Annotated in this window: 54 protein-coding genes (2 of these 54 cut by a window edge); 29 read left to right on the forward strand and 25 right to left on the reverse strand. The window is 44.6% G+C overall.

Annotation, left to right across the window (positions count from 1 at the left end):
• From topA to rpmG, 4 genes are all read left to right on the forward strand, one after another.
• Positions 1-1,148: the 3' end of a type I DNA topoisomerase gene (gene topA, locus ACN0QW_RS06585; protein WP_417429866.1), read on the forward strand. The gene continues 1,522 nt to the left of window position 1, outside the view; 1,148 of the gene's 2,670 nt are visible here — the last part of the coding sequence; its start codon lies off the left edge, out of view; it ends in the stop codon at positions 1,146-1,148.
• 16 nt (positions 1,149-1,164) lie between these two features.
• On the forward strand, positions 1,165-3,429 hold the full coding sequence (gene rnr, locus ACN0QW_RS06590; protein ID WP_417429868.1) for a ribonuclease R: 2,265 nt from the start codon (positions 1,165-1,167) through the stop codon (positions 3,427-3,429).
• A 124-nt stretch (positions 3,430-3,553) separates the two neighbouring features.
• Positions 3,554-5,170, forward strand: coding sequence for a S41 family peptidase (locus ACN0QW_RS06595; protein WP_417429870.1), 1,617 nt, complete (start codon positions 3,554-3,556; stop codon positions 5,168-5,170).
• Between the two features lie 145 nt (positions 5,171-5,315).
• Positions 5,316-5,483, forward strand: coding sequence for a 50S ribosomal protein L33 (gene rpmG / locus ACN0QW_RS06600; protein ID WP_046507740.1), 168 nt, complete (start codon positions 5,316-5,318; stop codon positions 5,481-5,483).
• 92 nt (positions 5,484-5,575) lie between these two features.
• On the opposite strand, the gene ACN0QW_RS06605 is transcribed toward rpmG, so the two are convergent.
• Both ACN0QW_RS06605 and ACN0QW_RS06610 read right to left on the reverse strand, forming a co-directional pair.
• Entirely contained in the window at positions 5,576-6,988 is a 1,413-nt protein-coding gene (locus ACN0QW_RS06605) for a PleD family two-component system response regulator (RefSeq protein WP_417429873.1), read from the reverse strand.
• A 47-nt stretch (positions 6,989-7,035) separates the two neighbouring features.
• Complete coding sequence (locus ACN0QW_RS06610) at positions 7,036-7,413, reverse strand: response regulator (RefSeq protein WP_046507735.1); 378 nt, start codon at positions 7,411-7,413, stop codon at positions 7,036-7,038.
• 337 nt (positions 7,414-7,750) lie between these two features.
• Here ACN0QW_RS06610 and ACN0QW_RS06615 point away from each other — a divergent pair, with 337 nt between their 5' ends.
• Positions 7,751-9,049, forward strand: coding sequence for a DNA polymerase IV (locus tag ACN0QW_RS06615; RefSeq protein ID WP_417429875.1), 1,299 nt, complete (start codon positions 7,751-7,753; stop codon positions 9,047-9,049).
• A gap of 37 nt (positions 9,050-9,086) precedes the next feature.
• On the opposite strand, the gene ACN0QW_RS06620 is transcribed toward ACN0QW_RS06615, so the two are convergent.
• Entirely contained in the window at positions 9,087-9,893 is an 807-nt protein-coding gene (locus ACN0QW_RS06620; protein WP_417429877.1) for an EipB family protein, read from the reverse strand.
• Between the two features lie 314 nt (positions 9,894-10,207).
• Between ACN0QW_RS06620 and ACN0QW_RS06625 the strand changes: the two genes are divergently transcribed.
• Entirely contained in the window at positions 10,208-10,966 is a 759-nt protein-coding gene (locus tag ACN0QW_RS06625) for a GGDEF domain-containing protein (protein WP_417429879.1), read from the forward strand.
• A gap of 96 nt (positions 10,967-11,062) precedes the next feature.
• On the opposite strand, the gene ACN0QW_RS06630 is transcribed toward ACN0QW_RS06625, so the two are convergent.
• Both ACN0QW_RS06630 and aspS read right to left on the reverse strand, forming a co-directional pair.
• Positions 11,063-11,611: a hypothetical protein gene (locus ACN0QW_RS06630; RefSeq protein ID WP_417429881.1), complete on the reverse strand. Its 549-nt coding sequence runs from the start codon at positions 11,609-11,611 to the stop codon at positions 11,063-11,065.
• Between the two features lie 183 nt (positions 11,612-11,794).
• Positions 11,795-13,588: an aspartate--tRNA ligase gene (gene aspS, locus ACN0QW_RS06635; protein WP_417429883.1), complete on the reverse strand. Its 1,794-nt coding sequence runs from the start codon at positions 13,586-13,588 to the stop codon at positions 11,795-11,797.
• 306 nt (positions 13,589-13,894) lie between these two features.
• Here aspS and rnd point away from each other — a divergent pair, with 306 nt between their 5' ends.
• Together rnd and ACN0QW_RS06645 are read left to right on the forward strand one after the other, a co-directional pair.
• Positions 13,895-15,046 (forward strand): ribonuclease D, encoded by a 1,152-nt coding sequence (rnd, locus tag ACN0QW_RS06640; RefSeq protein ID WP_417429885.1) that lies wholly within the window; start codon positions 13,895-13,897, stop codon positions 15,044-15,046.
• A complete protein-coding gene (locus tag ACN0QW_RS06645; protein ID WP_417429887.1) occupies positions 15,024-16,166 on the forward strand; it encodes a M23 family metallopeptidase in 1,143 nt (380 codons plus the stop codon). The genes rnd and ACN0QW_RS06645 overlap by 23 nt, the downstream gene beginning before the upstream one ends.
• Positions 16,167-16,221: 55 nt before the next feature.
• Here the strand turns inward: ACN0QW_RS06645 and ACN0QW_RS06650 are convergent, their stop codons facing one another.
• Positions 16,222-18,399 (reverse strand): RNA degradosome polyphosphate kinase, encoded by a 2,178-nt coding sequence (locus ACN0QW_RS06650; RefSeq protein ID WP_417429889.1) that lies wholly within the window; start codon positions 18,397-18,399, stop codon positions 16,222-16,224.
• Between the two features lie 135 nt (positions 18,400-18,534).
• On the opposite strand from ACN0QW_RS06650, the gene ACN0QW_RS06655 reads away from it, so the two are divergent.
• Entirely contained in the window at positions 18,535-19,041 is a 507-nt protein-coding gene (locus ACN0QW_RS06655) for a SixA phosphatase family protein (RefSeq protein ID WP_417429891.1), read from the forward strand.
• Positions 19,042-19,099: 58 nt separating this feature from the next.
• Here ACN0QW_RS06655 and ACN0QW_RS06660 read toward each other — a convergent pair whose 3' ends face one another.
• From ACN0QW_RS06660 to ACN0QW_RS06670, 3 genes are all read right to left on the reverse strand, one after another.
• Positions 19,100-19,777 (reverse strand): HdaA/DnaA family protein, encoded by a 678-nt coding sequence (locus ACN0QW_RS06660; protein ID WP_417429893.1) that lies wholly within the window; start codon positions 19,775-19,777, stop codon positions 19,100-19,102.
• A gap of 46 nt (positions 19,778-19,823) precedes the next feature.
• On the reverse strand, positions 19,824-20,912 hold the full coding sequence (locus tag ACN0QW_RS06665; RefSeq protein ID WP_417429895.1) for an AI-2E family transporter: 1,089 nt from the start codon (positions 20,910-20,912) through the stop codon (positions 19,824-19,826).
• A 69-nt stretch (positions 20,913-20,981) separates the two neighbouring features.
• On the reverse strand, positions 20,982-22,214 hold the full coding sequence (locus tag ACN0QW_RS06670) for a DUF2066 domain-containing protein (RefSeq protein WP_417429897.1): 1,233 nt from the start codon (positions 22,212-22,214) through the stop codon (positions 20,982-20,984).
• A 262-nt stretch (positions 22,215-22,476) separates the two neighbouring features.
• Between ACN0QW_RS06670 and purM the strand changes: the two genes are divergently transcribed.
• A complete protein-coding gene (gene purM, locus ACN0QW_RS06675; protein WP_417429899.1) occupies positions 22,477-23,547 on the forward strand; it encodes a phosphoribosylformylglycinamidine cyclo-ligase in 1,071 nt (356 codons plus the stop codon).
• Positions 23,535-24,182: a phosphoribosylglycinamide formyltransferase gene (gene purN, locus ACN0QW_RS06680; RefSeq protein ID WP_417429901.1), complete on the forward strand. Its 648-nt coding sequence runs from the start codon at positions 23,535-23,537 to the stop codon at positions 24,180-24,182. The genes purM and purN overlap by 13 nt, the downstream gene beginning before the upstream one ends.
• Before the next feature lie 121 nt (positions 24,183-24,303).
• Here the strand turns inward: purN and ACN0QW_RS06685 are convergent, their stop codons facing one another.
• The gene (locus tag ACN0QW_RS06685) at positions 24,304-25,347 is read right to left on the reverse strand and encodes a zinc-dependent alcohol dehydrogenase family protein (protein WP_417429903.1); all 1,044 of its coding nucleotides are present in this window, start codon (positions 25,345-25,347) and stop codon (positions 24,304-24,306) included.
• A 222-nt stretch (positions 25,348-25,569) separates the two neighbouring features.
• On the opposite strand from ACN0QW_RS06685, the gene ACN0QW_RS06690 reads away from it, so the two are divergent.
• Positions 25,570-25,692 carry a hypothetical protein gene (locus tag ACN0QW_RS06690; protein ID WP_417429905.1) on the forward strand — a complete coding sequence of 41 codons (123 nt, stop codon included), beginning with the start codon at positions 25,570-25,572 and terminating at the stop codon, positions 25,690-25,692.
• Positions 25,693-25,752: 60 nt separating this feature from the next.
• On the opposite strand, the gene ACN0QW_RS06695 is transcribed toward ACN0QW_RS06690, so the two are convergent.
• Positions 25,753-26,880 carry an aminotransferase class V-fold PLP-dependent enzyme gene (locus ACN0QW_RS06695; protein ID WP_417429907.1) on the reverse strand — a complete coding sequence of 376 codons (1,128 nt, stop codon included), beginning with the start codon at positions 26,878-26,880 and terminating at the stop codon, positions 25,753-25,755.
• A 256-nt stretch (positions 26,881-27,136) separates the two neighbouring features.
• Positions 27,137-27,559 (reverse strand): nucleoside-diphosphate kinase, encoded by a 423-nt coding sequence (ndk, locus tag ACN0QW_RS06700; protein WP_085900674.1) that lies wholly within the window; start codon positions 27,557-27,559, stop codon positions 27,137-27,139.
• Positions 27,560-27,825: 266 nt separating this feature from the next.
• On the opposite strand from ndk, the gene ACN0QW_RS06705 reads away from it, so the two are divergent.
• Entirely contained in the window at positions 27,826-29,733 is a 1,908-nt protein-coding gene (locus ACN0QW_RS06705) for an ABC-F family ATP-binding cassette domain-containing protein (protein WP_417429910.1), read from the forward strand.
• A 19-nt stretch (positions 29,734-29,752) separates the two neighbouring features.
• Here ACN0QW_RS06705 and ACN0QW_RS06710 read toward each other — a convergent pair whose 3' ends face one another.
• Complete coding sequence (locus ACN0QW_RS06710) at positions 29,753-30,487, reverse strand: substrate-binding periplasmic protein (RefSeq protein ID WP_417429912.1); 735 nt, start codon at positions 30,485-30,487, stop codon at positions 29,753-29,755.
• 328 nt (positions 30,488-30,815) lie between these two features.
• A complete protein-coding gene (locus tag ACN0QW_RS06715; protein WP_417429914.1) occupies positions 30,816-31,652 on the reverse strand; it encodes a cysteine hydrolase in 837 nt (278 codons plus the stop codon).
• A gap of 164 nt (positions 31,653-31,816) precedes the next feature.
• On the opposite strand from ACN0QW_RS06715, the gene ACN0QW_RS06720 reads away from it, so the two are divergent.
• Both ACN0QW_RS06720 and ACN0QW_RS06725 read left to right on the forward strand, forming a co-directional pair.
• Entirely contained in the window at positions 31,817-32,734 is a 918-nt protein-coding gene (locus tag ACN0QW_RS06720; protein ID WP_417429916.1) for an AraC family transcriptional regulator, read from the forward strand.
• 135 nt (positions 32,735-32,869) lie between these two features.
• The gene (locus ACN0QW_RS06725; protein ID WP_417429918.1) at positions 32,870-33,694 is read left to right on the forward strand and encodes a universal stress protein; all 825 of its coding nucleotides are present in this window, start codon (positions 32,870-32,872) and stop codon (positions 33,692-33,694) included.
• 34 nt (positions 33,695-33,728) lie between these two features.
• Here ACN0QW_RS06725 and ACN0QW_RS06730 read toward each other — a convergent pair whose 3' ends face one another.
• Positions 33,729-34,184, reverse strand: a complete 456-nt coding sequence (locus ACN0QW_RS06730; protein WP_417429920.1) for a DNA polymerase III subunit chi — start codon at positions 34,182-34,184, stop codon at positions 33,729-33,731.
• A gap of 50 nt (positions 34,185-34,234) precedes the next feature.
• On the reverse strand, positions 34,235-35,734 hold the full coding sequence (locus ACN0QW_RS06735; RefSeq protein WP_417429922.1) for a leucyl aminopeptidase: 1,500 nt from the start codon (positions 35,732-35,734) through the stop codon (positions 34,235-34,237).
• 207 nt (positions 35,735-35,941) lie between these two features.
• Between ACN0QW_RS06735 and ACN0QW_RS06740 the strand changes: the two genes are divergently transcribed.
• Genes ACN0QW_RS06740 through rsmA form a run of 6 tightly spaced genes read left to right on the forward strand, consistent with a single transcriptional unit; the run spans position 35,942 to position 43,582 of the window.
• On the forward strand, positions 35,942-37,090 hold the full coding sequence (locus ACN0QW_RS06740; RefSeq protein WP_417429924.1) for an LptF/LptG family permease: 1,149 nt from the start codon (positions 35,942-35,944) through the stop codon (positions 37,088-37,090).
• Positions 37,090-38,214 (forward strand): LPS export ABC transporter permease LptG, encoded by a 1,125-nt coding sequence (gene lptG / locus ACN0QW_RS06745; protein ID WP_417429926.1) that lies wholly within the window; start codon positions 37,090-37,092, stop codon positions 38,212-38,214. Before ACN0QW_RS06740 ends, lptG begins: the two co-directional genes overlap by 1 nt.
• A gap of 3 nt (positions 38,215-38,217) precedes the next feature.
• Entirely contained in the window at positions 38,218-40,425 is a 2,208-nt protein-coding gene (locus ACN0QW_RS06750; RefSeq protein ID WP_417429928.1) for an LPS-assembly protein LptD, read from the forward strand.
• Positions 40,426-40,464: 39 nt separating this feature from the next.
• The gene (locus ACN0QW_RS06755; protein WP_417429930.1) at positions 40,465-41,712 is read left to right on the forward strand and encodes a peptidylprolyl isomerase; all 1,248 of its coding nucleotides are present in this window, start codon (positions 40,465-40,467) and stop codon (positions 41,710-41,712) included.
• The gene (gene pdxA / locus ACN0QW_RS06760; RefSeq protein WP_417429932.1) at positions 41,709-42,719 is read left to right on the forward strand and encodes a 4-hydroxythreonine-4-phosphate dehydrogenase PdxA; all 1,011 of its coding nucleotides are present in this window, start codon (positions 41,709-41,711) and stop codon (positions 42,717-42,719) included. The genes ACN0QW_RS06755 and pdxA overlap by 4 nt, the downstream gene beginning before the upstream one ends.
• A gap of 2 nt (positions 42,720-42,721) precedes the next feature.
• Positions 42,722-43,582, forward strand: a complete 861-nt coding sequence (rsmA, locus tag ACN0QW_RS06765; RefSeq protein ID WP_417429934.1) for a 16S rRNA (adenine(1518)-N(6)/adenine(1519)-N(6))-dimethyltransferase RsmA — start codon at positions 42,722-42,724, stop codon at positions 43,580-43,582.
• 15 nt (positions 43,583-43,597) lie between these two features.
• On the opposite strand, the gene gmk is transcribed toward rsmA, so the two are convergent.
• Both gmk and ACN0QW_RS06775 read right to left on the reverse strand, forming a co-directional pair.
• Positions 43,598-44,242 carry a guanylate kinase gene (gene gmk / locus ACN0QW_RS06770; RefSeq protein ID WP_299378247.1) on the reverse strand — a complete coding sequence of 215 codons (645 nt, stop codon included), beginning with the start codon at positions 44,240-44,242 and terminating at the stop codon, positions 43,598-43,600.
• A 19-nt stretch (positions 44,243-44,261) separates the two neighbouring features.
• Positions 44,262-45,155, reverse strand: coding sequence for a YicC/YloC family endoribonuclease (locus tag ACN0QW_RS06775; RefSeq protein WP_417429936.1), 894 nt, complete (start codon positions 45,153-45,155; stop codon positions 44,262-44,264).
• Between the two features lie 120 nt (positions 45,156-45,275).
• Here ACN0QW_RS06775 and ACN0QW_RS06780 point away from each other — a divergent pair, with 120 nt between their 5' ends.
• The gene (locus ACN0QW_RS06780) at positions 45,276-46,037 is read left to right on the forward strand and encodes an SDR family NAD(P)-dependent oxidoreductase (RefSeq protein ID WP_299378252.1); all 762 of its coding nucleotides are present in this window, start codon (positions 45,276-45,278) and stop codon (positions 46,035-46,037) included.
• A gap of 129 nt (positions 46,038-46,166) precedes the next feature.
• Here ACN0QW_RS06780 and ACN0QW_RS06785 read toward each other — a convergent pair whose 3' ends face one another.
• From ACN0QW_RS06785 to fabD, 7 genes are all read right to left on the reverse strand, one after another.
• Complete coding sequence (locus ACN0QW_RS06785) at positions 46,167-46,970, reverse strand: YdhR family protein (protein WP_417429939.1); 804 nt, start codon at positions 46,968-46,970, stop codon at positions 46,167-46,169.
• A gap of 349 nt (positions 46,971-47,319) precedes the next feature.
• The gene (gene infA, locus ACN0QW_RS06790; RefSeq protein WP_046507661.1) at positions 47,320-47,538 is read right to left on the reverse strand and encodes a translation initiation factor IF-1; all 219 of its coding nucleotides are present in this window, start codon (positions 47,536-47,538) and stop codon (positions 47,320-47,322) included.
• Positions 47,539-47,757: 219 nt separating this feature from the next.
• Positions 47,758-48,759, reverse strand: a complete 1,002-nt coding sequence (gene mltG, locus ACN0QW_RS06795) for an endolytic transglycosylase MltG (RefSeq protein ID WP_417429941.1) — start codon at positions 48,757-48,759, stop codon at positions 47,758-47,760.
• A gap of 13 nt (positions 48,760-48,772) precedes the next feature.
• A complete protein-coding gene (fabF, locus tag ACN0QW_RS06800) occupies positions 48,773-50,035 on the reverse strand; it encodes a beta-ketoacyl-ACP synthase II (protein ID WP_417429943.1) in 1,263 nt (420 codons plus the stop codon).
• A 77-nt stretch (positions 50,036-50,112) separates the two neighbouring features.
• Entirely contained in the window at positions 50,113-50,349 is a 237-nt protein-coding gene (locus tag ACN0QW_RS06805) for an acyl carrier protein (RefSeq protein ID WP_046507651.1), read from the reverse strand.
• A 187-nt stretch (positions 50,350-50,536) separates the two neighbouring features.
• Complete coding sequence (fabG, locus tag ACN0QW_RS06810) at positions 50,537-51,277, reverse strand: 3-oxoacyl-[acyl-carrier-protein] reductase (RefSeq protein WP_417429946.1); 741 nt, start codon at positions 51,275-51,277, stop codon at positions 50,537-50,539.
• A gap of 90 nt (positions 51,278-51,367) precedes the next feature.
• Positions 51,368-52,309: an ACP S-malonyltransferase gene (fabD, locus tag ACN0QW_RS06815; protein WP_417429948.1), complete on the reverse strand. Its 942-nt coding sequence runs from the start codon at positions 52,307-52,309 to the stop codon at positions 51,368-51,370.
• 402 nt (positions 52,310-52,711) lie between these two features.
• Between fabD and rpsF the strand changes: the two genes are divergently transcribed.
• The 7 genes from rpsF to radA all read left to right on the forward strand — a co-directional run.
• Positions 52,712-53,179, forward strand: coding sequence for a 30S ribosomal protein S6 (rpsF, locus tag ACN0QW_RS06820; protein WP_047764748.1), 468 nt, complete (start codon positions 52,712-52,714; stop codon positions 53,177-53,179).
• 11 nt (positions 53,180-53,190) lie between these two features.
• Entirely contained in the window at positions 53,191-53,448 is a 258-nt protein-coding gene (rpsR, locus tag ACN0QW_RS06825; RefSeq protein ID WP_047764749.1) for a 30S ribosomal protein S18, read from the forward strand.
• A 15-nt stretch (positions 53,449-53,463) separates the two neighbouring features.
• Entirely contained in the window at positions 53,464-54,030 is a 567-nt protein-coding gene (rplI, locus tag ACN0QW_RS06830; RefSeq protein ID WP_417429951.1) for a 50S ribosomal protein L9, read from the forward strand.
• A gap of 184 nt (positions 54,031-54,214) precedes the next feature.
• Complete coding sequence (locus ACN0QW_RS06835; protein ID WP_299373289.1) at positions 54,215-55,741, forward strand: replicative DNA helicase; 1,527 nt, start codon at positions 54,215-54,217, stop codon at positions 55,739-55,741.
• Between the two features lie 268 nt (positions 55,742-56,009).
• The gene (locus ACN0QW_RS06840; protein WP_417429953.1) at positions 56,010-56,783 is read left to right on the forward strand and encodes an MlaE family ABC transporter permease; all 774 of its coding nucleotides are present in this window, start codon (positions 56,010-56,012) and stop codon (positions 56,781-56,783) included.
• Entirely contained in the window at positions 56,780-57,580 is an 801-nt protein-coding gene (locus tag ACN0QW_RS06845; protein ID WP_417429955.1) for an ABC transporter ATP-binding protein, read from the forward strand. The genes ACN0QW_RS06840 and ACN0QW_RS06845 overlap by 4 nt, the downstream gene beginning before the upstream one ends.
• A gap of 81 nt (positions 57,581-57,661) precedes the next feature.
• A protein-coding gene (radA, locus tag ACN0QW_RS06850; protein ID WP_417429957.1) for a DNA repair protein RadA crosses the window boundary here: on the forward strand, positions 57,662-57,671 show its beginning. 1,403 nt of this gene lie beyond the right edge of the window; 10 of the gene's 1,413 nt are visible here — the first part of the coding sequence; the start codon lies at positions 57,662-57,664; the stop codon falls past the right edge of the window.

Below are 57,671 nucleotides of genomic sequence, written 5' to 3' on the forward strand. Positions count from 1 at the left end.
AGAAACGCTTCAAACCTGAAGATCGCGGACGTATTGTTGTTACTTTCTTACGGAACTTTTTCGCCAAATATGTCGAGTTCAACTTTACTGCAGACTTGGAAACTCAGCTTGATGATATTTCTGCAGGCTCTGCGGATTGGAAAAAGGTCCTCAGAGGTTTCTGGGATGCCTTCCATACTGCAGTTGATGAAACCAAAGGTCTGACAATCACAGAAGTCATCGAGGCTTTGGACGAAGACCTGAGCGACCATTTCTTCCCGACCCCAGAGGATGCAGATACAAAACACCCAAGAGAGTGTCCGACATGTGATGATGGTCGTCTTGGGATCAAGCTTGGAAAAACCGGCGGCTTCATTGGCTGCTCTAATTACCCAGATTGCCGCTATACACGACAACTCTCCCTCCCGGATGGCGAAGGTGGCGAAAACGATCTCAGCCAGCCAAAGGAACTGGGCATAGACCCAGCGACAGAGCTCGCTGTAACCCTGCGCAAAGGCCCCTATGGTGTTTACGTTCAGTTGGGCGAAGCGGTTGAGAAGACCAAACCCAAACGCGTATCCATTCCCAAGGGAACACCAATCAGCGATGTAACTTTCGAGCTCGCTCAAGGATTACTATCTCTACCGCGTGATATCGGCCCTCACCCGGATGATGGTGCCATGATTATCGCAGGCATCGGACGTTTTGGCCCTTATGTAAAGCATGGATCAACCTTTAAGTCCTTGACCAAGGATGACGATGTTCTGATTGTCGGCCTGAACAGAGCTGTGGCCTTGATTGCCGAGGCTCCAAAGCGTGGTCCCGCAGCTGCCCTTAGAACAATCGGAGCACATCCAGAGGACAGTGTTGATATTACCGTTCACTCCGGTAGATACGGCCCCTATGTGAAATGGAACAAAGTGAACGCCTCTTTGCCCAAAGACAAAGAAGTCGACACCATTACACTGGAAGAAGCTGTCGAGCTTTTGACTAAGCAGCTAGAGAAAAAGGGTACAAAGAAAAAAGCTCCAGCGAAGAAAGCCACAGCTAAAAAGACAACCGCTAAGAAAACGGCAGCAAAGAAACCCGCAGCAAAGAAAACAACCACTGCGAAGAAACCTGCTGCTAAAAAGGCTCCTGCAAAAAAGACCGCAAAAACTGAAGAATAAGAGTTAGGAAAAGGGCGTGACCTCTGATAGAAAATCCCCGCCCTTTCCAACAAAGGAAGCGGTTTTAGACTTTATTGAGCAATCTCCAGCTTCTGTCGGAAAACGCGAGATTGCCCGTGCTTTTAATTTGCGTGGCAACGACAAAATCCCCTTAAAACAGCTTTTGAAAGAGCTAAAGGACGAAGGGCATTTCGGACGCGGTGCAAAACAACGCAAAAATAATATCGACGGTCGCTTGCCCCCTGTTCAGGTCATAGAACTAACGCGTATAGATAGCGACGGCGAACTCATCGCAGTTCCTGCCTCGTGGGAAGAAGATCACCCCGCACCGATGATTTACGTTTTGCCAGATCGCAAAAGTAAATTCGACCTTGTGGTTGGCGACCGTGTTCTCGCCAAACTCAAACAACTTGATAATAAAAGCTATCAGGGCATCCCTATTAGAAAACTAGAAGCTGCCCCTCTTAAGATACTCGGCATTTACCAGATTACGGAAGAAGGTGGCTTCGTTCGCCCCGTCGATAAAAAGGCAAAAAAGGATTTCATCCTAAATCCCGATCATGCCAAGTCAGCAAAACACGGCGAGCTAGTACTCTGTGAAATTCGCAAAGGACGCTCTCGTAAAGGGCTTAAAGAAGTAAAAGTTGTCGAGGTTCTTGGCGGCATTGACAGTTCGCGCGCACTCAGCCTAGTCGCAATCCACGAACGTAATATTCCCTACCAATTCCCAGAAGAAGCTTTGGAAGAAGCAGCCGCAGCGAAACAAACCACTTTGGGGAAAAGAACGGATCTCCGCGATCTGGCGCTGGTCACAATTGATGGGGCCGACGCTCGCGATTTTGATGATGCCGTCTGGGCCGAACCTGACCCCGATCATGAAGGTGGCTGGCATATCATTGTCGCCATTGCCGATGTTGCCCACTATGTCAGAGCCGGAAGTCCGCTGGATGATGAGGCACAAACACGGGGTAATTCAACCTACTTTGCCGATCGTGTTGTTCCAATGCTTCCCGAATCACTTTCCAACGGATGGTGTTCGCTTAAGCCCAATGAAGATCGACCTTCCATGGCAGTTCATATGTGGATTGATGCAGAAGGCGAACTCAGAAAGCATAAATTTGTCCGGGCATTAATTCGCTCGCAAGCTCGACTGACCTACGAAGAAGTTCAAGAGGCCCTTAACGGCCATCCAAGTGACAAAACCTCTGATCTGCTTGATCCAGTGTTAAAGCCACTTAAAGGCGCTTATGACACGATGCTCAAAGCCCGCCATAAACGGGGAACATTGGAACTTGAAATCCCAGAATTCCAAGTCGTTATGGACGAATCCGGTGAAGTTACAGAAATCGTAAAACGCCAAAGGCTTGATAGTCATAAACTTATCGAAGAGTTTATGATTATGGCAAATGTCGCCGCAGCAATCGAACTCGAAAGCAAACAACTTCCTTGCATGTATCGGGTTCACGAATCTCCTGATCCTGTTAAGATAGAAGGTCTTGCAGATAGCCTACATGGCATGGGGATTAAATTCGCCAAGGGGCAAGTTATTCGCCCTAAAGTCCTGACACAAATTTTGGAACGGGCTTCTGATTTACCAGAAGCAAAGTTAGTTAACGAGCTTATACTTAGGGCCCAAAGTCAGGCCAGATACGACGCAACAAATCTTGGTCATTTTGGTTTGGCCTTGACGAGATATGCGCACTTTACGTCTCCCATACGGCGCTATTCTGATCTCATGGTTCATCGCGCACTCATCAAAGGTCTGAATCTTGGTAACGATGGACTGACGAGCGCAGAAACAACGAAGTTTAATGATATTGCTGAACATATCTCGGCAACAGAACGGCGCTCTGCAGCTGCTGAGCGCGATACTGTCAACCGATTCACAGCTTCATTCTTCTCGAAAAAAATTGGAACGATTTTTCCCGGAAAGATCAACGGTGTGCACCGGGCTGGTCTCTTCATTACCTTGGATGAAACTGGCGCGGATGGACTGGTCCCCATGTCCTTTCTGCCCGATGATTACTATATCCACGATGAAAAAAACCACAGCCTGACTGGGCGGCGTTGGGGACGTGAATTCCACTTGGGCGATAGTGTTATGGTTCGTATCTTTGAATCAAACCCTATTACAGGCGGCATAGCACTTCGCATTGTTGAGGGGGATGGCGATGAAGAAACATCCCCACTAAAGTCTAAGCCTTACAAACAGAATAGTCGAAGACGCGACAAAATAGGTACAAGTTCTAAACGGTCACCAAAAAAGAACAGGCGAAGGTAGTCATCGGCTATAAAGATTCAAGAAATTCCCCTCTTACAACTTGATCTAATTAAAAATATGCTCTTAATGTAACTTCCGAGCCGTAAGCCCGTGTTTTGTAATCATGAAAGAGGAGACGAGGTAGATGCCTACACGTTTTCAGCCGCATCTTTACCTTCTCAATGCTAACCTGACATCAAGGATACTTTCTGTATTCCTGTTGTTTTTCCTTTCTGCATGCGGAACGCCAAATCTAAACCGCAACTACGCTCATAATTACCCCGAAAATGCAGAGTTTGAGCAAAAAACGGCTACTGCTTTGTACGCGGATGCTTTCGAGCATATTGTTCATTATTATATCGAAGAAATAGACGCCTCAAGACTGGCTCTTGCTGCAATGGATAACCTGGCAACTCTGGACCCTGAGATAGATATCATCGATGCCGGTAGCTCCCTTACTTTTACCTATTCAGGGCAAGCTATTTCCCGGCATAGCTATCCTTCTACGATCGATCATAAAGCGTGGGCGCGATTGACTGCATCAGTTATTTCAGAAGCCTCGAGATTTTCATCTCCCCTAAGACGTGCGACTGGCGAACAAATCCACCAAGCTATTTTTGACGGTGTTGCTGGTGAGTTAGATAAATTTTCCCGCTACTCAAATCCTGACAAAGCGCTTACTTATCGTGACAATCGAAATGGTTTCTCTGGTATTGGAATCCGTTACGTCAAAGAAAAGACCGGCGCGCGTATTGTGTCTGTTATGGAAAACACACCAGCTTTGGCCGTTGGCCTTCAAGAAGACGATATTATCATCAAGGTTGATGGAACAGACATTATCCCACTCCCTGAAAATGAAATAACAAAGCTGATGAAGGGCCCCAAAAATACAACAGTTGAGTTAACTGTTAAGCGCCCGAACAGCGCAGCGCCCCTCATCTACAAAATAACACGAAAAAAAATTGCCGTTCAAACCGTGTTCTACAAACGGATGGGGAATATAGCCTATCTTCAAATATCAAGCTTCAATAAACAAACTCCCCAAAACCTTCTGACAAAAGTAAGAACTGCCCAGAAAGAAATTGGGGACAATCTATTGGGCTATATACTGGATCTAAGAGATAACGGCGGAGGTATAAAGATCGCATCAGTCACCTCAGCTGACCTTTTTGTATCAAGCGGCACCCTTTCCTCGGTTAAGGGTCGAAACCCTGAAAGTCATGACTTAGACGTGGCCAAGAGTAGAGATATAGCCAAAGGCCAACCAATCATCGTTTTGATCAATGCAAATTCAGCCTCTTCTTCAGAAATTTTGGCCGCAGGTCTTCAGGATTCTGGCAGAGCTCTTGTGGTTGGTAGTAACTCCTACGGTAAGGGAACTGTCCAAAGTATTAATGAGCTGCCCAATGGCGGCGAGTTTAGAGTGACCTGGGCGAAGTTCCTTGCTCCATCTGGTTACGCTATCCATGATCGCGGGATAATCCCCAACGTATGTACGACAAACGAAAACTACAGCTCTGCAGATGACATTATTCATCGCCTGCAATCAGGCACCTTGGAAATGACATATCACATCCAAAAATACGTACTGGATAACCCATCCAGTGGTGAGAGCTTGGAACAAATAAGAGCCTCTTGCCCTCAAAGGACAGAGACAATGGAAATCGATCTAGAGGTTGCAAAATCTCTTATAAGCTCGTCTAAGCTATTTAATATGGCAAAAAACAATACAAACTCAACAACATCAGAGCTGGTAAATTAACCCTCCTGCTCATAATAACTATTTCATTTCGACACAAACTGTTCCCAACAAAGAAAATGTTAGAACAGGGCTTGACTTCAGGGCTTAAAACGTTATGTTTCGCCCCTGTTATATTTGTAATTTTTAGCGCGATGAGGATTTCGCTATGGCTAAGCCGGCTACTCAACTAATTCGCATGGTAAGCACCGCGGACACTGGCTACTTTTATGTAGCAAAGAAAAACCCGCGCACACTTACTGAAAAACTCGAGCTACGCAAATACGATCCCGTTGCGCGCAAGCACGTTATTTTCAAAGAAGCGAAAATGAAATAAAGCTTTTACAGCTTAAAATAAAAAGGCCGCATCATGCGGCCTTTTTTGTGTCTGATATATAGGTAATTTGGTCAACCAAATCTTTCATTTACTCAGATCGTAACCGTATGCCCCGCCGGGATATTTTTACTGGAATGCTCAATACAGACACAGTTACGGCCCATAGATTTAGCATCATATAGGGCAGTATCTGCGCGCGCCAAAAGACTATCAGCCATTTCCATTGGGTCCGAAGTCGTTGCAACCCCAACCGAGATCGTGATTGTCAATGGTTCTGCAGATCCCGGCACCTCAATAGGTTTATCCCCGACTCGTGACCGAAGCCGTTCAGCAACGGTAAATGCCTGTTCAGAAGAAGCACTTGGCATAATAACAACAAATTCTTCACCGCCATAACGTGCGAGCATATCAAAATCACGAACGGCATCAGTAACTCGTTTAGCCAGGACTTTAAGAACTTCATCTCCGCTCGCATGACCATAGGTGTCGTTCACGTTTTTAAAATGATCGATATCGAACATAAGCGTTGATACAGGCTTGGCTGTTTCTGCAATTTCCATAATTGCACGATCCAAATGCGCGTTCATATAGCGTCTATTAAACACGCCTGTCAGTGGATCTGTGTACGCCATAGCAACGCTTTTCTTGAGCATGTCGGTCAGGCGGTCGTGATAGCGGCGACGTTTAATTTGAGTTTTACAACGCGCACGCAATTCGTTTGGATCTATCGGCTTGACCAGATAATCAGTAACACCGATATCAAGGCCCTTAGCCAACTGAGACAGGTTTTCCTCTTCCAAAACCAAAAGGATTGGTACATGACGCGTTTCTTCGTGTGCACGTAGCTGAGAACATAGCCTCAGGCCATCTTCCCCCCCTAGATCAAGTGCCACAATAAAAAGATCATAAGACTTTTCTTGGCCAAACTCGATCACTTCACGTGATTGACGGGAATGATCGACATTGTGGTCAAGTTCGGTCAAAAAATTGATAATTTTACTAGCGGTTAAATCGTTGGATTCCGCTAACAATATATTAGCATTAGAAATGGCTTCTTCTTCATCTGGTTCACCAGAGCCGATAGAATCAAACCGAGAAGAAGCTTCTTGGCGGACGCGTAACTCATCGGTCATCATTTTGAGCCGAACAAGAGAACGTACACGCGCAAAAAGCGCGACATCATTAAGCGGTTTTGTCAGGAAGTCGTCTGCGCCAACCTCAAGACCACGAACACGGTCACTTACTTCACTGAGGGCTGTAACCATAACAACGGGAATGTGACGCGTCTTAGGATCACTTTTTAAACGGCTACAAACTTCATAGCCGTCCATGCCCGGCATCATTACATCCAAGAGGATGATATCCGGCATTTCTTTCGCTGCAATTTCTAGTGCGGATTGCCCATCAGAAGCAGTTATCACCTCGAAATACTCTGCCATCAGCTTTGCTTCTAAAAGCCTGACATTAGCAGGTATATCGTCTACGACCAGAATCCTTGCCGCCATGAATGCTGCACTCTTTCAATATTATAAGAAAAACTGACGAGAAAGTTCTAGTTCAAGAATCTTTCTACAGTTTCTAAAAACTTTGTAACAGAGATCGGCTTTGGAATATAAGCTTCACAGCCGCCTTCCCTGATTTTTTCTTCGTCCCCCTTCATGGCAAACGCCGTTACGGCAATCACGGGTATAGCACGAAGATTATCATCTTCCTTGAGCCACTTAGTCACTTCCAGACCCGACACTTCAGGTAACTGGATATCCATCAAAATTAAATCAGGTTTGTGAGTTCGCGCTATTGAAAGCGCCTCCATTCCATCTTTTGACTGGAGGATATTATAGCCCTGAGCTTCCAGTAAATCGTGGAAAAGCTTCATATTAAGTTCGTTATCTTCGACAACAAGAACAGTTTTTTCTTTGTTCGTCTGCATAGATGTTTCCTGCCGATGCCTCCTAAAAACACATGGAGAGCCCAATGCGCTTCATTAAATGTCTCAGGTGGTTAACCATATTCACTGAAACAATACCCTTGAATGCCACACTACTCAACTTTAGTTAACATAAGGTAACGGAAATATTGTTAAAATTAACGATAAAAGCATATTTTTGCTGACTAACTCTCTAGAATTTCAAAAAACTTAAGCCATAAGCTGCAAAGATAGACCTCCTTACACGCCGAGAGTCATGAATGATTTTAAATTGTAAAATCTTGCAAATCTAAGAACATAAAGAGTATAAAATAAGAACAATAAATAAACGTGAATTCCCATGCCTGATCTTTGCAGAGACTGTTTTCATTGGCGCGAAACACCCCCGGTTTCCCAAGCTAGGCCAACTCGATGCGCCAACTGTCACTCACCCAGACTAATCAGCCATCCTGAACTCAGTGTTTTATCGATGGCTCACATAGATTGTGATGCCTTTTATGCCAGTGTGGAAAAAAGAGACGACCCGGCACTACAAGATAAACCAGTGATTATAGGCGGTGGAAAAAGAGGTGTGGTCTCGACAGCATGTTATTTGGCTCGGCTTTATGGTGTCAAATCAGCTATGCCGATGTTCAAAGCCCTCAAGGCTTGCCCCAGTGCAGTTGTGGTCAAACCCAACATGTATAAGTACAAAGAAGAAGGTCTAAGAGTTAGAGGCATGATGCAAGCCCTAACCCCCTTGGTCGAACCACTCTCTATTGATGAAGCGTTTTTGGACTTGTCGGGGACAGAGAAATTGCATGGACACTGCCCAGCTATCACCCTCGTTAAACTTATCAAAAACATAGAAGAAAATATCGGGATAACAGCTTCTGTTGGCTTAAGCTATAACAAGTCGATGGCGAAAATTGCATCTGATTTGGATAAACCACGCGGTTTTTCAGTGCTTGGGCTTAGCAATACACAAGAGTTTTTAAAAGAACAGCCTGTGAGGCTTATTTGGGGCGTAGGCAAAAGCCTGGAAAGGCAACTTCACCAAGATGGCTTAAGACAGATTAAAGATCTTCTCCCTTACTCAGAAGAAGAGCTAATGAAAAAATACGGACAAATGGGGCAACGAATGTTCCATTTTATCCGTGGAGAAGATGGAAGAACAGTTAACCCTAAATCCCCCACGAAAAGCATATCAAACGAAACAACTTTTAACGATGATATTAAAGATTTTGGTGAGCTCTCTGTCATTCTTTGGCGACTGTGCGAAAATGTTTCTAGCAGTCTAAAGAAAAAACAATTCGCGGCGAGCACAATAAACCTTAAACTAAAAACAGGTGATTTCCGCCTGATCTCCCGCAGTCGAAAAGCTTTTGCACCGACGCAACTCGCCGAGGAAATTTACCAAACAACATTGCCGCTGTTGAAAGAACAGTGTAACGGACAACGCTTTCGTTTAATCGGTGTCGGAGGGAGTGAGCTTGTCTCAGCGGAACTTGCTGACCCACAAGACCTACTTGATCCAGAAAAAGAAAAACGCAAGAAAATAGAAACAGCACTAGATAAGGTTCGCGATAAGCTGGGCACAGACAGCATTCAAAAAGGTCGCTCTTATCAAAGCGCTTCTAGACAAGACACTAAAAAATAATCGGTCATTGCCTCCTCTTAGGCAAACTTCTTCGTGACTATCCACATTGAGGAGGATTATGAACTTCAAGTCCAGAGAGCTTCCCCTTTACAGAGAAATCCCCAAAATCCAAATCAATAGAAGTCACGACACCATTCTCATAAAGTGTAAGTTTTTGTTCCTGTATTGGCAGAGTACTTTTCGACCCCACCTCATAAAACGCGAGGAAGACCTTCCATGAAACTTTATCTCTTAATTCAGATGGTGTTTCATACTCTTCATTAGGCAAGATAATCGCAGACGCCTTAAAGGCCTCCAGTTCGGCAGTCCCATCAAATACAACTCTGTTTAAGGCAGTTTCACCCTCTTTAGCCGCGAGAATAATATCTTTTAAAAAAGCAGATGGATAGATAACGTCTTTCAACTCAATATTTTGTTTTTCAGGTTCTGTGATTTCAGCCAGAACCGTTTCCCCTGCCCCCGCACGAGAAGACTTGCCAATATAACTGCTATGACCAGACAGATTGCCATCTTGTATCACTGTAAACCGATACCGTTGCCCATCTAACGCTTCCCAGGTATTAATATTAAGGTCCATATCCATTCGTTGACCAGTGCTATAAACGACACTCATTTCAAGATCGTTTGTCATGAGCCATCCACGACAATCAGTCGTCAAATCATATTCTATTTGCCCCGCCATACTGTTAATAGCCCCTTGATGCGAGCTGTTTAAACGTAGGTCATAGGTTGCTTTATGCAAAAGTAAATCGACAGAGTTTGGTTCTGCAATACTGGTATTAATAAACAATAACGCCGCAGCAGAAGCCGATAAACAAATTATTTTTTTCTGCCATTTACGCATATTAAGGAAATCCATTTCTATAAATTAAGAAGCCTAGAAAAACGCAGCCTTTATCTAAGTACTCACTATTTCAGGCAAGATTGAGGCATATTCAACGATAAAAACTATCGGGTATCAGAATTGAACTAGTCACATTTTACCCATCAATAGTCTTTTATGTAAATTTTAATGGAAAAAATTACGCCCCCCCCCTAACAGACACGCCTGTGAAAATATGTTCCTGACGTTAAAACAGAGGCTTAGTCATTACGCGATTTCTGGCATATAAATTGCTTTATTTACTTCGTTATCTTTAATTGGAAATGGTGGCGAGTGTGACTTATACGGATGCATTTAACGGATCTGACTCTTTATATCCTGCAGCTTTTGGAAAAAGTGACGACATAAAACTATCGGCAGACCGCGATAATCTTATGTTTAGACTGCGTCGTATAGCCTATACCCAGCCCAGCAAAAACAAACCAATATCAGATAAACAGATCATTGAATTATTAGAAGCCGCTGCCTTGGCAGAACAAACACTGTCCGAACAACATGAACGCATTCGTTATTTAGAAAACCTTTCGATTACAGATGAATTGACTAGCCTTCTTAATCGTCGCGGTTTCCAGGTTGAACTTGATCGTACCCTAAACCGCGCGACACGCACCGGAGACCAGGGCATCCTTGTTATATGCGATATGAATCATTTTAAATCTATCAATGATTCTTATGGCCATATGGCTGGTGACTGTGTTCTGAAAGAAGTCGCCAAGGCACTGGTAAAGCGTTGTCGGAAAAGCGATTACATCGCACGCTTAAGCGGGGATGAATTCGCGATCCTTATGCCCAACACAGCACCGGACAGGGTCGATGCAATTATCGGCAAGCTCAACAAAATTTTAAATACGCTTATCGTACGCTGGGGCCAACACGAAATCCCTGTATCCGTTAGCGTTGGGCATGAAAAATATACAGCTGGTACAAATCCCAACCAATTACTTCACCTCGCTGATAAATCTATGTACCAAAACAAAGGCAACCAGATCGCCTGTCATCTCGGCCCTAAATATATAGAAAAAAGAACACTCTAATTTTCAGTTACGCAGCTCTCTTCAAATTTCCTAAAAAAAATGCCCTGATAATATTCAGGGCATTTTTTTTCATACTACAATCAGGCCTTGATATATCTAGCCGTCAAATTCCATTGGCTTTAGATCATCAGCAAGATAATCAGCACTATCCAAAATTTCAGCAACTTCATCATCAACTGAAATTTTGGTTGTCTTTAAGTGATCCGTCTGCACATTAATCACTGCTATTTCTTCAGAATAGGCAGATACTTCTGTCGGGTCTGTTGCCCCGAGCTGTGCATCTTCGGCAAAATAGCTAACCGAGGTCTCCAAGTCAGAAACAGCCGCGATCTCTATTTCATCCACAGGAGAAAGAGGCGCAAGCGTTGCATCTGCAACTTCAAAATCAACATAATCATCACACAGTTCCCCTTCCATCAAGCGGATAAGGGCACAATCCTGTTGTGCTACGGCCGAGATACCGTGGTCAGTCAGTGTTTTCCCGCTAAAAAAGTAGCTCGCAACATCAACTGCTAAAGAAGCAACTCCAATAGCAGGAGGCAACGCACAGCCGCTCAATGTAAGCGCAAGAGTCGAAGCGACAAGAGTTTTTCGCATGATATTCCCCCCAAGAATAACGATAAGCTTTTGAGAATCATGAGTCATTTAGCTTTCCCGTGCAAGGAAAACCTCCCAAAAGATCAAATTTTATCTAATTTTCGACTCCAAGCTGCGGTTGTCTTGTCGAATACACAACCGCTACGAGTCAAAATCGCCCTGCCTAGATCAGCAGGGCGATTCGATTCTTATTACCTAATCCGGGTTACCCCTTGATCAATAGTCAGAGAATTAACTCTCTTCTGTATCTTCCAAAGGCAGATCAAGTTTGATGTGCAACTCGCGCAAACGATCTTCATCAACTTCAGCTGGAGCCTGCATAAGCGGATCTTCAGCCTTACCGTTCATCGGGAAAGCGATTACTTCGCGAATGTTTGGCTCATCAGCCAGCATCATCACCATACGGTCAACACCTGGTGCGGAACCACCGTGTGGCGGCGCACCAAACTTAAATGCTGACAGCATACCACCAAAACTCTCTTCCACATCAGAGTTACTGTAACCAGCAACTTCGAAAGCCTTATACATGATATCAGGACGGTGGTTACGGATCGCACCAGAAGACAGCTCTATACCGTTACAGACGATGTCGTACTGATACGCGTTAATGGTCAGAGGATCTTGTGTTTCCAGTGCTTCCATTCCCCCCTGAGGCATAGAGAACGGGTTATGGCTGAAGTCAATTTTTCCTGTGTCTTCATCCGCCTCAAACATTGGGAAGTCAACAATCCAGCAGAATTTGAAAACGCTCTTGTCCAGAAGATCAAGATCAGTACCCAGCTTATTACGAACATGTCCTGCAAATTTGGCAGCAGCCAATTCCTTGTCACAAGCAAAGAACACTGCGTCCCCATTCTCTAGGCCTGCAATTTCTTTGATCTTAGCCAGACGATCTTCATCTAGGTTCTTGGCGATAGGTCCCTTAGGAACGCCTTCCTTATCATAGATGATATAGCCAAGACCTGCGGCGCCTTCTTTACGTGCCCAGTCATTGAACTTGTCAAAGAAGCTACGTGGGTTTCCAGCAGTCCCCGGCGCAGGAATTGCGCGAACGACGTTACCACCTTCGATAGCACGGGCAAAAATGCCAAAGCTTGAACCACGGAATGCTTCGGTTACGTCATTGATGATAATTGGGTTACGAAGGTCGGGTTTATCTGAACCATATTTGGCCATCGATTCTGCGTAAGGGATACGCACAAACGGATAGGGAGAAACTTCGCGTCCTTCGGCAAATTCTTCAAACACACCGTGAAGCACAGGTTCGATCGCATTAAATACATCGTCCTGAGTCACATAACTCATTTCAAAATCGAGCTGATAAAACTCGCCAGGGGAACGATCTGCACGACTATCTTCATCACGGAAGCAAGGAGCAACCTGGAAATAACGATCGACACCACCAACCATCAACAGCTGTTTGAACATCTGTGGTGCCTGTGGCAGCGCGTAAAATTTACCCGGATGTATACGGCTTGGGACCAGAAAGTCACGTGCACCCTCGGGGCTTGAAGCCGTCAAGATGGGTGTTTGAATTTCCATGAAATCCTGTTCAATCATCCGACGACGCAAAGAAGAGATTACACCGGAACGAAGCTTTAGCTTCTTCACCATCTTTTCACGGCGTAAATCCAGATAACGATAACGCAGTCTTGTGTCTTCGCCAGCGTCTTCATCAGAGTTCACCTGAAGCGGCAACACTTCTGCACGGGACTGGATTTCAAGCTCACGAACGCGGACTTCGATCTCACCTGTCGGCAAAGCACCGTTGATCGTTTCAGCCGTACGAGTAACCACATCGCCTGTCACAGTGATCACAGATTCAACACGTGTATTTTCCAGCATTTCAAAAAGTGGGCTAGAAACATCAACGACACACTGGGTAATACCAAAGCTATCGCGTAGATCTACAAAAAGAAGCTGACCGTGGTCACGTTTACGGTGAACCCAACCAGAAAGGCGAACCTGCTGACCTTCATCAGAAAGGCGCAGTTCAGCACAGTTATGGGAACGATAAGGATGCATAGTATTTCCTTTGGTATTATAGCTATCTCGATCCAGCAATTTTTATGTAGAGCGATTTAAACCGAACCTTGCAGGCTATCGATTTCAATTCAAACTTTACATACTGCCAAAATCATAAATTATTCCGTTGGAAAAAGGCATCAGATTGGCAATTTGTCAAGGTTTTGCGCCTCAACTTTGAAGAAAGTGACTAAATAATTTTCACAAGCAGCAAATTATGCGGATATCCCCCCTATCAGAAAGTCATTTTTACTTATTAACCATATTCATCTTTCTAAGCAGGGATCAGGCACGTATAGTCGCGTCATGACATTGATTACATCCAGTAAAGAACTATCAGATCTCTGCCAGGACTTGGCTAAATCTGATGTCGTAACCGTAGACACAGAGTTCCTTCGGGACCAGACCTATTGGCCCAAACTCTGTCTTGTCCAGGTCGCTGATACTCATAATTATGCAGCTATTGATGTACTGGCGCCTGACATTGACCTCACACCACTTTTTGATTTGATGAAAAATCAAAGAGTATTGAAAGTTTTCCACTCTGCTCGTCAGGACCTCGAAATCTTCTGCCTTCTCATGGATGAAGTTCCTGCGCCGCTCTTTGATACACAGCTGGCAGCCATGGTCTGTGGTTTTGGCGATTCGATTGGGTATGACAATCTCGCAAAAAAACTTCTGAACGTAGATATTGATAAATCCGCCCGTTTTGCAGATTGGTCCAAGCGCCCCCTGACGCCCAAACAGATATCCTATGCCATTTCAGATGTAACCCACCTGCGGGATATCTATGCGAAATTACGTTCACAGATTGACAAAAATGGTCGTGAACACTGGCTCGCCGAAGAAATGGCCATACTTGAAGATCCAGAAACATATCGCCAGGATCCTGATACGGCTTGGCTGAGATTAAAAACGAGATCCAATGATCGTCGTTATCTTGCTATCTTGAAAGAACTGGGTGCGTGGCGAGAACGCGAAGCACAACGACGGAATACACCCCGTGGCAGGGTGGTTAAAGACGAACAGCTTTACGATATTGCTTCCAACCGGCCAACCAATGCCAAGGAACTTTCCAAGACCCGTGGTGTCTCGGTTGATATGGCCGAAGGTCGTCTTGGAAAGGAAATCCTTGCGGCAGTTAAGATCGCAATGGATCTACCTAAAGATGCCTGTCCAAAAGCAAAAGAACGCCATATCCCTAACAATGGACTTGCCGCAATCATCGACCTGCTCAGAGTTCTGCTCAAGCAATGCTGTGATGAATTTGATGTCGCACAAAAACTCATTGCCAACAGCAGCGATCTGGAAAAAATTGCGGCAGATGATAATGCCAAAGTCCGCGCACTATCCGGCTGGCGCCGCGAAGTCTTCGGTGACAAGGCGTTACGTCTAAAAAAAGGTCTCATTGCTCTTAGCATCAAGGATGGCAAGCTTGTCGTGGAGGATCTCGGCTAAACTGCGGAGAGCTAATTTCTATCTCTGCAATAGGGTTGTTACGACAGGTATTTTTCATACCTGTACGATCTATTCTTGTGCTCTATTCATAGGAATAGCATTACTATTCTCACCCCCCGCGTTAACGGCACCACAAAAGCCGCCCGCACCTTTGCTGGCCTTTCCCGTAGCATGTGACACTGATAGCGATTGCTTTATTCAACACTACTTTGATTACGATCCCGGCCCCGAAGCTCTGGACCACACCTGTGGTATTTTGACCTATAACGGGCATCAGGGCATAGATATAAGAGTTAGCTCACCACAGTGGAAAGAAAGCGGCTTCCCTGTTCTGGCTGCTGCAAAGGGCAAAATTGAAATTATCAAGGACGGGATTCCAGATCGTGCCTTGAATCAACAAGAAATCAAATCGTCCCTAGGCCTGGCACCAAAGCCAAGCAACTCAGTGGTCATTAACCACGGCGATGGTTGGCGCACACACTATGGTCATTTACGCCAAGGCAGTGTGATCGTAAAACCCGGACAAGAAGTCTCTCAGGGATCTCTTCTGGGTCTCGTTGGCCTATCTGGGTCAACAAGTTTTCCTCATTTACACTTTCATCTTTCCTACAGAGGGAAAAATATTGATCCCTTTACAGGCATGACAGGTCGTGAGGGCTGCGATCAAGCGGCAACAGGGCGTTCTTTTTGGTCAGCAGAGGCCAATGCCAAACTTGGGTACAAAGATGCTGGCGTTTTCCGTACTGGTTTTTCTGATCATTTTCCTGATTACGAAGAGCTTGATACCTTGAAGGTTGAAATCAATCTTTTCCCTGCTGATAGCAAAGAATTTTATTTTTGGGTCAGCCTATGGGGTATCCGACAGGGTGATATGGAAGAGTTAAAAATACTTTTACCCGACGGTGATGTATATCGGCGGAGTGACGAGATCGAGAAAAGCTCGGTCCAAGGGCTAAGGGGATTTTATTACAGCAGAAGCCTGCCTTTACCAGCAGGAACCTATCAAGTTAACTACAAGCTTCGTCGCAAAAAAAATCAGAGAGAACCGGAAACAATTATTAATATAGACCGGTCCATGGAAATCTCTTCACCAACAGAAATATTCTCATCACCAAACTAATATCCAGCACCTCCAATTTACATGGAAAGTACCTCAACAGTCTTAAACATCTCCCTTAGAGAAGCCTTTTTAAACGCGGTGTCGACCGTTTGTCTTTTAATGAGGTGCCACGCCCAGAAAGAGAGGGATTATTCATAAAGTAGTTATGAGCAGAGAAACTCTCCTCACACCTTTCTTTTCGAATGTAGCTACCATCAGCTTGCAAATCCCAAGATTGAGCCGTGTCATTTAATGTCGCGATCATCACCTGTTCGAGCACTTGTTGATGAACCGTTGGATTTTCAATCGGCACAAAACTCTCAACACGCCGATCAAGGTTTCGCGGCATCCAGTCTGCTGATGAAATGAAGACTTTATTTTTTCTGGATGGAATTGTGTGACCATCGCCAAAGATAACGATACGCCCATGTTCCAGATAGCGACCAACCAATGATTTAACACGAATGTTTTCCGACAAGCCCGGAACCCCCGGACGCAGACAACAAATTCCACGAATAACCAACTCGATAGACACCCCGGCCTGAGAAGCTTTGTAAAGCTGATCAATAACCTGACGATCCACAAGCGCATTCATCTTGGCCCAGATCGTGGCAGGTTTACCTTCTTTGGCCAGTTCGATTTCTCTTTGAATATGCTGCAATAACCTTTCCCTGAAGGTTAGCGGCGCATAGTCAATTTTCTCCATCGGAAGCGGCTTGGCATAACCCGTAATGTAGTTAAAAAGCTTTGCCGTATCACGGCACAATGCCTGATCAGAACTAAAGAACGAAAGATCAGTATAGACCTTGGCTGTTATGGGGTGATAGTTACCTGTTCCATAGTGCACGTATGACTTTAGCTTTTTGCCTTCACGGCGGACGACCAGCGATAATTTCGCATGGGTTTTTAGCTGAATAAATCCATAAATAACCTGAACGCCTGCGCGTTCCATATTTCTGGCCCAACGGATATTACGCTCTTCGTCAAAACGTGCTTTCAATTCCACCAATGCCGTCACTGTTTTTCCGCGTTCAGCAGCTTCGATCAGGGCTTTAACAATAGGTGAATCTTCACTGGTTCGATAAAGCGTCTGCTTGATGGACACAACAGCCGGATCTTTTGCTGCTTGACGAACGAACTGAACAACAACGTCAAAACTTTCATAGGGGTGATGAACCAGTAAATCCTTTTCCCGGATTGCCGCAAAACAATCACCCCCGAATTCTCGAATACGTTCAGGAAACCGCGGTGTATAGGGTTGAAAAACCAAATCCGGACGATCTTTCACAATAAGCCGCTTAGTATCGACAAGACCCAAGAGCCCCTCAAGAACAAACATCCTCTCGGGATCAACATCTAGTTCCCGCGTTACAAAAGCGCGTAAATTTTCCGACATATTGGCGTCAATAGAAAGACGTATACAGCTTCCTCTACGGCGGCGTTTAAGCGCACTTTCAAAAACTCGGACCAGATCTTCCGCCTCTTCCTCAATCTCGATATCACTATCTCGGAGCAACCTGAAATGCCCGACACTAATAACATCAAAGCCCGGGAATAACTGCGACAGATGCAAACGAATGACTTGTTCCAAGCGAATAAAGCGATGATGTTCGCCCGGTATTCGAATAAAACGATTTAGCTGATGCGGCATCGCAATCAAGCCATTTATATATTTGTCATCCTGCACATCTTCCAATTCCAAGACCATGCAAAACCCATGATTTGGAACAAAGGGAAAAGGATGTGCCGGATCGATCGCAATTGGTGTCAGGATGGGAAATACCTGATCCTGAAAATATTCTTCCAGCCAGACTTTATCCTGGTCGGTTAGCTCATCAACACTTAAAAGATCAAAATCTGCCTGTCTTAATTCCTGCCTTATAGAAGACCAGATAAGCTGTTGACGGTGCATCAGCTTTGCAGCTTGCGCATCGATTGCTTTCAGCTGTTGATCAGGGCTTAGCCCGTCCTGACTGCGCGAGGTAACACCCGCATTCACCTGCCCCATCAGACCAGCGACACGTACCATATAGAACTCATCCAGGTTACCTGAAGAGATCGACAGGAACCTTAGGCGTTCAAGTAAAGGGTGAGATGGATTATCAGCCTCTTCGAGAACACGTTCGTTAAAGGCAATCCAGGAAAGCTCTCGGTTTATAAACCTGCTTGGAGAATCAGCCGCAATAGACAATACTTCACCCTCTTGTTGAGAGTTATTTGCTCTTTGATCTTGTTGAGCTGCCTTAGCGGTCATAAATGTCTCCTGAATTGTGGGTAAAAGAATTCTACGTAAATACTGTAAAATAATAGTAAAAAATATATCTGGCTATCTATGTAGTATAGTCAATAGCCCAAAGAAAACTAGCTCGTAATATACTTGTGTTGTCATATGAAAAAAATTTATCTCGCACGCCACGCTACAACCCACTATCCAAAGCAAAACCAGCAAGATCGGGAGCGCCCCCTTACCGAGAAGGGACTGAACGAAGCCAGCTGGCTGAGTAAAAAAATGAGCGATGCTTCTCCGTCGATTATCATTACCTCATCAGCGGTAAGAGCCATGGAAACTTCTGCTGTTATCAAAAAGACATTAGAGCGCGGTATTGAATTGAAGAGTTTTCCTGAACTTTATCTCGCCGCTCCTCAGATTATATATAAAACGTTGATTGAATTATCTGACCAGCACACGACAATTGTACTTGTCGGGCATAATCCGGGACTTAGTCAGTTTTTGTTCGACATAAGTGGGCCAAATTCTAAGGATACAGCTTTTCAACGAATTTATGGGGGGCTTCCCCCTGCTGGATACGGTATTCTAAAAAGCACAAGCACCGTCTGGGCAGATCTGACAAAAGAAAATACAAAATTGGAACATATTTATTTTCCAGGAGAATAAGGCACAAAAAAAACCTTTGTTGCTTTACGTCTTAAACCATACCCTGATAACCAAAGATCTAGGCTTCGAGAACAGACTTAATGAAGGGTATTGTTATCTCGCGTTGCGAAGCCAAAGATTCCTGATCAAGAACAGAGACAATCTCACGCGCAGCCTGAAACGACCGATCCAACCTCAGAACCAAAAACCTTAAAACTTCTTTGGATATCGTCAACTGACGATCATAAAACAATTTTACCAGCAAGGCTTCGAACAAAAACTCGTCCGGTGCCCCCATCTCAAAGGATGGAATAGCAGATAACCGCGATGATAGATCAGGCAAGGAAACACCCCACCGAGCCGGAGCCTCTCGCCCCGTAAAAAGAAGATATCCCGCCTCTTCTCGGGCATAGTTGTACAGATGAAAAAGCTTTCGCTGTAGCTCAGCATCTTGCGTCAAGTATTCCTGAATATCATCGAGAATACACCCACCCTGTTTTTTCAAAAGCTCGGTTGGTTCTGACGTTAATAAATCCTTGGCAGTAACAAAAACAGCAGCACTTTCCATTCGCCAAACATGGGCAAGATGCGTTTTCCCGCAACCAGATGGTCCATAAAAGGCCAGTGCATGCCCCGGCCATTCCGGCCATTGATCAACACATGCGACCGCAACCTCGTTGCAAGGTGCAACAAGGAAATCTTCTCGTCCAAGGGCTGGACGATGACCAAGATCTAGCGGCAGCTGTGAACTATCCATTTATGATGTAAGCCGTTTAACTACTTCGTTATTTAGGTTGAATGCTTTACGAATCTTTATCCTGCAAATTCTTGGGGCGATTGATACCATAATAATAACGACTGTCCATATATTCGCTCAAGGCAAAACGAACACCAACACCAATAACGGCTGCAACAGGCAAAGCCAACAGCATGCCAACAAAGCCAAACAATGCACCCCCGGCCAGTAAACCGAAGATAACCCATACAGGGTGCAAACCTATTTTCTCTCCGACAAGTTTTGGGGTCAAAATGTTACCTTCTAAAATTTGCCCGGCAAAAAAGACCCCAGCAACAACCGCAATTGGCCCCCAGCTATCAAATTGGAAAAAGGCCAATCCGACAGACAAAATCAGACCAATGATGGACCCAACAAAAGGAATAAAGGAAAGCAGACCAGCCACCATCCCCAGCACAAGGCCAAAATTAAGCCCCGACAGGCTGAGGCCAACAGCATAAAACCCGCCAAGCACAAGGCAAACAGTGCCCTGACCCCGAATAAATCCGGCCAAGGTTTCATCAACTTCTTTTGCTAAACGCCGGATTGTTTCCAATTGTGACCTTGGCAACCAGCTATCTACTTTGGCAACAATTCTGTCCCAATCTCTAAGTAAATAAAAGGTCACAACAGGCGTGATAACCAGTAAGGAAACCAGATTGGCAAATGCAACTCCACCATCAATCAAACTGCCAGCAAAACGAGAAAGCCACTGTGTTACGGATTTCAGGCTGTCCCCAAAAGCTTCTTTAAGATTAACAACACTGGTCGGATCAACGCGATCTTCAATCATCAATAGCAATTTGCTCATCTGTCCCCGAACTGCTTCGACAAGTTTCGGGAGGCTTTCGACCAGGTCAACAGCCTGCCCAATCAAAGCGGGAACAAGCAGAATGAGAGCAACGATAAGTATCAATAAAAAAGCAATCGTGACGAGCGTCGTGGCCAGAACACGTGACAACCCCATCTCTTCGAGCTTGTCACACACTGGATCGAGAAAATAAGCGATTGCCATTCCCGCAACAAAGGGCAGCAAAACCGAGCGCAACACGTAGACAGATAATAGAAAAACAACCAGCCCAATAAGCCAGAATCTAATTTGCCGTTCGGCCGTCATTTTATTCCCCTCAACCGTTTATTACCGATCACAATAACCTAACTTCCCTTACAAGAGAGAACCGCTAAATCATTCACTAACCTCTTCCTCGGAACCAAGATTAATTTCTTGTTCTGGAACAATTACCTCATCGACAACGGTTTCTTCAGGCGGAAGATCCTGATTAATTTGTGATGGTAGCGTAAGGCCTTGTTGGACCTTTGGCCTGTTTAAAATCTGCAGTTCCCAAATGCTTCGCTGGTTCAGCACAAGTGCCAAATCCTTTTGCGCCAGAGCCAAGGACAATTGTCTTTCATCCCCAGCGAAATAAACGTCGAGATTCACTTGTGTACGGTTAATAGACCGGGTTTTTACTTTGTTGATCGCCGGAACCCCCTCTAACCGGTTATTTACCAATACCCAATCCTGCAAGCCTGATATTGGAACTTCGACCTGTATCCATCGCTCAACCCCAAACTGTAACAGGTTCGCCTGTTTCCAATCATGTTGAAGAGAATTATCAAGTGATCTCACGGCACGCCGCAACATTTTTTGTGTTGTTTCGCCTTCTGATTTGTTCACATTCAGCTGATAACGTCTGCCTTCGCCAAAACGACCGACACGAACAGCTGACACTTTCGCAGTCGCACCATCATTGTTGATTTCTGCCACAGACAGAAAAACATCACTGCTGCCGTACTTTGCCGCCAGTTTCCATAAACCTTCGCTGCCAGCTAACGCTCCCTTTGCATCCACCAAAGAAAGATCGTCAAGATCACCCAATGGCATTGTCAACGGCACTAGGCCGTTATTGGCACCAACACCGCCCCACGCTGTTCGCCATTGATTGCTATCTTCCCACAGCAGATTTGACCCCGCTCTTTTTTCAATTGGGATAATCAAAACCGGCTTGCTCACTGTTTCCGCGATTGCGGCACCAGAATTACGAAGTAACGCCCGAGTCTGCGATTCTTTAAACCGCACCGTCATATTTGCGATATATCGAACAGAAGATGATTTTTCTGCAGATAAAGATATATCCAACACATAATTCAGCGCATCGTTAGAATTCAATTTCGGAACTTTTGCATGATCATGTTCAGGCACAAGCTTATGAGCCAGAGCACGAAAAGCCTTTTCATAACCTTGGCTTAACGCATTTTTTTTCGCCTCGATCACTGAATTAGCCGTTGCATCAACGGGTATATCACGAACAGTATAAACCTCGTTCGCCGCCGAAGCAGACGAATGCCAAAGCCCTGTCGCGAGCCCAAAAAAGGTTGTTAGAAATGCTGTCTTATAGAAAAAGCGGCGAAACCGCATTGCAAACCATCCCGGATTAAGTATCTTCCCAAATTACAGAGCCTAATACCGAATGCATTAGGTCGTATCTGAACCTGATAATAACCTCGAACTGTGACTATTCAATGAGACTGTTATCTCATCCGTATTCGTCATAATCGCTCGGTGTCATTAACCGGCTAGAAATGATCCGGGATTATTATCAGGTTCAGACACTTGAGTACATTAATACTCGAAGTTACAGGAGGATACCATAAGTACCATCCCTAATAATCCTGATTCCTTGAGCTACAAGGATGCCGGAGTTGATATCGACGCGGGAAATGAGCTTGTTGAAGCCATTAAACCCCTTGCAAAATCAACTGCTCGTTCAGGCTCCATGGCTGGTCTTGGTGGCTTTGGCGCTTTCTTTGACCCCAAAGCTGCTGGCTTCACTGATCCTCTTCTCATTGCCTGTAATGATGGTGTCGGGACGAAACTGAAAGTTGCCATTGAAGCGAACAAACACGACACGGTGGGAATCGATCTGGTTGCCATGTGTGTAAATGACCTTGTTGTGCAGGGCGGTGAACCTCTCTTTTTCCTCGACTACTACGCAACAGGTAAACTGAGCGTTGATGCTGGGCGCGATATTATTGCAGGTATTGCAGAAGGCTGCGTGCTTTCCAACTGTGCATTGATCGGTGGTGAAACTGCTGAAATGCCGGGCATGTACAGCGATAATGATTACGATCTCGCTGGTTTTTCTGTCGGCGCAGTTGAACGCGGGCAAGCCTTAACCGGTGATCTGGTAAAAGACGGTGACGTTGTTCTTGGCTTGGCATCAAGCGGTCCTCACTCAAACGGCTACTCTCTCATTCGTAAGATTGTTGAGATTTCTGGTCTAAAATACAGTGACCCCGCTCCTTTCCAGGATGGCGTAACTCTTGGCGAAGCTTTGCTTACCCCAACACGTATTTATGTAAAAAGCTGCCTTGAGGCTATCCGCGCCTTTGGTACCCATGGTGAAGGCGTAAAGGCCTTTGCCCACATCACCGGGGGCGGATTTGTCGAAAACCTACCCCGGGTCTTACCTGAAGGACTGGGTGTAACAATCGACGGCATTTCCTGGCCTGTTCCACGTGTCTTTAGCTGGCTTGCTAAGGTCGGTGGTATTGATGAACACGAAATGATGCGCACATTCAACTGCGGCATTGGCATGGCTGTTGTGGTTGCCGCCGACAAAGTAGAAGCTGTTACAGGTATTCTTCAAGCTCAAGGGGAAACCGTCGTCTCTCTCGGCACAGTAGAAACCCGCAGCGATGGCGAAGAAGCCGTTCAGATTGAAAGGCTTGCAGAAACGTGGCCCGCTTAAAAGTTGGCGTTCTGATATCGGGCAGGGGAAGTAATCTGCAGGCTCTTTTAGATGCCGCAGCAGATCCCGCTTTCCCTGCTGAAATCGTTCTGGTTATCTCTAACGTTCCAGACGTCGCAGGGTTGGAACGCGCAAAGAAAGCTGGTGTTGCTACTGCAACTGTAAATCATCGCGACTATAAAAGTCGTGTTGATTTTGATAATGCCGTCACTGAAACCTTGGAAAATTCAGACGTTGAATTCGTTTGTTTAGCTGGCTTTATGCGTCTGGTCACAAAAGAATTTGTTGAACATTGGCACAACCGTATGATCAACATCCATCCTGCGCTATTGCCATTGTTTCCCGGTCTGGACACACATCAACGTGCGCTGGACGAAGGCTGCAAGCTTCACGGTTGTACCGTTCATTTTGTGCGTCATGAAATGGATAGCGGCCCTATTGTTGGTCAAGCAGCAGTGCCCGTTCTCCCCGAAGACACGGAAAGTAGCCTCGCTGCCCGCGTCCTCACCGCAGAACACAGGCTCTATCCGGAATGTTTGAAGCTCATTGCCCAAAAGAACATCACAATCTTGGACAATAAGCTCACCTTCAAGGAAACATCACAAACAACAGAAGAAATGATCTGTAATCCTTGACCTGATAATTGGCGATTACAACGCAGATTGTTCTCCACAAAAACCGCAGTCTGAACCAAGACTGCGGTTTTTTATATTCCATACCACTTTGTAAAACGAAATGCCTCTATCTATTGAGGCATTAAAACTTATCTATAACGACCACACCACTTGGCGACATCGTCGACATCTTCATCAGAACATCAGCGCCTTCTTGTAGGTCAACGGTACGATCAATGAGTTTTTCAGGGAAAAGTTCACCCTTGATAATCATATCAAGCATTTGATCATATTGATGACCTTGCATACCATGGCTTCCCAGCAGATCAAGCTCTCGACCTATGACCAAATTCATCGGGATATTCATATCCTTATGATCACCCGCCGCCAGACCAATTTGAACATGCCTCCCACGCTTCGCCAGACAGGCAATCGAATTATACGCCGTTATCGGTGATCCCAGCGCATCAATTGAAATCTCTGCGCCACCATTGGTAATTGAAAAGATGGCCTCGACAACATTATCGACTTTTGTCGCGTTGATTACATGTTCTGCACCTAACAACTTTGCCTGTTCCAAGGTCTGATCATTCACATCAATGGCAATAACCCTTGCCCCCAACGCACGGGCAATCATTAAGGAACTCAAACCGACACCACCGCATCCATGTACGGCGACCCATTGTTCAGGACCAACTTGGCCACGTTTTACAACACCACGAAAAGCCGTCATGAAGCGACACCCCAAACTGGCCGCAACCACGTGATCAAGCTGATCAGGCAAAGCCACCAAATTAACATCAGCATATTCGACAGCCATATACTGTGCAAAAGCGCCCCAGCCCGTAAATCCGGGTTGAAAGTCGTCATCACAGATATGCTCATTTCCCTTTGCACAAGACGGGCAGCGGCCACATCCACAGCTAAAGGGAACAATAACCTCATCCCCTGTCTTCCACCGTGTTACCCCGTCTCCAACAGCAACAATTGTTCCTGCACATTCATGCCCGGGCACATGAGGAAAACTCGTAATTGCGCCGTCATGACCGACCCAACCATGCCAGTCACTCCGGCAAACCCCATTGGCTTTGACTTCAAGTACAACACCGCCAACCGGAGGCGTTGGGTCAGCTAAGTTACCAACTTTGATATCGCCATTGAATTCTTCATAATAAGCAGCACGCATGGATTTTCTTCTTAAAGACATGAAACAGGTAAGGATTTTACAGGATACTCAGAAATATCCGGCTTGAAAATCAAAACACAGTTAAGTCTGAACAAAACAATCCCAGTCCTAGCTATGAAAACCAGTTCAGACTTGAAAAAGCGCCAACCTTTGGTAAAGTCGTCCTGAATTTGGCCTCTGGCCAGATAATAAAATATTTGTGGAACAGAGGATCACACGACAATGACAAACGAAGAACTAACAGTTGAACGCCAACGCGGCTGGGAAAGCTTTACAAAAGTTTCCACATATTCTGTTATCGCAATTATGATCGTTCTCGGCCTAATGGCAGTAACACTGGTTTAAGTTTACTTGAACTGACTTTAAAAAGGAGGCTGAAAAGCCTCCTTTTTTTTATTGCTTTTCTCACACGACTACAAACCGATCAAGTGCCGAGAACAACTGCTTGATATCATCTTTGCTGTTATAGAGATAAGGTGACACACGAATACCCTCACCTCTTTCACTGACAAAAACATTTTCAGTGGCAAGTTTTTTCGCCAGACTTTCAATCTTTTGATTTGGAAAACTAATACCGATAATATGAGCAACCCTGTTTTCGCCGATTGGAACTTTCCAGCCCCGCTCCCCTGCCATTTCAGCAACAAGGTTTGTCATTGGTCTGAGTGTTTTTTGAACTTCTTCTGCCCCCCATTTACTGACCTGGGTTGCTGATTCCAAAGCCATGGACAGAAGAATAAAATTATTACGCCCCCCCATTTCATAACGTAACCCGCCAGCTTTGGGCTGATGCATCCCGAAAGAAGAATCTGGATCATCACAGTTGAATTTATTGTATTCAATTGATTCCCCTTCTTGCCATTTAGGCGCAGCGTAAAGAAAGGCAGATCCAACCGGACTAAGAAGCCATTTATAAGAAGAACAAATAAGGAAATCAGGTTGGATAGCCGTAACGTCAATTGTCATTGCACCCACCGCTTGGGTCGCATCGATAACCAGCGCCGCGCCTTTATCCCTGCAACGATCTCCAACGGCAACGAGATCGATCTTACTACCATCAGTCCAATGACATGGTGGCAGTGTTACAATTGCAGTTTTATCGGTTATCGCCTCAAGTACATGAGGTGTCCAATCGTAGTCATCAGGACGCTTAACAACGCTTAATTCACCACCACATGCATTAGCTTTCTGTTCCCATGCAATAACATTAGACGGAAATTGCCCCTCTAGCAGAACAATATTTTGCCCCTTATTGAGAGATAGATTCTTTGCCGCCGTGGCAACACCATAAGCTGTGGAAGGAATAAGAGCGATATCGTTCGTTTGGGCCGAGATCATCTGAGCAAGAAGGGCTCTCAGTTCACCCGAACGCTCATTCCAGAAATCCGGATCAAGTGTCCAAGGATTTGATTTGATCGCTAATCCTGCATTCCCGGCAATTTTGGCAGATTTCAACATGGGTGACTGCGCAGCGCAATTCAAATAACAAATATCAGAAGGGATATCAAAAAGGGATTTCACGTTATCTATCATCGGACCTTACCAAAAAAAAACTATTTGAATTTTACCGTTAAAATGCGTCAAGACATTCATTACGGCAGATCGGTTGTATTGCGAGATAAGAATGATCGTACTAACAAGAAGAGTACACTTAATTTTTGCCGTCAGAAAAATTGAATGCGGACAAATTGTAAGCAGACAAAGCAAAGAATAAGGAACAGGTATTTTCCCTACAAAAAAAAGGGAAGCCGAAGCTCCCCTTTTAAATCTCGTATAGTCAGAAAGACTATTAGCCAACCAATTCAGCGTCTGAGAAGAAATATTTGATTTCTTCAGCAGCTGTTTCAGGAGCATCAGAACCGTGTACAGAGTTTTCACCGATTGAAAGTGCGAACTCTTTACGGATTGTACCTGCATCTGCTTCGGCTGGGTTAGTTGCACCCATAACTTCGCGGTTTTTAGCAATCGCGTTTTCGCCTTCAAGAACCTGAACAACAACTGGCTCAGAAATCATGAAATCAACGAGTTCGCCAAAGAAAGGACGTTCTTTGTGAACAGCATAGAAACCTTCAGCTTGTTCGCGGCTCATGTGAATACGCTTGGAAGCAACGATGCGAAGACCTGCTTCTTCGAACTTAGCAATGATTTTGCCAGTCAGATTACGCTTTGTGGCATCGGGTTTAATGATAGAGAAAGTACGCTCAAGAGCCATGTCAGGCACTCCTACTTTAGATAAAGAATGGAAATCGTTTGGCGGCCTTATACAGCCAGAAATGCTTTGGGGCAACTTTAATTACATGACATCTCTGTCTTAGCAGTTATTCGGCAGTTATCCGAGGGGACGCATCCCCCACTTCAGTCTCTTAAAAACAAATTTTTGCCGTAAAAGTGAGCACGTAAAATCGAATTGGCATTATTTTAAAAATATTCCTCAAGAAAACTCTTACCACAGCCTCTCTTCAGTGATATTAAGCGCACATGCTACATATTAATAACCTTACATACCGCATCGTAGGCCGCCCGATTTTCGAAGAAGCCTCTGCAACCGTTCACAAAAACGATAAAGTTGGTTTTGTCGGCCGTAACGGCACGGGTAAAACAACTCTGCTGAAAATTATCTCTGGTGAGATTGGCTCAGAATCAGGCGACATCAACGTTCCCAATAAAACCAAGATGGGGAAAGTTGCTCAAGAAGCTCCATCTGGCAATGTCAGTCTTATTGATACTGTTCTTCTATCTGATGTTGAGCGGACAGATCTTCTCAAAGAAGCTGACACGGCAACAGATCCGATGCGCATAGCTGAAATTCACGAGCGCCTTGTGGATATAAAAGCAGATACGGCCCCCAGTAGAGCAGCACGTATACTTGCGGGACTGGGCTTTAATGAAGAAGCACAGCAACAGCCCTGTTCTGCCCTTTCTGGTGGTTGGCAAATGCGTGTTGCCTTGGCCAGCCTCCTTTTTGCAGAACCTGATTTCCTTCTTTTGGATGAGCCAACCAACCATCTAGATCTGGAAGCTACAATCTGGTTGGAAAGTTATCTAAAAAACTATCCGGGAACCCTATTACTCATTTCCCATGACCGTGCCCTTTTGAATAATGTTGCCAACAAGATTATCCATCTAGAAAACCTTCAACTGAACTCCTACACAGGAAATTACGATCAATTCGAACAGGTTCGTCGGGAACGTCTTGAACACCAGGCGGCACAACACGCAAAACAACAAGAACAGCGCAAACACATTCAGAGCTTCATTGATCGTTTTAAAGCCAAAGCGTCAAAAGCCAAACAAGCACAATCTCGCGTCAAGATGTTGGAACGTATGCAGCCTATTGCTGCTGTTTCAGAAGACAGTACTTTGGCTTTTGATTTCCCCTCACCAGAAGAACTTGCGCCACCGCTGATCAACCTTGATCGTGTGGATATCGGGTATGAGCCAGGCAAACCAATCCTTAAGGGATTAGATCTTCGCTTGGATATGGAAGATCGTATTGCACTCCTTGGGGCAAACGGCAATGGTAAGTCCACCTTGGTGAAACTCCTTGCAGGACGTTTGGATCCTCAAGAAGGGCAGCTATACAAATCCTCTAAGCTCAAGGTTGGCTATTTTGCGCAGGATCAAGCCGAAGAACTTGATCTCGATGCGACGCCGTACACCTTGATGGCCCGCTTGATGAAACCAGGAACACCCGAATCAAAAGTAAGAGCACAACTGGGTCGCTTTGGCTTTGGCGTGAACCATGTGTCAACAAAGGTTGGCAAACTATCAGGTGGCGAAAAAGCACGCCTGCTCTTCGCCCTGTCAACCCGAGACGCCCCCCACATCCTACTTATGGATGAGCCGACCAACCACCTGGACGTTGACTCTAGAGAAGCCCTTGTTCAGGCCATGAACGCCTTTGAAGGCGCCATTGTACTAGTTTCACACGACCCACATTTAATCGAACTTACTGCCGATCGTTTCTGGCTCGTCGCTGATGGTAATGTACAAGCATACGACGGGGACTTAGAAGACTATAAGCGCCTCCTGATGGAACAGCGCCGAAAAGAGCGCCAAAGCTCTCGCAAATCCAACGATGCAAATCAGGAAAATGATGCGCCACGTGCAAAGAGCATGAGTAAAAAAGACAAACGTCGGGCAGCAGCAGAAGCTAGAGCTGCCGGAGGCGACCTCAAAAAAGCCGTTCGCCTCGCGGAACAAAAAATGGAAAAATTTCAAGCAAAGAAAGATAAGCTTGAGAAAGATATGGCCGATCCTTCACTCTATGAGGGCGATAACGCCAGACAGTTGGAACTCACCAAAGAGCTGGCAAAAGTAGAAAAAGAACTGGTGAAAGCAGAAACCCTTTGGCTCGAAGCCCAAGAGAAACTTGAGTCACCTTAGGTCGGATACAGTTCTCTGATTAATTCGTGCCAGGTTGCAATTGATATTCTTCAAGGTAACGTGGCATGAATTTTTCAGTTAATTCGTCTCTGTATTCTGCAACTTTATCCCAGATTTTGTCTCGCAAATCAGGGTAATTCTCAGAAAATTTATGACCGAAAATTAAAAAATAATCTTTTGTAGCTATTGGCTCAGATACTTTGGTGATGCCAGATATATTATTCTTAAATATAAAGGCATCAGCAACTATTCCCTGATCGGCAACACCGTCAACCCGGCCACTTCTTAACTTGGCAAAATTATTCTTGGTTGATCTCGCCTCTTCCACCTTTATCCCTTTGCTCTTGAGATCCTTCGCAATCGAATAGCCAGAATTTGCACCAACTACTCCCTCTTGATTGGTAAACCGTTTACCGTCCCAACCAATAGGGTTCCCATTCATTTTATATAGATAATACGATAGAACCGCTAATCGCTTGTCACCATCAGGTCTATTATCCTTCATGGGAAAGACGCCAAATTCTTCTCGTTCAGGCTTGTAAGAAAAAATAAACGCGGCATCCAACTGGTCTTCCTTAAGTTCGTTCAAGATGCGGCGCCCGGGTCGTCTTATGTATTCAATATCAAAGTCCAAATCACTGGCAATCTGATTTAGCACATCCAGTGACACACCAGGTGGTGAAGCAGGCTCAAGCCCAGTACCCAGAAAGTGTGGATAAGACGAATTTACATTGTATCCGATACGCAGCTTCATCTTGTCAGCTTCGGACGGAAAGACCAATATGCCGTTTATAATAAGGCACACCAAAAGAACCAAAAAATAGTTAGCTCGGTTCAACAACATACCCCAAACCCAAGTTAAAAAAGGACCCAACACAAACTCCCTAACAGTCGCTAGAAGTAAAATAACTCCGACGCTCATAGCAACAGCATTACATTTTAAACCGTAACATCTTTCATTATGATTAAAGTGTTTTTTAAACCGACCTTTCAAATATGGGCGCGAGATAAAGCGCCCAATCGGTTGCCACCGAAAGGACGCCTTATACCTACATTGCAGATACAGGAATACTAATTAAGGTTTATGCGGCCGCAGCTGTAATCTTCTCCACCGCTTCTTTTGTTGTCCAGAGACCATTTGCAACATATCGAAAGTTAATTAACGCAGCATGATAGCCATCACCTTCGGGAATTTTCGCTGCTGCTGTGGCATCGCGAACGACAGCCACTTCGAATCCCTGTTCTAGCAAATCATATAAATGAGCTTGCACACAAAGATTTGCAGACATTCCAGCCAAGATTATTTTATTGATGCCATTTTTACGCAATTGAAGCGACAAATCATTATTCTGTGGACCGTAGATCTTATGTGGACTAGCAATAATCGTCTTCCCATCCAGAATTTGTTTCTTATATTCTGGCATAAAATCAGCACCGGAATTCTCAAATCCATCTAGGCTCAGAGAACTTTTCCGATTAAACATCCCAATCTTGTGCATAAGCCTTTCCAAAGGCCCTTCAAATCGCCACCCATGATCTGTTGGATAGTAATAATGTGGCGAGACAGCAACGGTCATTCCTGATTGTTTTGCAGAATTCAATAAATTACCAATATTCTTCACCACATTGTGTTCAGAAACACTCTCGCCGACGACACCCCACGCAACACCATTTTCACTTAGAAAGTCTATTTGTGGATCTACAACAACCAAAGCGGTGTCTGCTAAACTGACGTCGACATCAATAGCTGGCAAGGCAGGCTTTTCCGGATCAGCATAGTTTGGGTTAGAAGCTTCGGCCTCTGCACTATTTCCAAGCGATGTTGCTGTTAGGCCTGCCGCGGCTAACGTTACAGCAGCTCCCCCCAACATTGCTCGGCGAGAAAAAGCTTTATCATTATGATCATGACAATCACACATTGTTCTGTTCCTTAATATTTCTGACCCAAGGATAATTCCTTGTTCTCTAATATCTAGAACGTCATGTGTGCTTTATCGTCTGGATTGTGTCTTTTTCAACAGGGAAGGCATGATTTTAAAACCCTGTTCTTGTTATCGGTCACAGATTGCACAAATTATAATGCATGACTATCGACCATATCCTTGAAGCCATCGACATCAATCTAAACCCTTTTGCTTTTTGCGAAATTCGTGGGGCAAGCACAACACTTGCTTTGCCTAATCAAAATCAGGCAATTCTGCATTACATTACAAGTGGATCGGGAGAGATTGCTATCAGTAACCATCCCAAGCAGAAAATATCAACGGGGGCGATTATTCTCCTTCCGGCTCACCATCACCATAGCTTAATAAGCGCAACAGAAAGAAATACCCCCCTACCGTTATGCCGGCCGCTTGATGCCTCTCTTGAACATCTGATAACGGGGACAGGACAGCAAACTTTAACAGCAGTCTGTGGTTTGGTCGATGTGTCATACCGCGGTATAACAGGATTGCTAAATTTAATTCAAACACCCTTGATCGCTCAATTAACATCAGGAGATCGCATACGAAATGCGATGGATGAATTATTATTAGAACTTGCCAATCCAACAATTGGCACCAAGGCTTTGGCACGTTCACTACTAGAGCAATGCGTTATTATGCTTGTAAGGCGTCATCATTTGGAGGGACATAAATCTGTTGAATGGTTACGTGGTGCTGAAGATCGACAAATGTGGGATGCCTTACAACATATTTTGAACAAGCCCCAAACACATCACACTGTGGAAAGTTTGGCTTATAATGTGGGAATGAGTCGTGCCAGCTTTGCGAATAAGTTCAAGCAAATTTATGGAACAACCCCCATCGGATTACTTAGATACATTCGTTTGCATCGCGCGGCAGAACTGTTAAGTGCAACAGATTTACCTATAAAAATCATCTCATCAAAAGTCGGTTATCACAGCCGTAGTTACTTTACCAAGGCCTTTGAAATCGAATTTGGGAAAGCACCTGATCACTATAGAAAGATGGTGCGAAACAACATTGGGTTAACTTAACTAAAACTCGCCAAAATTGATTAAGATCAATGCACATATTTTTATAAATTTGCAAACTCTCATGAGTTAATCAAATAGGATACATCGTCAGTAGAACTATAGTATCTTTTACATTTCAAAAACGGAGATGCATTTATGTTAAGGGACATTCAGGTTCAACTTGATAACACAGAAGCAGGACAAACCCGTTTAGAAGCAGCACTACAACTATCTGCAAAGTTTGACGGAGCACACATTCTAGGTGTTCACGCACTAAGAACACCTGAAGCCATACTGCATGGCTCACCCCATGGCGTAACCGGATATTTTCCAGAAGAAATCATCGAACAACAGCGAAATAATATTAAAGAGCAAGCTGCTGCGGTTCAAAAAAATTTCAAAGAAAAGGCTGAGGCCGCAGAGGTAAGCTATGAATGGCGAGAGCACGAAGGACGAGAAGTAGATATCGTTGCCTTCCATGCACGCTTTACAGATCTGACAATTATTAGCCAAGGAAAGGGAAAGTTTGCCGACGAGCTCGAGTTTGCGGGGTCATTGCTGATGGAAAGCAGCCTCCCCATTCTTGCCCTTCCCAATCGGAAAATTCCTGACGATATTACAAAAAACATTCTCATCGCTTGGGATGGATCAGCTGAGGCCTCTCGCGCAGTAAGGGGAGCCCTACCACTATTAAAAGCAGCAGAGAAAGTAATCTTATTGTCCGTCGGGTTGCCAGAAGAGGGTAATATATCTCAAGACGATATCTCTACTCATTTGAAACGTCACGGCATCCAACCTGAAAACAGAGTAATTGAAAGCGCTTTCCCCGAGGACGTAATCCTAAAAACAGGTAAAGAAGAAGAGATCGGTTTGATTGTTGCTGGCGCTTGGGGACATAGCCGGATCAGAGAAATGATATTTGGTGGCGTTACAAAATCACTCTTTTCCAACCAGGAATTCCCTGTCCTATTATCTCACTAGCACTGTAAGTAGGTTTTTTGTGTAGAAAGGCAGATCAGGCCTTCTTCTCCCAAGATCCACGATCTGTTTGCTGCCAATACGTCAATTCATGATTGGCAGCTTTCAGCTCTTTCCAAAGGGCCCGAGAATCCTGAACTACTGTTGGGTTATTTCCATCAAACAGAACCGCGCATAAAGAGGTTTTATCACTTTCGAGGGCTCCAGGGTGTGCGCCATGCACAATGAAGGCAACATCCCGTTTTGCAATATCATCCTGCTCAGTGGTCAACCAAACCGGATGCTCTTCAATTGAACCATCACGTTTAGTGCCATGAGGAAGAAAGGAATCTGGGCGATACCCCCAAAGATTCTGATCCAGTTCGCCCAATGCACGCTCATCAGATGACAGAATAACAGCTTCCTGACCACGCTCTATGACTTTTTCAAGCATTTGAGGAAGTGCATTTTCCAATGCTGTTTTAGTCAAATGATAAAAACGTATATCTGTCATCAAAATAATCCAAAAAAAGGCAGGATACACTGCATCCTGCCTTTTGATTTTTAATCTTCGTAGTTATCAGCAACAAAGCGATCAAGCAAACGAACGCCGAAACCAGTCGCCCCTTTGGCCGCAATGGCTTTTTCTTTTGTCGACCAGGCAACACCCGCGATATCAATATGAACCCAAGGACGATCCTTATCGATGAAACGCTGAAGGAATTGAGCCGCTGTTATTGACCCAGCAGCCCGACCGCCAATATTTTTCATATCGGCTGCGTCACAGTCCAACAGTTTATCATAGCAATCTGCAAGAGGCAGACGCCAAACACGTTCATCAACACTTAGACCAGCGCTTGTAAGCTGTTCACATAAAGTATCGTTGTTTGAGAAAATACCGGCGATATCATTACCCAGAGCAATAATCATTGCACCTGTTAGTGTCGCCAAATCGATCACGAGACGTGGATTGTATTTCTCTTGCGTGTAAGAGAGAACATCTGCAAGAACCAAACGTCCCTCTGCATCCGTATTCAATACTTCAATGGTTTTTCCTGAATAGGATTTTACAATATCACCAGGGCGTTGTGCATTGGCGGACGGCATATTTTCAACCAAGCCACACGCACCAACAACGTTTACCTGTGCCTTACGGCCGGCAAGTGCTTTCATCAAACCAAAGACAGTTCCCGCACCGCCCATGTCAAACTTCATGTCTTCCATACCGGCGGCCGGTTTCAGCGAAATACCACCCGTATCAAATGTCACGCCTTTACCAACAAAAGCTAACGGCTTATCGGTGCTTTTTTCAGAAGCACCATTCCATTCCATAATGACGACTTTAGATTCACGCTCAGACCCCATACCAACAGCATAGAGAGCATTCATACCCAGCTTTGCGATATCACTTTCGGCCAAGACAGATACCTTTACCCCAAGCGCTTCAAGTTCTTTAGCCTGTGCGGCAAATGTATCAGGATACAATTCATTAGGGGGCTCAGATACCAACTGTCTGGTAAAAAACACTCCTTCTGCAACTTTGGATAACGTTGCATAAGCACTTTTGGTACCCTCAGAATCAGCAGAGAAGATTGTGAACTCTTCGAGTGTATTTTTCGCATCGTTTTTGCTGGCCGTTTTATAGGTATCAAAACGATAGCTGCGAAGTAAAGCACCATAAGCGATAAGAGCACCTGCGTTATCTTCGCTTGCCCCTTGAACACGAGCACCATCCGTACACACACAGACGACTTTCTCTCCTTTAGAAGAAAGGTCCTTATAAAGCTGTCCCCCCAGATTTTCAAAATCTGTTGCCATCAATTCATTAGGGTTGCCGAGACCAGCCAAAATAATTCGACTATTCTCTACACCGCTTGGTGCCAAAACTTCGAGCAACTCACCCTTCTTGCCTTTGAAAGAACTATTGGCGACCGCACGTCCTAGTGCACCGCCTGTCTTATTATCATATTGTTTTGCAGTTGTGGAGAATAGTCCACCTTCAGATACAGTCGCTACGATCGCGCCAGTGCTAGGAAAATTGTCAGAGACAAAAGAAAACTTCATGTCGCCCTCTTCGGTAAAACGATTTAATTAATTGCTGCTATAGAACAAGGATTACTCTGTAAAATGCAATCGTAATCATAGAACTTTGCATTCTATGACTCAAATCTCATTATTCTTCTTATGAAAATCCACGAATTAACTGGACGTGACAAGGGTGTTCTGGCTATTTCTTTTGTATATTTTTTTATAGGTTATTTTACGGACCCTATGCAGATAATTTCGCGCTATATGCTTGTGCAGTTGGTTTTGTTTGCTGTTTCAGTTGCAGTGTCTCTTGCTGTTGCTGTATGGCTGGCTCAATCATTACGATTCGTTGACATGATTGTTAACGACGGCCTTCCGGCATCGACATTTTTCTATTTTGTTATTTTGTTGATGCCTTATTTCTTGGTTATCGTTATACCGGTCGCGACTTTTTGTTCGGTCCTTTTTATCTATAACAAATTGACGACGGATAGTGAGCTTGTCGTCTTGAAGGCAGCAGGTTTTTCACAACTTCAACTCGCACGCCCCGGAATAATGCTGGGTACCATATCAATGATAACCGTAGTCGCCATCAATCTATACTTTTTACCTGTTTCATATCGTGAATTCAGAGAGCTACAACATTATTTTAGGGATAATCTATCGCCCGTCCTTCTAAAAGCGGGAAAATTCAATACAATTAACACTGAATACACTATTTATTTTAAAGAAAAAACGCCTGCTGGGGAGTTAAAAGGCCTCATCGTTCATGACAGTAGCATCCCGGGACAACAAATAACTTATTTAGCTGATACCGGTGCATTGTTAAAAGAAGAGGACGATTTCAGGGCTGTCCTTTGGAATGCAAGTCGACAGGAAATCGACCCCATAACAGGGCAGCTTTCAATTGCTTATTCTGACAAATATGTCCTTAAATTCGGGGACATCGGTCAAGAAGAAAGTGATCGATGGTTAAAGCCCAGAGAACGCTTTCTTAATCAGTTAATGTTTCCTGATTTAACTGATCCAAGAGATGTTGATAATTACGACAAGCTCGTCGCAGCAGGCCATTATCGTATTGCCAGTCCTCTATTCACCCTTGCAATGGCTTTTATAGCGCTAGCATGTCTTCTGTCTGGAGAATTTAGCCGTAGAGGATATTTGGGTCGCATTATGTTCGCCATTAGCCTTATGGGGGTTATGATGCTAACAATGTTCTTGTTTAAAGATATTGCCGAAAAAAACAAAAACCTAATTCCCTTGCTTTATATCTGGCCATTATTTGTTGTGATCACTTCCCTTTATTTCATTGTGAAAAAGCCTAAAAATTTATCATCGAAAACTTCTGGTGGTTCACATCCTCCTCGCAATGAAGAGGTTGTGACATCATAATGACAACACTTGTAAATAAGAAATCTGTTAAGTCTGCATACATTTCTTGGACTCTTTTTAGATACGCATCCAAAAATTTTTTAATGAGCTTTTTTAGCTTTTTCTTTGTTTTGATGGGTGTGGTCTTCCTTATTTCCTTAATCGAAGTATCGGATGATCTTGAAGATGAGGCCGTCCCCTTCCTCCAGATCATAAAAATTGTCCTCTATAAGATGCCTCAGTTGAGTGAAGAGATCATGCCATTCATGATTTTGTTTGCAGCAATGGCAACTTTTTGGAAGCTAACACGGGCAAACGAACTCGTCATAATTAGATCCGCTGGCGTTTCTATCTGGGGAATAATTTTTCCTTTTGCTTTCTGCTCCATCATAATTGGAGCATTGTCTTTTGCTGTAATTAACCCAGTATCATCAGCTTTATTTGCCAAAAACAAAGAACTTTCACGGCTATACAAGAAAAAAGATCAAGCCATATTTAAGGTATCAGAAACAGGGTTATGGCTTCGTCAACCGGACGAGACCGGTCTTTCCGTTATTCATGCCGGATCTGTGAATAAAGATCTTTCTTTAAACCGCGTCATTATCTTCAACCTGACCAATGACGGGGAATTTTTGTCTCGGTATGACGCAGGAAAAGCACGTTTAGAAAATGGCAATTGGGCCCTACAGAACACTTGGCACTCTTATCCTGGTAAAAAGCCAGATTATTTTGATGAGGTGTTAATTCCAACCGACTTAACTATGGAAAAAGTTCAAGACAGCTTTGCCAGCGCAAAATCAATCTCTTTTTGGGAGTTACCGTATTTCATAAATTTATTGGAAAAGGCTGGTTTTTCTGCAGTTAAACTCAAATTACAATTTCATAGACTACTTTCTAAACCCTTTCTTTTTCTTGCAATGGTATTGCTTGCAGCCACCTTTTCCATGCAACAACATCGACGAGGCAGGGTTGGATTGATGATCCTCTCTGGTATTCTCACTGGTTTTCTGCTTTATTTCTTATCCAATTTTGTTTTTGCCTTAGGTCAATCAACCAAAGTGCCAGTTGCCCTAGCAGCTTGGTCACCAGCGGGGGTATCACTATTGTTAGGTGTCACTATGCTTTTACATCTGGAAGACGGATAGAACATGTCTTTTAGGGGGGTAAAAACATTACTAAAAAATTCAGTGTCTGTACTGGCACTAACTTTTGTCGTTGGACTATCTTTATCAAATGAATCCTTTGCTCAATCTTTAGAAGGAATCAATGAAGAGATCCCAGCACTTATCAGTGCTGACGAAGTTGTCTATGACGAAGGATTAGGGGTCGTAACAGCATCAGGGAATGTCGAGATTTCGCAAGGTGATCGTACTGTTCTTGCGAATAGTGTATCTTATAACATGAACACAAATGTTGTGAGTGCAACAGGTAATATAAGCCTGCTAGAGCCAAGCGGTGATATTGTTTTTGCTGAACATGTTGAGCTTACAGATAACCTAAAAGAAGGCTTTATTCGCGACATCCGTATACTACTGACAGATCGTAGTCGTCTAGCAGCATCGACGGGACAATTAACCAGTGGTAATATCTCTGTCTTTTCGAATGGCGTTTTCAGCCCTTGTGAGCTTTGCAAAGATGATCCTAGTAAGGCGCCTATCTGGCAGCTCAAGGCTAAAAAAATTGTCCATAACAAAACATCACAAACAATAAAGTATGACCATGCTTGGATGGAAATATTTGGTGTCCCTGTTATCTACACGCCATACCTTGCCCATCCTGACCCCACAGTAAAAAGACGAAGTGGGTTCCTCTTACCAAGTTATGGTAGCTCCAGTCAGTTGGGTATAACTCTACAAATTCCTTATTACTGGGCAATTGACGAGTCCTCAGAATTTTTATTTGCACCTATCGCGACAACAAAACAAGGGATCGTGCTCGCAGGGGAGTATGAAAAAAAATTCAACAAAGGTGACCTCTCAATAGAAGTCAGCGCAACGATCGCCGATAGAGATGAAAATGACGGTAATGTAAAAAAAGACGAGTTTCGCGGACAGATAATAAGCGAAGGGCGTTTTGATCTCGATAAAACGTGGCGGTGGGGTTTTAACGCCGAGAGAGCGACTGATGATACTTATGGCCGAGTTTATGGGTTCAATACAGATTCTGAATTAGAAACAAGCGCTTTTATCGAAGGCTTCAGAGGTCGAAACTTTGCAAGAATCGACAGCTACACATTTCAAAGTACTCGAAATGACATCAATGATTCGGAAAACCCTTTCGTTTTACCGCGGGCAAAATACAACTTTCAAAGTCAACCAGGCGTAACCGGAGCAACCTATCGTCTGGATGCTAACGCACAAGCTCTAGGGCGTAGTGAGGGGCGTGACAGCAGGCGTGTATCCCTTATCGGCGGATGGGACCTCCCCTACACAGGTTCTTGGGGAGACCAATATAAACTCACCACGCAGTTACAAACTGATGGCTATTGGGTAAATGGTGTCAATACTGAAAACAATGATCTTCGCAAGAACGGGAATAGCTATTCAGGATTTACGGGGCGCGTTTTCCCTCAAATGGCTTTGGAATGGCGCTTTCCCTTTGCCAGTCATCGCGGTAACTTTAGCCAAACAATAGAACCTATTGTACAAGGTGTCCTCGCACCAAATGGATCGAATCCAAACGAAATTCCAAACGACGACAGCCGTGACTTTGAGTTTGATGATGCCTCTCTCTTTTCTCTAAATCGGTTTGCCGGAACAGACCGTGTAGATTCAGGAAGCCGCGTAAGTTATGGCGTAAAATGGACGGCATCGACAGTATCTGGTAACCAGGCAGATTTCTTAATTGGGCAAAGTTATCGTTTCAGCGGGGAAAGCAACCTTCATGAAGAAAATTCAGGTTTGAAAGAATCTGTGTCAGATATTGTAGGGCATGTAGGTATATATACTATTGATAACTTTAATGCCCTATATCGCTTTAGGTTTGACCCTGATGATTTAGGCGTTAATAGAAATGAAGTTGAAGTCAATATTGGCCCAGCGGCATTTAATTTAAACTTGGATTACGTCTTCCTTAAAGACGACAATATCGATGGTGAAACCTCTGATAGAGAAGAAGTCAAAATTGGAATTAACAGTGCTCTAACTGAATATTGGAGTCTCAGGTCGAGCTATACGCGTGATATCGATGCAGATTCGTCCCGTGAAGCAAGCTTGGGCCTAATTTACCATGATGAATGTATCATTATAGATAGCCAATATTCTCGCACATGGTTCCAGGATAGAGAAGTAGAGCCAGATAACAGGTTTATGGTTGAGTTAACATTTAAACACTTGGGTACAATTCAGCCATTATAATTTATTTCGGCTACTTGAGACAAAAGGTATCGGTATCAAATGAGAATTAATTTTGCTGCGAATTTGTTGGGCTTTGCCCTCATGCTAACAACAGCAACGACTTCATTTTCACAAGACGTTTTACGTCCTGCAGCAGTTGTGAACGACGATATCATATCTTTGCTGGATGTAAGCCAGCGTACTCAGCTCGCAATTGTATCAAGCAAGCAAAAAAACACTCCGCAAGTTCGACAAAGAATGGTCAGACAAGTGGTTCGTATTCTCATTGACGAAAGGCTCAAACTTCAAGAAGCCGAGCGACTTAATATCACAATATCAGACCAACAAGTTCAACGTGCCCTGACCGCTGTTGCGAAGCAGAACAAAATGACGGTACAACAACTGACAGATGGGTTGCGGAAACAAGGCGTGCTTCCAACAACCCTTCTTGACCAATTTAAAGCCGATATTGCATGGAGAGCAGTTGTTAACAGACGGCTAAGATCATCTGTTAATATCTCTGAAGCTGAAATAGATGAAGTTATTACAAAACTTCAATCAGATGGCCCAGCAGTCCAGAAAAGAATTTTTGAGATTTTCCTCGGTATCGATACTGCTTCCGATGAAGCTAAAATAAAAGCACAAGCAGATGACGCTCTACTGACGATAAAAAATGGTGGAAATTTTTCTGCTTTGGCCCGGCAAATATCACAATCAAACAGTGCCGGGTTGGGTGGAGATCTGGGATGGTTGCAAACAGGGCAACTTTCTAACGAGCTTCAAACCGCTGTAGAATCCGCCTCTATAGGGTCATTGCTCGGCCCGATACGAACCAAGAGAGGTTATTATATTCTCTTAGTTCAAGATCAACGCTCTGCTGAAAGTGAACAGAAAGTCCATCTAAAGCAATTCTTCTTCTCTTTGCCTGCAAATCCAAGTTTTGAAGAAACACAACAAGCACAATCAAGAGCAGCTGATGCAAGACGAAAATTCACAAGCTGTAATGAAATGGATGAACTATCCGATGAACTCGGTGACGATGGATCAGGTGATTTAGGAACCCTTAAAACTAAAGACCTTCCCGCCACAACTAGGGCAGCCATAGAGCAGGTAAGTGAAGGCCAAACAACAGCCGCAATCAAAGTTACGGGCGGTTTGGCTGTTATAGCAGTCTGTAATCGTCAGGAAAGTGGTGGTGTTGATCGATTGGCAATTCAAGAAAAACTGACGAATGATAGATTAGATACCCTAGCAAGAAGGTACCTTCTAGATCTTCGCAGAAGTTCAAACGTGGATATACGTCTGTGAGCCAATCTATACCTTTACCTGTAGCTATAACAATGGGAGACCCTGCTGGCATTGGCGGTGAACTAACACTTAAAGCGTGGGATAAATTACATCAAAAGGCGGCACAGCCTTTTTTTGTAATAGATTGCCCTAGTCGCTTAAAAAAACTGGCAACCGATCTATCGTTAAACGTACCTGTTAGAGAAATTTCAACTCCTATTGATGCTGTTTCCTGTTTTGGGCAGGCATTACCTGTCATTTCAGAAGAACTACACGAAGCTGTAACTCCTGGTGTAGGAGATCCCCGCAATGGTTCTGCTGTTATTAATTCCATCAAAAGATCAGTAGGTTTTGTACAGAATAAAGAAGCCTCAGCAGTTGTCACAAATCCCATTAATAAAGCCGTTCTTTATCAATCAGGCTTTAACCATCCCGGACACACAGAATACCTAGCGGATTTAGCCAAAAGTAAAACTCCGTCCGTTATGATGCTTGCTTCCAAACAATTGCGTGTTATTCCCGTTACTATTCATCTACCCCTAGCTGATGCAATAAATAAACTCGATAGCGATTTGATAACGCATACAATAAGAACGGCAAGTACCGCGTTGAAACAAGATTTTGGTATTCGCACACCACGTATTGCAGTTTCAGGACTAAACCCGCACGCTGGTGAAGACGGCACAATGGGTTCAGAAGAAATTGATCTGATCATTCCAACACTTGAGTTCCTTCGTAAAGAAGGCATCGACGTCAGAGGTCCTCTACCAGCAGACACAATGTTCCATGCCAAAGCACGCGAGGGATACGATGTCGCCGTTTGTATGTATCATGATCAGGCATTGATCCCAATTAAGACCTTGGATTTTGACAACGGCGTCAATATTACACTTGGTCTTCCCTTTATCCGGACTTCACCTGATCACGGAACCGCCTATAATATAGCTGGACAGGGAATTGCAAATCCCAATAGTTTTATTGCAGCGATTGAAATGGCAACAACAATGGCAAGAGCCAAAGTACACTAAAAATGAACAGATCACCGGACAACCTCCCCCCACTAAGAGATGTTATCTCGCGCTTTGATCTCGCCGCAAAAAAATCTCTTGGGCAAAATTTTTTACTGGATTTAAATCTTACCTCCAGAATAGCAAGAGGTGGGGGCCCACTTGATCAAGGAACAATATTCGAGATTGGCCCCGGGCCGGGCGGTTTAACACGTGGGCTGCTTATGGAAGGCGCCCAACACGTTATTGCCATAGAGAAAGATCAACGTTGTCTCGAAGCCCTGAAAGAAGTCTCAACTGCTTATGGCAATAAATTACAAGTTATGGAAAGCGACGCCCTCAAGGTCGACTTAACAGAACTTGGAAGCCCTCCACGACGAATTGTCGCCAATCTGCCATATAACATTTCAACAGTACTCCTTCTTCGATGGCTGAAACAAGTTGCTCTGGATTCAACTTGCTTTGCAAGCTTAACCCTCATGTTTCAAAAAGAAGTGGTTGATCGCCTAATTGCTGAGCCAAGAACAAAAAGCTACGGCCGCCTGAGTGTCATGACACAATGGCTCTGCGAAACCTCTGCGCTTTTTGATATTCCGCCTAGGGCCTTCATCCCTCCACCGAAGATAACATCAACAGTAGCAAGGCTGGAGCCTAGACCAAAACCATTGGCCGAAGCCAATGTATTTACGATGGAAAAAATCACAGAATCAGCCTTTGGGCAAAGACGTAAAATGTTGCGTCAAAGCCTAAAAAGTCTGGGCACGGATACTCCAGAGCTTATATCAATCGCTGATATAAAAGAGACAGCCCGGGCAGAAGAACTTACCATTGAAGAGTTCTGTTCAATTGCCCGCGCCTATGATCACCTTAAAAGCCGATCCTAAAGCCCACTTCCAAAACTACGCTTGGCGTAATCCACGGACAAAAGAATCAAGGTCAGGCCGACGGTCTCGCTTTAATCTCTCTGCCCTGAGAATAGCCTGAACATCGGCAACAGATTTTTCTACATCTGTATTTACAATAATATAATCATACTCCGCCCAATGACTCATTTCATCAGCTGCTTTAGCCATCCGTCCTTTGACAACCTCTTCGCTATCCTGAGCCCGCGCATAAAGGCGTCTCTCTAACTCTTCCAACGACGGCGGAAGGATAAACACGCGAACGATATCATTAGCTGCCTTTGCAGCAACTTGTTGTGTTCCCTGCCAATCAATATCGAACAGAACATCCTGCCCAGATGAAAGCCCTTGTTCTACAGGTTCACTTGGTGTGCCATATTTATTATCAAATACAGTTGCATGCTCCAGCATCTCATTACTATCCACCATCGAGTTAAACTCTTCAGAACTCACAAAGAAATAATCTTTGCCGTGGATTTCCCCCGGGCGCATTTGCCGGGTGGTCGCAGATATCGATAGCGTAAGCTCTTCTTCTCTTTCCAGTAAAATTCTGGAAATTGTTGTTTTGCCAGCCCCGGATGGGGAAGAAAGGACCAGCATAAGTCCACGACGTTCAAGCGTGGGAGCAACAACAGCATTCATTGTTTCTAAAACCTTACTTTTATTCGACGTTTTGAATTTGTTCGCGAAGTTGTTCTATCGTTGCCTTTAGCTCAATACCAATCGTCGTCAATGCAACGTCAGAAGACTTTGAGCAAAGTGTGTTGGCTTCGCGATTAAACTCTTGGCAAAGGAAGTCTAACCTACGCCCACAGGGGCCCCCATTTTTCAAAAGCTCACGTGCAGCAGCAACATGCGCAGCGAGACGGTCAAGCTCTTCTCGAATATCAGCCTTCGTTACAAGGATCGCGATTTCCTGTGCTAGACGCTCTTCGGAAACAGTACTTGTATCAGATAACAACTCTGTCAGTTGTTTATTAAACCGTCCCTGTATCGCTGCCGGTTGTGTCGCAGCAAGTTTCGCAGCTTCTTTTTGTAATCTATCAATATCATCCAATTGGCTGGATGCAATTTCTCCAAGCCTTGCTCCCTCTTCGCAACGCGTTCTTTTCATTGCGTCAATAGCATCTTTTAGGCTTGTTTCAATCAAACCCATACGCGTATCAGCCTCATCTTGAGCTTCCTCTTCCTCAACAAGCTCTAACACACCACGCAAATTCAAAATGCCGTCAATGGAAGGGGCAACAGCATCCAGATCATTACTAATTCTTGTTGCAAGCGGAATAACTTGTTGCAGGATCTCCTCGTTCACTTGCAACTTCACCGACTTCTGCTTGTTATCAATCACAAGGTTGATATGGAAATTTCCGCGTTTAAAGTTTTTTGCCAACGCGGACCTGACTTTTGCATCTAAAATTTCGAATCCATTTGGAACCCGACATCTGGCGTCCAAGTTTTTACCATTGACGCTTTTAAGCTCCCAAGACCAGGTTGTCCCTCCGTATTCACCTTCAGCACGGGCAAATCCTGTCATGCTGGCAATTGCTTTTCCCATAATGGTTCCTTGGGGTTATTGAAACATCCTACTCAACCACATGATCGATTGTTTTACATTCATCACAAGCAGCCTTATTTTCATAAGTCTTATACCCAAAGCATATGAGTTACTGCAAGAATGACAATTCCAAAGACGATATTTATTACCGGCGCTTCTAGTGGTATTGGTGCCGCCCTTGCAGAATATTATGCCAAGCCAGGAAATATTTTATTCCTTACGGGCAGAAATAGGGAACGTTTAAAGACCATATCAGATCAATGTATAAAACGTGGTGCAGACGTCCATCAATTGCAATTGGATGTCATAGACCAATGGGCCTGCTACCAAGAAATCATAAAAGCCAATCAACTGTCAAAACTTGATCTTGTTATAGCCAACGCAGGCATTTCAGGCGGCACAGGAAAACAAGACGAATCTGACCGTCAAACGCGGGAAATAATGGATATAAATCTGAACGGTGTACTCAACACTGTTCTCCCTTCAATTGAGATCATGAAATCCAATGGTCAGGGACAAATCGCGATTATGTCTTCTCTCGCTTCATTTAAAGGGCTTCCTAGTGCCCCTGCTTACTGTGCCAGTAAAGCAGCTGTTCGTACCTGGGGAGAAAGCCTACGAGGCACCTTAAAGAAGAGCAACATCAAGGTCTCAGTGATAACACCCGGCTTTGTCAAAAGCGGTATTACAGCCGTCAATAAATTTCCAATGCCATTTTTAATGGAAGGTGCAAAAGCAGCGACCATTATTGGCAAAGGTTTAGAACGGAACAAAGCCCGTATCTCTTTTCCAAAACCAATGTACCTTGCTGTATTGTTCTTCTCTGCACTGCCCCTTTATCTCTCAGAATTTATCTCGAACAAATTACCTAACAAGCAGTAATTCATCACAAATTATATTCCCGCAAAATGACAATAAATTCTGTCTAATTAGGTTAAGCTCTAACGATCATACCCTGTAAGAAACAACACCATAAAGCCGTCCCAATAAATGGAACGGCCTAATATAGTTTTATCGTTCAGATCTATACAAAAAGGGTGAATACATATCTCGGCTCGCCTCTTCAGTCAGGTTGGCATCAAACACACGTGTATAGAAAGCCGCATTCATCCTTTTTGCTGTCTGAGGGAATGTTTCCAAGGCAAAAGAAGTGGCATTCTCTAGCGTATCAAAGGCATCAATCCCACCGATGGTATTGGTGTGCAAACCACTCAGCCATGTTTTCGCTAACAGACCTTTTTGTTGCTTCAAAACAGGGTTGCGTTCCTGCCAAGGTGCATTTGCAAACGGCACGTTAACTTGTACTTCTGTATAAACAAACGCTCCTGGCTTTTGCCGAGGTGCAATACCAAAGTGTGGAGAACCAATATCCAGGCTTGCATCTTTTACAAGTGTCGCATCAAAAATACGGGTATTGTGCGCAGCACCAAACCCACCCGCTTCAGCAGGAAAGTACCCCGTTACAAATTTTTGTGCATTTTCAATACTGTCGAATGCGTAGATACCACCAAGTGAATTTGTCTTAACGCCTGCCAGCCAAGTTTTGTTTATAAATCCGGGCTGTTCTTTTATCGCTCTATTTACATCCCCCCACGGTGCTTTTTCAAAAGGAACATTAATTTGTACTTCAGTATATACGAATGCTTTCGTGTCCATGATTTTTCCCAATGAATTAGTATTTGATTGTGCGAGAACACCTCTAGACCCAAGTGTTGACGCGAATGCTGTTGCGGCTACTGTTTTTGCCCCTACAACTAATACATCCCGGCGTGACTTCATCCCGTTATCTAAATCACCTAATTTACTTTCACTCATTTTCTCACCTTTGATTATTTTAATTTTCTTATACGCACAAAAATATAACGATCGATATATTTTTGTCAACTTTTTTATATCGTTCGTTATATTTCAAATAATGTATGAACTTATACGCGCAAGTCTCGAAGGCGCTAAGATACATGCCAGCGTATTATCAGTATCGTTTCAGAAAAGTAATAAATGAATGTCGAGCGATACAAGCGGATGCCGTAATCATGGACATTCCATAAAATATCCATCAGCTCAGAGGGGATAATTTATCATATAATAGAAGCACAAAATGCGCGTTCCGTCTTAATGACCAAACGCGCAACTGCACTGTATTCTCTATTTTGAAAAGATAGAGTTATTTGTGACGGAAAGTGATCCGGCCCTTAGTCAAATCATAGGGGGTCATTTCGACGTCAACTTTATCACCAACCATAGTACGAATGCGGAACTTGCGCATTTTACCGCCAGTGTGGGCAATAATTTCGTGTCCATTTTCAAGCTCGACCCGGAACATTGCATTCGGGAGCTTTTCGATAACAGTACCACTAAACTCAAGGAGTTCTTCTTTAGCCATTCAACCTTTGCCTTTTTTATACCGCATTTGTGCGTGCCGCAAAACTACTCAACATTTGCGAAAGGTCAAGTAATCATCTCATATTTGCATAACTATCGTTAAAAATTAATGAAATCACATTTTAAAACAAACGTAAAACTACGGACAATCCGACAGTAACCGTATGTTCTAATTTCCAAAACCATCTCGCTTAACAACTTCGTAGGAGTGACGCTTATCCTATTTCTTATTTACAGAACGCCAATGACGAACGTTTTTATTATGTTCTTTAAGACTACGAGCAAAAGCGTGACCGCCAGTGCCATCCGCGACAAAATAAAGATATTTTGTTTTAGCAGGTTGAATTACAGCTTCTAGCGCAGACAAACCAACATTAGCAATTGGCCCAGGAGGAAGCCGATCAATCGTATAGGTATTATAGGGCGTAGGTGTCTTCAAATCTTTACGCGATAGACTGCGTTCCAAAGGCTTAGTACCAAGAGTTATCCCATAGGATACCGTAGGATCAGACTGTAAACGCATTTTCAAGTTCAAGCGATTGATAAAGACCCCTGCAACAAGTGGTCTTTCAGCTGCAATCCCAGTTTCCTTTTCAACAATAGACGCCAAAACCAATGCTTCTTCTTTGGTCTTGAGCGGTAAACCTTCCTGCCTATTGTCCCACAGCTTATCAAGACTGGAGCTTAATGCTTGTTCCATTCGGTTCAGAATTGATTGACGACTGTCTCCCCGGACAAATTGATAGGTTTCGGGCAAAAGGCTCCCTTCTTCGGGAATATCATCAATTTCACCAACTAAATCAGGATTATTCCGTAGTATTTCGACAATCTCGTAGGATGTCTTTCCTTCAGGTATTGTAATTGAGTAACTAACAGTTTTACCGTTTTCCAGTATCTCAATGACACTCTGCATTGAAGCAGCAGCCGGCATTAAAAATTCGCCTGCTTTTAAGTTTCTTGCTTTTTTTGTGTAGCGAGCCCCCAACTGAAAGATAAGCGGCTCACGAATGACACCTTCATCCTTTAGGATATTAGATATTTTCTCTAATCCAGACCCTTTAGGGATCACAATAGTAAGATCTTTTTTGAGAGGGCCAGGCGCAAGAAATTCTTGTTGCCCCATGTACAATACAATTGAAAGGCACAAAATTCCTAGGGCTAAAACAAGCGAGGCCCACTTAAAGAAAGAGGGCCTCGTAGATACTTTTTGTTCTTCACTCACAGCTTAAGTGAACTTATCTGAATGCTTTAAGCACTAGGCTTGCATTCGTTCCACCAAATCCAAAAGAATTAGAGAGCGCAACATCAATTTTCCGTTCCTGGGCTTCAAGAGGCACCAGATTAATCCCCTGACATTCGTCAGATGGATCTTCCAAATTAAGTGTTGGCGGGATCACACCTTCTTTAATAGCTTTCACGGAAAAGATTGCTTCAACAGCACCAGCAGCACCGAGTAGATGACCAATAGCTGATTTGGTTGATGACATACAAACGTCATCGTTATCACCAAATAGACGTTTTACAGCACCAAATTCGATCTCATCCCCCAAAGGAGTAGAAGTACCGTGAGCATTGATGTAATTCACATCACCTGCGTTTATACCTGCACGTTTTAGAGCAGCAGACATCGCACGGAAACCACCATTACCATCAGGTGGTGGAGCCGTAATGTGATGAGCGTCCCCGGACAAGCCATAACCAACCACTTCGCCGTAGATTGTAGCACCACGTGCCTTCGCATGCTCAAGCTCTTCAAGCACGACAACACCAGCGCCCTCGCCCATAACGAAACCATCACGTCCTTTATCCCAAGGACGTGACCCTTTTTCAGGAGCGTCATTATAGCCAGTAGACAAGGCACGTGAAGCACAGAAACCAGCAATTCCAAGCCTGCAAACAGCAGCTTCGGCACCACCAGCAATCATCACATCAGCATCATCCATCTGGATCAAGCGCGCAGCATCACCAATGGCATGTGCACCTGTTGAACAGGCGGTCACAACCGAGTGGTTTGGTCCTTTGTATCCATAACGGATAGAAACATGACCTGAAATCAAATTAATTAGAGATGAAGGGATAAAGAACGGTGAAAGCTTACGCGGCCCCTTTTCCTCAATCATCACCGCCCCATTTGCAATGGTTTGAAGGCCTCCGATACCAGAGCCAATCATCACACCTGTGCGGAACAAACTTTCTTCATCTTCAGGCTTCCAGCCCGCGTCTTCAATAGCTTGTTGAGCAGCAGTGATACCATACACAATAAAGGGATCTAGTTTACGGCGATCCTTTGCTGCGACATGATCATCCGCATTAAAGTAGCCGTCAGCGGTTTCGCCAACAGGAATTTCACCCGCAATCTGACACGGCAAATCAGCTGCCTCAAATTGAGTAATTTTACCTAGACCTGATTCACCGTTGGTAATGCGTGACCATATGTGATCAACACCACATCCAAGCGGAGATACCATACCGAGACCGGTTATAACGACACGACGCATGATTTTACAAAGTCTCTACGCTATTAAAGACGAAAACGCCGGGGAGTTCCCCGGCGTTATAAACTTCTAAAAAACGATTAAACGTTTTCTGAAATGAAATCGACAGCGTTCTGAACTGTTACGATTTTTTCAGCAGCATCGTCTGGAATTTCACAACCGAACTCTTCTTCAAATGCCATAACGAGTTCGACAGTATCCAGGCTGTCAGCACCAAGATCGTCGATGAAGCTTGCACTTTCCACAACTTTGGCTTCTTCAACACCGAGGTGTTCAACTACAATTTTCTTTACGCGATCAGCGACATCGTTGCTCATAAACTTTAGCCCTTAACTATTTATCGCCTTTCGGCGGTTTTACTAACGACCCTAAGGCCTGAATTATCAATTTTTGCCCTGCTAAGTACAGAGAAGCGCCGCCTCATAACATACTTTAAGTCGGCTTGCCAACGCTCTTAATCGTTTATCTTTCATAAAGATTCAACGCCAGAGGGTCAAATACTGATTATATCATGGCCATTCCGCCATTAACATGCAAGGTCTGGCCTGTCACATAAGCAGCTTCGTTACTTGAAAGATATGCTACGGAAGCTGCGATATCCTCGGGTGAGCCAAGTTTTGCGCAAGGAATACCACTTAGAAGATTTTCTTTTATATCATCATTTAGTACATCAGTCATAGCCGTTGCAATGAAGCCAGGCGCCACGCAATTTACCGTAATCCCCCGTGATGCAACTTCTTGCGCCAGAGATTTGCTCATACCAATCAACCCTGCTTTTGACGCAGCATAATTAGTTTGACCAGCATTACCAGTTGTTCCGACAATAGAGGTAATCCCGATGATACGCCCCCAGCGACGCTTCATCATACCGCGAAGACATGCTTTGGACAGCCGGAAGCTTGCCGTAAGATTAACAGCAAGGACTGCATCCCAGTCTTCATCTTTTAGACGCATAGCAAGGTTATCACGGGTAAGTCCCGCATTGTTTACCAAAATATCCAGCTGCCCCATCGCCTCATCAGCACGCTTTACCAAATCAGCTGGTGCATCTGGGTCTGATAGATTCGCGGGTAGAACATGGACCCGATCACCACCAAGTTCAGCGGCTACCTTTTCAAGCGCTTCTACTCTGGTTCCAGAAAGACCAACAACGGCCCCCTGATCATGCAACGTCTTGGCAATTGCACTACCAATACCGCCGGAAGCACCTGTTACAAGTGCTGTCTTACCGGAAAGATCAAACATCCTATACTCCTAAGATCAATATTTATGCGCAGAAGGGTACTCAATTTCAGACATGATACCAAGTACCAGAACTTCTGCTTTGAGATTTTTTTAAAGACTCTTCAACAGGCTTTCAATTTCTGCGGGCGTTCCGGCATTTGCAGAATTAAGGTCCCGGTCAATACGGCGATTAAGACCACTCAATACTTTACCAGCACCAAGTTCAACCAACTGCTCAACTTCATTTGCGCGCATATAAAGTACGGACTCGCGCCAACGAACAACACCCGTCACCTGCTGGACAAGATATTTACGAATCGTCTCCGGATCCGTGACCATATCAGCCGAAACATTACAAACAACGGGTATTGATGGGGCTCGTAAAGTCACAGAAGCCAAAGCTTCGGCCATGGCATCCGCCGCAGGAGCCATTAATGAGCAATGGAAAGGGGCTGACACTGGTAACAATACAGCTCGCTTTGCCCCTTTGGCTTTTGCAATTTCCAAACAACGTTCAACAGCAGCTTTGTGACCACTAACAACAACCTGCCCAGGCGCATTATCATTAGCAGCGGAGCAAACTTCACCCTGCGCTGCTTCTTCTGCAACAGCTTGTGCGTCTTCAAAATCCAACCCAAGAAGAGCCGCCATAGCGCCCTCACCAACAGGAACAGCCTGTTGCATTGACTGACCACGTAGTTTCAACAAACGTGCCGCATCAGCCAACTCTAGGGTGCCAACGGCCGTTAATGCTGAATACTCACCAAGAGAATGTCCCGCAACAAAAGCAGCATGATCACTCAAGGATAAGCTACCTTCGTTCTGCAACACACGGGTCACCGCTGTGCTTACCGCCATCAAAGCAGGTTGGGCATTTTCTGTAAGCGTGAGTTCGTCAATTGCCCCCTCAAACATCAAGGCTGATAACTTTTGTCCAAGAGCTTCATCAACTTCTTCAAAAACTTCGCGGGCTACTGGAAAAGCTTCCGCTAGCTCTTTCCCCATCCCAACAGCCTGAGATCCCTGCCCAGGAAAAACAAATGCACGCTTCATTATAATCTCCTTATTAAACGCGCTGATGTCTTGGTGTAACAACGCCGTATTACACCCGTCTGCCCAATCAAACCGTCAAGACTTTAATCCGTTGATGAACAAACAACATTCAGGGTATTTGTGTTGCCCCAGAAATAGCCTTCTACAATTGATTATGCAACGGCATGAGCACCTAATAATTTTCAAGGGCGAAACCATACAATAAAGACATAGGTATAATCGTATCTTTTCAATCAGTTAGTTGCCACGCACACTATAGAGCTTGACCCACGCAGCAAGATCGCTATATTCCGCACGTTAATCCGCACTAAATCAACTCCTTGCTGGTGACCTCTAGCGGAAACAAGGACACCAGCTCCGGGTATAGGTTTTCCTCTACCCACAAAGCCGTGAGGAGTAACTATGGCTTTTTATGAATGTGTATATATCGCACGTCAGGACATCTCGTCCTCTCAGGTCGATACACTCACTGAGCAGTTTACTGCTATTATCACCGAAAATGGTGGTTCTGTTGCTAAGACCGAATACTGGGGTCTGCGTAACATGGCCTATCGCGTTAAGAAAAATCGCAAAGGTCATTACGTTCTTCTCAACATCGATGCTCCATCTGCAGCGGTCCAGGAAATGGAACGTGTTATGCGCTTGAACGACGATGTTCTTCGTACACTAACTATCAAAGTTGATGTACTCGAAGAAGAGCCTTCTGTCGTCATGCAAAACCGTGGCAGCCGTGATGAGCGCGGTGGTCGTGGTGGTCGTGGTGGTCGTGATGACCGCGGCGGTGATCGTGGTGGCCGCGGTGGTGATCGTGGTGGTCGTCCTCCTCGTGAGGGTGGTGATCGCGCTCCTCGTGAAGCAACAGCTAGCTAAGGAAGAGAAACATGGCCGTTCAAATCGTTAGCCAGGGCGTTGGTTCACGTCGCCCGTTTAACCGTCGCCGTAAAAGCTGCCCGTTCGTTGGTGCAAACGCACCAAAGATCGACTACAAAGACACACGTCTTCTGCAGCGTTTCATCTCTGAGCGCGGTAAAATTGTACCAAGTCGTATAACTGCAGTATCTGCAAAGAAACAGCGCGAGCTTGCAAAAGCTATCAAACGTGCTCGCTTCCTTGCTCTATTGCCATACTTGATCGGGTAAGAAGGAGATTTTATCATGCAAGTCGTCCTTCTAGAACGCATCGAAAAACTTGGTCAAATGGGTGATGTTGTCACCGTGAAACCTGGTTATGCTCGTAACTTCCTGCTTCCAAAGCAGAAAGCTATGCGCGCAACTAAATCAAATCTTGAACACTTTGAAAACCAGCGTGCTCAGCTGGAAGCAGACAACCTCAAGCGTCGCGAAGAAGCCGAACAGGTTTCTGGTAAGCTTGAAGGTCTAACTGTTTCCCTGATTCGTCAGGCTGGTGATTCCGGGCAGCTTTACGGTTCTGTAAACACTCGTGATATCGCTGAAGCAGTTACTGAATCTGGCATCACTGTTGCTCGTTCTCAGGTTGTTCTCAACAAAGTTATCAAAACTCTTGGTCTGCACGACGTTAAAGTTATGCTACACCCAGAAGTTACCGTTAACATTGTTGTTAACACTGCACGTTCTGCTGAAGAAGCTGAGCTACAGCTTAGCTCTGGCGGTGCTGTTTCCAATGAGGAAGCCGCTGAAGAACGTGAAGCTGTTGCTGAAGTAGTTGAAGAAGAAATCACAGAAGAAGAAACAGAAGCATAAGTCTTCTTTTCTCACTTTTGAGTTTTATGAGACGGCACCTTTCGAGGTGCCGTTTTCATTTACAACCTGTACTTCTCATCCCTAAAGAGCTACATTCCTCTGCGCTCTTTTTTTGCCCTAAACAGGGAACAAAAAACAGGTATGATCAAGCGCTTGTTGATAATAATTTTCTAGATTCGAGGCCATGGAAGATCACGCGATTCCTCCCTTTGATGTTTCAGACATCCCCTTTGATGATGGACAAGAACTCCGCTCTCCTCCTCATAATTACGAGGTTGAGCAAGCTCTGTTAGGCGCAGTACTGTCTAACAACAAAGCTTTTGAAAGAATCTCTGATTTCCTCCTTCCTGTTCATTTTGCTGATCCTGCTCATGCTGAGATTTATCATGCCTGCAAAACACTCATTGAACGCGGACAGCTGGCAAACGCTACGACTCTAAAGAACTTTTTTGCAAGCAACGGTAACTTGGAAGAGTTGGGCGGCACGAGCTACCTGGCTGAGCTTCAAAGCAACGTTGTTACAATCATCAATGCGTCTGAATACGGCAAGATTATTCACGACCTCTATATCCGTAGAGAGTTAATTGATCTTGGCGAAGAGGTCGTCAATCATGCCCACACACATGAGTTAGAACTTTCTGCGACCCAGCAAATTGAGGGCGCAGAGCAAAAGCTCTATCGTTTGGCAGAAGAAGGTCAGACCGAAGGTGGCTTCGTATCATTCGCTGATGCGCTTGCAACATCAATGAATTACATCGATGTTGCCATGAAACAGGGCGATGGTATTTCCGGCGTCTCAAGCGGTCTGCGTGATGTTGATAAACTTCTTGGTGGCTTCCACCATTCTGATCTGATTATCCTGGCCGCTCGCCCGTCCATGGGTAAAACCGCCTTTGTAACAAACATCGCCTTTAACATCGCGCAAGCAACCAAATCCGGGCACAATGCCGAAGGCGATGAAGTCGACATTCCGATGTCAGTTGCTTTCTTTTCATTGGAGATGTCAGCAGATCAGCTGGCGAGCAGGATTTTGTCTTCTGCGGCGGAAACACCATCGCATTTAATGCGTAAAGGTGAGCTAACTGAAGATCAGTTCGAGCACGTCTTTCAGATCAGTCGTGCCCTATCCAACTATAAGCTCTTTATTGATGACACACCGAACCTGACAATACCGGGGCTTCGAAATCGTGTCAGGCGTCTGAAAAGACAACATGGTTTGGATATTATTATCGTCGATTACCTACAGCTGATGTCAGGTGCTCCCGGCGGCAAAAGCGATAGCCGTGTTCAGGAAGTTTCAGAAATTTCACGTGGCCTGAAAGGGATTGCGAAAGAGATGAATGTACCCGTCATCGCGCTTTCCCAGCTTTCCCGTCAAACAGAACAACGCGAAGACAAACGTCCCCAGCTCTCTGACCTTCGTGAATCCGGTTCGATTGAACAGGATGCTGATGTTGTGATCTTCCTCTATCGTGATGAATATTACATTGCCCGTGAAAAACCGGGACAAGGTGCCGATGATTCAACCGATAGATTTCACGAAAAACTGGCCAATCACGAAGCACGTCTGGATGCAGCCAGAAACAAAGCCGAGATGATTGTCGGTAAACAACGTCACGGCCCTATTGGCTCTGTTGAACTCCACTTTAATGGCGAGTTTACGAAATTCTCTGACCTGGCAGAGGAAGACCAACTTCCTGAAAGCTATTAATTTCTCTGATTAATACAAATAACCCAACACTTTGCACTGGCCTAGATTGACGCAAAAGAAGACCTTAGGTATTGTGCCTACCCTATTAGAGGCAATTTTCTAATCGCACGTTCGCAAATAAAGTTGCCTTTAATAGTGAAGCGGATAAATCCTTGGGGGAAGGAAATTCTGGACAAATCAAGCTCAATACTCGTTACAGTCTGATTCAACAGCTTTTCAATAGATCTCAATTTAATCATCTCAATCTCTGTTCATAACGGTAAAATGTATGCCCATTCTTCAACCTCTTGGTAATCTTACTCTACGTTTTTTGGAGATTATCGGGCGTCTTTCTATTTTTGCTGGAACAGCAATTTCGCATTGCTTTCGGCCCCCCTTCTATCCGAAGCTTATCCTGAAGCAGATGATCGAGGTTGGATATTATTCACTCCCCGTCGTTGGTCTGACCGCAATCTTCACCGGCATGGTTCTCGCGCTGCAAAGTTACACTGGTTTCGCGCGTTTTTCTGCTGAAAGCGCGATCCCAAACGTCGTTATCGTTTCGATCACCCGTGAACTTGGCCCTGTGTTAGCCGGTTTGATGGTTGCTGGTCGCGTCGGCGCCGCCATGGCTGCCGAAATTGGTACGATGCGGGTTACAGAACAAATCGACGCCCTATACACCCTAGCAACAAACCCTTTTAAATACCTTATTGCTCCCCGTGTTATCGCAGGGGTGTTAACGCTTCCCCTCCTCGTACTTGTTGCAGATACAATTGGTGTTTTCGGGGGATATCTCGTTTCCGTACACAAGCTTGGTTTTAACCCGGCAACTTACATCAAGAACACCATTGATTTCATGGAAAATCTTGATGTTATCTCTGGCCTTGTCAAAGCAGCAGCCTTTGGATTTATTATTACCTTGATGGGGTGTTACCACGGTTTCCATTCAAGAGGTGGCGCACAAGGCGTGGGCGCAGCGACCACAAACGCGGTTGTATCCGCTTCTATCCTCATTCTCACCTTCAACTATATCATAACTGAGTTGTTTTTCTCAATATGAGCAACAAAACAGATATACCCGGCAAGGACATCAGAATAAAGATCAGGGGACTGACCAAAGCCTTTGGCCCCAAAGTCATCCTCAACAATCTGGATCTGGATGTTTACGCAGGTGAATCCCTTGTTGTCATAGGAGGCTCGGGAACAGGAAAATCTGTGCTGTTAAAGTGCATACTAGGTCTATTACGGCCTGATGCTGGAACTGTAGAGATCAATGGACAAAACATCGTTGGCCTCAACAGTGATGACATGGAAAAGGTACGCCGAAAGTTTGGCATGCTTTTTCAATATGCCGCCCTTTTTGATTCACTCACCATCCTCGATAATGTTGCATTCGGTTTGATCCAAGCTCACCGTGTTCCTAAAAAAGAGGCACATCGTATCGCCCTTGAAAAACTATCCGCAGTTGGATTGGGGGAACGGTTTGCAGCTAAGTTTCCAGCCGAACTTTCGAGCGGTATGAAAAAGAGGGTTGGACTTGCACGCGCCATTGCGACAACACCAGAGACCCTGTTCTTTGATGAACCAACAACGGGTCTAGACCCTGTCATGGGCGATGTCATTGATCAATTGATCGTCAAGTCGGTTAAAGAACTTGGCGCAACGGGCCTTACAATTACGCACGATATGGATTCAGCAAAACGAATTTCTGATCGTATCGCCATGCTCTATGATGGCAAGATCACATGGGTTGGCCCTACAGAGGAACTCGAGAAAACTGATAATCCTTTTGTTCATCAATTTATAAATGGATTATTAGACGGACCGATAAAAGTCAGCCTTGCCCATAATGATTGACCAACAGCCTAATACCCTTATCAAGCCTGTCTTAAATCGGGTAAATTAAAAATGGCACCACGATAAATTCAGGAGATCCCTTTGGCCCGCC

Origin of the sequence: Kiloniella sp. (assembly GCF_048259265.1) — a bacterium.
Taxonomy (GTDB): Bacteria; Pseudomonadota; Alphaproteobacteria; order Kiloniellales; family Kiloniellaceae; genus Kiloniella.

Bases quoted from the DNA above. Each gene is read 5' to 3' on its own strand.
- ACN0QW_RS06595 (WP_417429870.1), top strand. From the start codon at position 3,554: ATGCCTACACGTTTTCAGCCGCATCTTTACCTTCTCAATGCTAACCTG.
- rpmG (WP_046507740.1), top strand. From the start codon at position 5,316: ATGGCTAAGCCGGCTACTCAACTAATTCGCATGGTAAGCACCGCGGAC.
- ACN0QW_RS06605 (WP_417429873.1), bottom strand. From the start codon at position 6,988: ATGGCGGCAAGGATTCTGGTCGTAGACGATATACCTGCTAATGTCAGG.
- ACN0QW_RS06610 (WP_046507735.1), bottom strand. From the start codon at position 7,413: ATGCAGACGAACAAAGAAAAAACTGTTCTTGTTGTCGAAGATAACGAA.
- ACN0QW_RS06615 (WP_417429875.1), top strand. From the start codon at position 7,751: ATGCCTGATCTTTGCAGAGACTGTTTTCATTGGCGCGAAACACCCCCG.
- ACN0QW_RS06620 (WP_417429877.1), bottom strand. From the start codon at position 9,893: ATGCGTAAATGGCAGAAAAAAATAATTTGTTTATCGGCTTCTGCTGCG.
- ACN0QW_RS06630 (WP_417429881.1), bottom strand. From the start codon at position 11,611: ATGACTCATGATTCTCAAAAGCTTATCGTTATTCTTGGGGGGAATATC.
- aspS (WP_417429883.1), bottom strand. From the start codon at position 13,588: ATGCATCCTTATCGTTCCCATAACTGTGCTGAACTGCGCCTTTCTGAT.
- rnd (WP_417429885.1), top strand. From the start codon at position 13,895: ATGACATTGATTACATCCAGTAAAGAACTATCAGATCTCTGCCAGGAC.
- ACN0QW_RS06650 (WP_417429889.1), bottom strand. From the start codon at position 18,399: ATGACCGCTAAGGCAGCTCAACAAGATCAAAGAGCAAATAACTCTCAA.
- ACN0QW_RS06655 (WP_417429891.1), top strand. From the start codon at position 18,535: ATGAAAAAAATTTATCTCGCACGCCACGCTACAACCCACTATCCAAAG.
- ACN0QW_RS06660 (WP_417429893.1), bottom strand. From the start codon at position 19,777: ATGGATAGTTCACAGCTGCCGCTAGATCTTGGTCATCGTCCAGCCCTT.
- ACN0QW_RS06665 (WP_417429895.1), bottom strand. From the start codon at position 20,912: ATGACGGCCGAACGGCAAATTAGATTCTGGCTTATTGGGCTGGTTGTT.
- ACN0QW_RS06670 (WP_417429897.1), bottom strand. From the start codon at position 22,214: ATGCGGTTTCGCCGCTTTTTCTATAAGACAGCATTTCTAACAACCTTT.
- ACN0QW_RS06685 (WP_417429903.1), bottom strand. From the start codon at position 25,347: ATGCGTGCTGCTTATTATGAAGAATTCAATGGCGATATCAAAGTTGGT.
- ACN0QW_RS06690 (WP_417429905.1), top strand. From the start codon at position 25,570: ATGACAAACGAAGAACTAACAGTTGAACGCCAACGCGGCTGGGAAAGC.
- ACN0QW_RS06695 (WP_417429907.1), bottom strand. From the start codon at position 26,880: ATGATAGATAACGTGAAATCCCTTTTTGATATCCCTTCTGATATTTGT.
- ndk (WP_085900674.1), bottom strand. From the start codon at position 27,559: ATGGCTCTTGAGCGTACTTTCTCTATCATTAAACCCGATGCCACAAAG.
- ACN0QW_RS06705 (WP_417429910.1), top strand. From the start codon at position 27,826: ATGCTACATATTAATAACCTTACATACCGCATCGTAGGCCGCCCGATT.
- ACN0QW_RS06710 (WP_417429912.1), bottom strand. From the start codon at position 30,487: ATGAAGCTGCGTATCGGATACAATGTAAATTCGTCTTATCCACACTTT.
- ACN0QW_RS06715 (WP_417429914.1), bottom strand. From the start codon at position 31,652: ATGTGTGATTGTCATGATCATAATGATAAAGCTTTTTCTCGCCGAGCA.
- ACN0QW_RS06720 (WP_417429916.1), top strand. From the start codon at position 31,817: ATGACTATCGACCATATCCTTGAAGCCATCGACATCAATCTAAACCCT.
- ACN0QW_RS06725 (WP_417429918.1), top strand. From the start codon at position 32,870: ATGTTAAGGGACATTCAGGTTCAACTTGATAACACAGAAGCAGGACAA.
- ACN0QW_RS06730 (WP_417429920.1), bottom strand. From the start codon at position 34,184: ATGACAGATATACGTTTTTATCATTTGACTAAAACAGCATTGGAAAAT.
- ACN0QW_RS06735 (WP_417429922.1), bottom strand. From the start codon at position 35,734: ATGAAGTTTTCTTTTGTCTCTGACAATTTTCCTAGCACTGGCGCGATC.
- ACN0QW_RS06740 (WP_417429924.1), top strand. From the start codon at position 35,942: ATGCAGATAATTTCGCGCTATATGCTTGTGCAGTTGGTTTTGTTTGCT.
- lptG (WP_417429926.1), top strand. From the start codon at position 37,090: ATGACAACACTTGTAAATAAGAAATCTGTTAAGTCTGCATACATTTCT.
- ACN0QW_RS06750 (WP_417429928.1), top strand. From the start codon at position 38,218: ATGTCTTTTAGGGGGGTAAAAACATTACTAAAAAATTCAGTGTCTGTA.
- ACN0QW_RS06755 (WP_417429930.1), top strand. From the start codon at position 40,465: ATGAGAATTAATTTTGCTGCGAATTTGTTGGGCTTTGCCCTCATGCTA.
- rsmA (WP_417429934.1), top strand. From the start codon at position 42,722: ATGAACAGATCACCGGACAACCTCCCCCCACTAAGAGATGTTATCTCG.
- gmk (WP_299378247.1), bottom strand. From the start codon at position 44,242: ATGAATGCTGTTGTTGCTCCCACGCTTGAACGTCGTGGACTTATGCTG.
- ACN0QW_RS06775 (WP_417429936.1), bottom strand. From the start codon at position 45,155: ATGGGAAAAGCAATTGCCAGCATGACAGGATTTGCCCGTGCTGAAGGT.
- ACN0QW_RS06780 (WP_299378252.1), top strand. From the start codon at position 45,276: ATGACAATTCCAAAGACGATATTTATTACCGGCGCTTCTAGTGGTATT.
- ACN0QW_RS06785 (WP_417429939.1), bottom strand. From the start codon at position 46,970: ATGAGTGAAAGTAAATTAGGTGATTTAGATAACGGGATGAAGTCACGC.
- infA (WP_046507661.1), bottom strand. From the start codon at position 47,538: ATGGCTAAAGAAGAACTCCTTGAGTTTAGTGGTACTGTTATCGAAAAG.
- fabF (WP_417429943.1), bottom strand. From the start codon at position 50,035: ATGCGTCGTGTCGTTATAACCGGTCTCGGTATGGTATCTCCGCTTGGA.
- ACN0QW_RS06805 (WP_046507651.1), bottom strand. From the start codon at position 50,349: ATGAGCAACGATGTCGCTGATCGCGTAAAGAAAATTGTAGTTGAACAC.
- fabG (WP_417429946.1), bottom strand. From the start codon at position 51,277: ATGTTTGATCTTTCCGGTAAGACAGCACTTGTAACAGGTGCTTCCGGC.
- fabD (WP_417429948.1), bottom strand. From the start codon at position 52,309: ATGAAGCGTGCATTTGTTTTTCCTGGGCAGGGATCTCAGGCTGTTGGG.
- rpsF (WP_047764748.1), top strand. From the start codon at position 52,712: ATGGCTTTTTATGAATGTGTATATATCGCACGTCAGGACATCTCGTCC.
- rpsR (WP_047764749.1), top strand. From the start codon at position 53,191: ATGGCCGTTCAAATCGTTAGCCAGGGCGTTGGTTCACGTCGCCCGTTT.
- rplI (WP_417429951.1), top strand. From the start codon at position 53,464: ATGCAAGTCGTCCTTCTAGAACGCATCGAAAAACTTGGTCAAATGGGT.
- ACN0QW_RS06835 (WP_299373289.1), top strand. From the start codon at position 54,215: ATGGAAGATCACGCGATTCCTCCCTTTGATGTTTCAGACATCCCCTTT.
- ACN0QW_RS06840 (WP_417429953.1), top strand. From the start codon at position 56,010: ATGCCCATTCTTCAACCTCTTGGTAATCTTACTCTACGTTTTTTGGAG.
- ACN0QW_RS06845 (WP_417429955.1), top strand. From the start codon at position 56,780: ATGAGCAACAAAACAGATATACCCGGCAAGGACATCAGAATAAAGATC.